Genomic DNA, 57,671 nt, shown 5'->3' with positions numbered 1-57,671 from the left:
CCTTAGCAGCAGGACGTCATCGCATGGACCCCTTTGGGGTGATAGTGCTCGCATCGGTCACTGCTGTAGGTGGTGGCAGTATCCGTGATGCGCTGATTGGTGCCACACCCGTGTTTTGGATACGCGACCCGAACTACATCATAGTCATACTCGCCACTGTCCTAGCTTGTTTGCTGTTAGTACGCCGACCACGCAAGATGCCGGAGTATACGCTCCCCGTAGCTGATGCCTTAGGTTTAGCCCTGTTCACTGTGATTGGTGCAGAAAAAGCCCTCAATATGGGGCTAAGTGGCATGATTGCCGTCGTGATGGGCTTGATCACGGGCGTAGGAGGAGGCATTATTCGAGACTTACTGTGCCGACAAATCCCTATGGTGTTGCGCACTGAAATCTATGCCACGGCCTCAATTATCGGCGGTATTGGTTATACCGTAAGCTTAGCCTTGGGTATGGGCGAAAAAACGGCACTGGTTTTAGCCATGACCAGTGCATTAATGATCCGCCTATGCGCCATCAAATGGCATTTGTCGTTACCCGCCTTTGATCTCAAAACCAAGAGGGAATAGTTTGCGAATATTGTGTCTTTTAGTCTGCCTTATGTTTATTCCGGCGCTGTTTCCTGTGTCTGTACATGCAAACTCAGGGGAAATGCCTGCGGAACAACAGTTAGCCATCAAATATATGAACGCGCTCACTGAACACGACTATAAAACACTCGGCAAATTCTATAACCGCGATAGTATTTTCTTCGATAAAACTGCCAATCGTAAATACACGGGTGGTCGTTTTATTATCGACTTTTTCGAGCGCGCCCATGAGGGAGTGCTCGAATATGATTTTAATATCGAGCATATGTATAACGCGGGCTCATTAGTGGTGATGATTGGTAACTATCACTTTAAGGGGCCTGGGGAGCAATTTGGTAAGCCCGGCAAAATCATTGATGTCGCTATCCCTGGCGTGACTAGCCTTAAACTTGATATGCGCAACCATAGAGTCGCAGAGCATGTGGATCTGATTGACTATCAGACCATGTCAGACCAATTAGCGATGCAATAATCACAAAATTTCGCTTTGATTGAAACTTGAGCCCTAAAAATGAGTCGAAATCTACAATGAGTCATGCGACCGAACCATGGCGCTGAATGCCTAATTCGTTCGTTTAGTTTCAATGAGGTTTGTATGAAGTTTTTTGGACTGATTGCCCTGCTCGCCCTAAATGCTTTGATACTTGTGCCCAACGCACAGGCGCAGCAGCCGATTATTGTTTCCTATGCGGTGCAACCTGTAAGCCATTTCAATCAACAACTGCGTATTGCCCAAGCACAACATCAAGCTTGGAGTGAAGATCCCCAAAGCATAAGTAACCAATACGCGGGGCAAAAGTTCACCCTAGTTCGGACCCAGCCGACAAAGTATGGAATATTGACCTATCAAGTGAGTGAAATATCTAAACAACATCCACAAATGCTGTTGATTTTATCACTCAAAAAAGATGCCCAACGCTGGCAGGTCGATTCAGCTCAACTAGCTTGGAAGTGTCGTGATGGCCAGCATTTTGGCACCGACAGATGTAATATTGGTGAACATGAGGCCAGTACGGCACCTTAAGCCTGCATCTCACATGTAGCCAGCACCAGATAAAATGCAGATATAAAAAGAGCGCCCTTAGGCGCTCTTTTTACTGCTTGGTAAGTACTTATTAACCGTTTAAGCACTCACTGGCTGTAGTCACATGGTGACATCCGATTCAGCTTAAACCAGAGTCACTTTCGCGAACTTACGCTTACCGACTTGGAATACGGCAACCGTGCCAGCGCTTAAGGTCATACGGCTATCGTCAACCTTCTCACCATCCATCTTCACCGCGCCTTGCTTGATCATACGCATCGCATCGGAAGTCGAACCGACTAAGTCGGCATCTTTAAGTAAGTTAGCAATCGCTAAGCCTTCACCCGCCGCTAGTTCAACCTCTGGGATATCATCAGGGATAGCACCCTTTTGGAAACGGTCGATAAAGGCTTGATGGGCACTTTCAGCGGCGGCTTCGTCGTGGAAGCGCGCAATGATTTCCTTCGCGAGTGCAATCTTGGTATCACGAGGGTTAGCACCGTTGGCGATATCTTGTTTGAACTGTTCAATCTCGGCCAAAGGACGGAATGACAGCAACTCAAAGTAGCGCCACATTAATTCGTCAGAAATCGACATGATCTTGCCGAACATTTCATTGGCGGGCTCACTCACACCAATGTAGTTGTGCGCCGATTTAGACATTTTCTTCACACCATCTAAACCTTCAAGCAGTGGCATCATAATCACAGCTTGTGGTTTTTGGCCTTCGGCTTTCTGTAACTCACGACCCATTAATAGGTTGAACTTCTGGTCAGTCCCCCCTAATTCAACGTCGGCCTTGAGAGCTACAGAGTCATATCCTTGCAGTAGCGGATACATAAATTCGTGGATAGCGATTGATTGACCCGATGCATAACGCTTCTTAAAGTCATCACGTTCCATCATACGAGCAACAGTTTGCTGCGAGGCTAAACGAATCATCCCAGCCGCACCTAATAGCTCTAACCAGCTCGAGTTGAACTCGATACGCGTTTTTGCAGGATCAAGGATTTTATAGACCTGCTCTTTATAGGTCTCGGCATTGGCTAACACTTGCTCACGGGTAAGCGGTGGACGGGTACTATTTTTACCACTTGGATCACCCACCATACCGGTAAAGTCACCAATTAAGAAAATGACCTCATGACCTAACTCTTGGAATAATCTTAACTTATTTAAAATTACTGTGTGTCCAAGATGGATATCCGGTGCGGTAGGATCTGCGCCTAACTTGATACGAAGTGGACGTCCTTCTTTGAGTTTTTCCAGCAGATCCGATTCGAGTAGGATCTCGTCGGTACCACGTCTAATTTCTGCTAATACTTGGTCTAAATCAGCCATCTCGGCGGGGACTCCTAAGGCCATAGTCATAAAATGAGGAGACTTATGTTACTTGTTAGCCACCACAATTGAAAGTGTGTACACTAACGGGATTATTCAAGCCTTAGGTTATCGGTATCGGCGTCAATGGGAAAGGTTATAACGTTATTTAAATTGTTGCCTAAAAAGCATCAAATTCTCCTCAGCATTCTTTCTGTTATCACAATGATAACCTTGCTCTTTCCATCTGAAGAAGCCCAAGCTTCAAGACAAACTCAAGGTATTGCAGATCATCAAGTCAACACCCGTTACGATGTGCCCTTAGCCTTTCGCTCACCAGAGCGTCCAGAAGGCATTGAAGGACAAACACAGGATGAGGCAAATCAAGCCACAGCCTTGTCTTCAGTAGACGCGTTAGCTGCGGGTAATCATTCAGCCCCCGAAACCCTAGAGAGCGCCCACCATAGGGATGTTGAGCATTTTAATGTTAAGAATGGCGATACCTTAGCCGCAGTATTTGAGCGTGCGGGACTCACCAGCAAAGATGTATATGAAATCACTAAGTTACCGCTCGCCAAGCAGAATCTATTAAAGATCATTCCTGGCGAAGAAATTGTGATCTCTAAGGACGTCAATGGTGATTTAACCGAAGTCCGCTACCGTGTCGATGCGGTCTCGACCTTAGTCATCACTAAGGATCAGGAAAAGTATTCCGAGAAAATCTCCGAAAAGGACATTGAAATCCGCACCCAATTCACCAGTGCGAAAATCAAGAGTAACTTCTGGAATGCCGCTGTGGATGCGGGTTTAAACGCGAACCAAATTATGCAGCTCTCGACCGTGTTTGGCTGGGATATCGACTTTGCCTTGGATTTACGTGAGGGCGACAGCTTCGCGATTATCTATGAGCAGGAATATGCCGAAGGCGAGTATTTACGTAATGGCAATATCCTCGCCGCCGAGTTTATCAACCAGGATGAACGCTACACCGCGGTTCGTTATACCGACGGCAACTACTACTCCGAAAACGGCACTAGCATGCGCAAGGCCTTCCTGCGCTCACCGGTCGACTTTAAATATGTCAGCTCTAACTTCAACCCCAAACGTCTACACCCTGTGACGGGGCAAGTTAAGGCTCACCGCGGCGTTGACTATGTTGCCGCCATTGGCACCCCCATTAAGGCGGCGGGTAATGGCCGAGTTATCGAATCCGGCTACAATCAATTTAATGGTAACTATGTGTTCATTAAGCACAACGATACCTACACGACTAAGTATTTGCATTTGACCAAACGCAACGTCAGTAAAGGGGCCAGCGTTAAGCAGGGGCAAATTATCGGCACCTTAGGTAAGACAGGACGCGTCACTGGCGCTCACCTACACTATGAATTTATCGTTAATGGCGTACACCGTAATCCAAGAACGGTTGATTTACCTAAGGCCGAATCGATTGCCCGTAAAGAAAAGCCACAATTCGATGCGCTCAGCAAACAGTTGATGGCCAGCATTTCACAGAACAAGCAAACCCAATTGGCGATGCAATAACGACGGACGGATCCCCTCACATGAACAAGGCTTATTATATTGGACTGATGTCTGGCACCAGCATGGACGGCGTCGATGCGGTGTTAGTCGACTTTGCGGGCGAGCAGCCACAGCTGATTGCAACGCATACCGAGGCGATCCCCAGCCATTTGCTTAAGGGATTGCAACGCTTGTGCCTGCCCGGCAATGATGAAATCAACCGCCTTGGCCGTCTCGATCGTAGTGTCGGTAAATTATTTGCTCTTGCAGTCAACAACTTGCTCGCCAAAGCCCAGATAGCCAAAGAAGAGATCATTGCCATTGGTAGCCATGGCCAGACCGTGCGCCACATGCCAAACCTTGAGGTGGGTTTTACCCTGCAAATTGGCGACCCCAATACCATAGCAACTGAAACAGGCATCGATGTGATTGCCGATTTTCGTCGTAAAGACATTGCCTTAGGTGGCCAAGGCGCGCCGCTAGTGCCCGCCTTCCACCAGCAAACCTTTGCCCAAGTGGGTAAAAAGCGCGTGATCCTCAATATCGGCGGCATTGCCAATATCACCTATCTGACTGGGAATCGTGAAGAGGTCTTAGGATTCGATACTGGGCCTGGCAATACGCTGATTGATGCTTGGATCCAGCAAGTGAAAAATGAGCCCTATGACAAAGGCGGTGAATGGGCCGCTTCGGGCAAAACCGATCAACAGCTATTGGCGCAATTGCTGTCACACCCCTATTTTTCCCTCGCCTATCCCAAGAGCACGGGGCGCGAGTTATTTAATCAGGCTTGGTTAGAACAACAATTATCTCCATTTAATCAATTAGATGAAGAAGACACCCAATCAACGTTACTCGATTTAACCTGCCACAGCATCGCCCGCGACATTCTTGGACTCGCCCAAGCTGGGGAATTATTTGTCTGCGGTGGCGGCGCCTTTAATACCGAGTTGATGCAGCGTTTAGCGGCGCTACTACCGGATTATCACATCGATACCACCTCAGCACTCGGGGTCGACCCTAAATGGGCTGAAGGCATTGCCTTTGCATGGCTCGCTATGCGCCATCATTTAGGTTTGCCCGCCAATCTGCCCGCGGTGACAGGCGCCTCCCGCGAAGCCGTTTTGGGTGGACGTTTTAGCGCTAAGTAACATTAATGGACACAAATGCTCTCGAGTATTTGTGTCCTGATGATTATCTTCTATCGACTAAATCACTTTTAATAAAGCCAATTCAAAAACACTGCCAACAACCAATATCCCCTCACATTAAAGTTATCTTTGTCTTTGATATTAATCTAAATACTTAAAACCCATCTATGCTTGATCACAGCTGTGTCATACAAACTTGCTAAAGTGGTTGTTAACTAAGCCGTAAACATGCAAAGCCAGGTTGTGATGATCTACAGAGATCCGAACAATCTGCAGACATAACACTTCAATTAAGGGAATGGTTATTTATCTAGCTACACTTAACCAGCAAGATAAACAATGGTTTATGCAATGGCGTCAAAAAGCCATACCGACATAAATCGACTGAATAGGAAATCAATCAATGAATATGTCACAAAAAATGGCGGCAGAATTTTTGGGTACACTCTGGCTGGTACTTGGTGGCTGTGGCAGCGCAGTACTGGCAGCAGCTTTTCCTGAGGTGGGGATAGGCTTACTCGGAGTGTCACTCGCCTTTGGCTTAACCGTTCTCACTATGGCCTTCGCGATTGGTCATATCTCAGGTTGCCACCTCAACCCGGCGGTATCATTTGGACTCTGGGCTGGCGGACGTTTTCCAGCATCGGAACTGTTGCCTTATATCATTGCCCAAGTAGCGGGCGGTATTGTCGGTGCAGGCGTATTGTATTTAATCGCCTCAGGGCAAGAAGGTTTTAGTCTCGCGGCAGGTTTTGCTTCTAATGGCTTTGGTGAACATTCTCCAGGCGGCTATAGCATGATGTCGGTAATGATCAGCGAAATTGTAATGACCTTATTTTTTCTACTCGTCATTTTAGGCTCAACCGATGAACGAGCGCCTAAAGGCTTTGCCCCGATCGCTATTGGTTTATGCTTAACCCTAATCCACCTCATCAGTATTCCTGTATCTAACACCTCAGTAAATCCTGCCCGCAGCACAGGCCCAGCGCTATTTGTTGGTGATTGGGCCGTATCACAATTATGGCTATTTTGGGCAGCTCCGATCATTGGTGCCATTTTAGCGGGCGTTATCTACCGTTATTTCAACGCTGCCAAGTAATCCCTCTATGCCAACAGCGCTTTGGCTGCGCTGTTGTGCTTTTTCAAACTCCGCTCTAATGTTACCATCTTGGCAACTGGTGAGTTTTGCTGTGCCCACGTTTTTACTTTTGTGGCACGACAGGCTTCGCCCTATTCACGCATAAGAGATATTTTCATGAGCAAGACTGTTAAAACCTTTGCAGAAGCCGCTGGCATGACTCCAGAAGCGCGTTACGACTACCTTGTTGAACAAATCAAGCAACATAAAGTGTTATGGACGCTTCAAGATCAAGATGGTTGCGTAATGCTAACCACTGAAGATGAAGACTGTATCCCAATGTGGCCAACCGAAGAAGCGGCTGAGTCTTGGGCAGTCGATGATTGGAGCGACTGCCAAACCTTAGCGATTCCCTATGATGAATGGCATGAACGATGGGTACCCGGCATGGAAGATGACGATCTGTTCGTTGCCGTATTCCCTGTACAGGACGACTTAGGTGTGGTGATCCCACCCTATGAATTAGATCAACGTTTAGTCACTAAACAAAGCCACTAATCCACAAGGGCAAACCACAATGTCGCTGAGCGAGCAAGAATCCTCTTTGGCAACGCAGGCTACGCCACCCTTGGCAAAAGCTCGTTTACCTAAACGCTTAATTGCTTTGCTGCTACTTTACGTCGCAGCATCGGTAAGCGGTTTAATCGCCAAACAAGGGGTACTTTTCTGCCTGTTAACCCTATTGATGGTGCTCGGGATTATAGGTCGCCAAAAGGCTGGGCTAATTATGCTAAGAGGTTATACCTTAGTGCAGTTAGCATTAGTGAGTATGCTACCAGTACTGTTATACGATCCTGACAACCTCGTCGCAGGACCAACCACAGTGCACCTTGGCCAGTGGCAGGGAAAACTACCTGACTATGTGATTTTTACTGTGTTGATTGTCTTATCTTTATTGCAGGTTTGGATCGCATTCGATAAGGACGTTAAAGCTTGGTTTAAGCCCAAGTTAAACCTCAATATTATGAACTAACGGCCTATACCAACGCAGCTCAATAGATCATTACCAATAAAAAAGCCGTCTTCTCGACGGCTTTTTTATTTTCTATATCAACTAACTACATTTGTAACACAAACTTATACAGAGAAACTTGCACCACAGCCACAGGTGGTTGTGGCATTAGGGTTCTTCACAAAGAAACGCGAACCTTCGAGACCTGAAGTGTAATCCACTTCACCGCCAACGAGGTATTGTAAGCTCATGGGATCGACGACCAATTGGACGCCTTGTTTCTCAACAGTGAAGTCGCCTTCATTGACCTTTTCATCAAAGGTAAAGCCGTACTGAAATCCAGAACAACCACCGCCAGTAACATACACGCGTAGCTTAAGTGCAGGATTTTGCTCTTCTTCCAACAAGCCTTTTACCTTAGCGGCTGCCGCATCGGTAAATTTAATTGGCATTGTTGCGTCAGCTTGATCAGTCATTACTACCTCTTACATCAGTTTTCTGGGGCAAATTATCCGTTACCTGACTATTTTGTTCAAGTATTACCCGCGGTTCTTTTTCACCCTGTAATAATTCAGGGACACTATAGACATGTTCTGTCTGCGAATTTTTAGTCCAGCGGCTCGAAGGCACCACCACTTTCACTTTGACTTGCACCACATTAAAGCCAGCTGGCACAGTAACTTTGGTATCTATGACCTGAAAATAGCGAAAATCAAATTCAAGCTTAGAACCCGTGAGTTTGTTCACACTTAACTCAACAGATTTACCATCTTGCACACCAATAAGCGTGATTTCGGTGCGGCCTTGAATCGCCTGCTTACGTTTTTGCAGCTGAGTCAAAATCAGTTTGAAATTATATTCATCAACCAAGGCCCCAGGCGTCATTTCTAGGCCATGGATAGCCACACCTTCAGCGTTGTCATCTGGTGACATAATGCTGCGATAAAAGGCTAATTCGTGCTCTAGCTCTTTTTGTTTTTTCATCTGCTGTGCAAACATATCTTGCATTTGCGCATTGGCTTCGCGTTCGACAGATAGCTCTAAATTGCGGGTAGCGAGTTCCTGGGTTTGCAACTCAAGTTCAGCGGTAACACGTTGTAATTTACCCCCACCAATGTGCTTCACGACAGTTTCATCACTGTTTAATACAATAAAGCTCACCCAAGCGCCCAATAAAAATGCTACAAAAACTAATAACAATAAATACTTGGTCGATGGACGATACTTTAAATCCATGACTTGCAGCCGGTCTAGCCAACGATGATAATTTGGCATTAGGTAACAGCCCCTTATATAAAATACAATCAACTCAAGAACGAGTTCGATACAATACAACTCAGGCCAATGCAGTGCAATTAACGATAAATAAAGCCGCGATTCAAGACGCTATCAGCACAGCTAAAAAGTACTTAACTAACGAGCTACGTGATCATTTATCTCAAGCCAAGATCAGTGCGCAGCTGTGCTTACTGACCTTGTTATTCGCCATCTTCGCCTCCTGCGTGATCCTGTTGTTTCGACTCTTGCTCCAGTGGGCAAACCATTACACCCAAATCGAGACGCAGGATTTTACGGGTAACATCACCGACTGGCGAGCATTGTTGCCACTTTTTGGCGCCTTGTTGATCTGGATTGTCGCCAAACTCGGCTCCAAACGTTACAAGCGCATGGGGATTGCCTATGTATTACATAGGGTTAAATTGCACTATGGCAAAATCCCGCTGCAATCTGCCGCAGGGCAATTTTTTCAGGCCTTGTTTGCCTTAGGGACTAATTTTTCGGTGGGCCGTGAAGGCCCCGCCATTCACCTTGGCGCCGTAAGTGCCAGTGTTTTAGCCGAAAAATTTAATCTTCCCGATAATAGTGTGCGGATTATGTGCGCCAGCGGCATTGCAGCTGGGATTGCCGCCACCTTTAACGCCCCACTAGCGGCAGTGATTTTTGTACTCGAAGTGATCGTGCGCGAGTACAAAGTGCATTACTTCTTCCCGATTATGCTATCCGCCATTTGCGGCGCGGTTTCCAGCCAGCTGGTGTTTGGCAATGTGCATGAGTTTGACCGCATTCAGGTGATCCATATTCCATTGGATCACTATCCGATTTTAGCCCTTGGCGGTATTGCACTAGGCTGCGCCGCCGCCTTCTTCAATTACACGCTCCTTAAAGTCACTGCCACGGGGCAAAACTGGCCACTGATTTATCGGCTCTTGCTGGCGGGCGGTATCACCACCCTGATTGGCTTAATCTTGCCGCAGGCGCTGGGCACTGGAAATTTAGCGATCAGTGAAGCCATTAGCGAGCATCCCAGTTTATTGCTGTTAATCGCCCTGCTTGCAGCCAAAATTATCGCCACCATAGCGGCGATAGGGCTTGGGATCCCGGGCGGATTGATTGGCCCACTTTACGGCATCGGAGCCTTGATCGGTGCCATCTTAGCCTTAGTCAGTGCGATGTTATTCCCTTCGATTGCGCCTTACGTTGGCCTCTATACAGTGATAGGCATGACTGCCATGATGGGCGTTTGCCTAAGTGCGCCGCTCGCTGCATTAGTCGCGCTGCTCGAAATGACCAACGATGCCAGTATTATTCTGCCCGCGATGTTTGTCACAGCTCCCGCATTTTTGATTGCCTATCAAGGTTTTAAAACTAACTCTATCTTCTTCAAGCAGTTAGAAATTATGGGCTTAGGCTATAAAGTGGCCCCCGTGAATCTGGCGCTACAGAAAAAAGGCGTACGCGCCCTGATGGATAAGCGCTTCGTTATCGTTAACAACAACGATGAGCTACTGCTCGAGGTGTTAAAACGCGCCGAAGGTCGCCCTGTGTTAGTACGTAATGCCGATGGGGTAATAGAAATGCTCAGCCTTGAGATGCAATCCTTTGATGACAACATCACCCTCTCACGCCATCCCATGCAGGGACTAAGTGATACCAAAACCTTAGATGAGGTCTATTCAATGCTGTCACCCAAGCGCAGCGGTGAAGTCTTTATCTATCAAGACACACCAGATAACGTGGTAGGGGTGATTAGTTGGTCGAACCTACAGCAAGAAATTCGCTCAGGCCAAGTCTAAGCCAAGTCACAGACTAAACAGTCAACCAAGAGTGGATTGGATTCACAAAATCCTGTTGTTTCACGGTAAAAATACACTACAGAGGCAAGGGTGCTATTTCGCTGCCTTGGTGCATCTGTTACAATCGCGCCTCAGCCACCCTACATAACATTAGGGCTACGAGCGCAATATCTGCACTTGAACGCCCCCTAGCAATTGGAAAACAGGCTGATGAACCAGTTCGAAGGATCCCACATCCTCTCCGTAAACCAGTTAGATCTTGATTCAATCCAAACTATTTTTAATGTCGCCCACCGCATGATGCCCTATGCTCTTCGTGAGAAGCGCACAAAAGTGCTCGAAGGCGCCATTTTAGGTAACCTGTTTTTCGAGCCAAGTACCCGTACCCGCGTCAGTTTTGGCTGTGCCTTTAACTTACTCGGCGGCCATGTGCGTGAAACCACTGGTATGGCCTCTTCGTCCTTATCTAAGGGTGAATCCCTGTACGATACCGCCCGCGTACTCTCAACCTATTCCGATGTGATTGCGATGCGCCACCCTGACTCATACTCTGTCAAAGAGTTTGCCGAAGGCAGCCGCGTCCCCGTAATCAATGGCGGTGATGGTTCGAACGAGCACCCAACCCAAGCCTTGCTCGATTTGTTTACCATTCAAAAGGAGTTAGGTCATGCTGGCCGCGGTATCGATGGCATGCATATCGCTATGGTCGGTGATTTAAAGTTTGGCCGCACCGTGCATTCATTGTCGCGCTTGCTGTGCATGTATAAGAACATCAGCTTCACACTGATTTCACCAGCTGAATTAGCTATGCCTGATTATGTGATCTCAGACATTGAAAATGCTGGCCATAGCATCAAAATAACAGACCAGCTTGAAGGCCACTTAGATAAAGCAGATATTCTTTATCTGACCCGCATTCAAGAAGAGCGCTTCCCATCTCAGGAAGAAGCAAACAAATACCGCGGTAAATTCCGTTTGAATCGCAGTATTTACACCCAACATTGCAAATCTAACACTGTGATCATGCACCCGCTGCCACGGGATTCGCGTGCGCAAGCTAATGAGTTAGATAATGATTTAAACAGCCATCCTAATCTCGCTATCTTCAGACAGGCGGACAATGGACTGTTAATTCGTATGGCACTGTTTGCATTGACACTCGGGGTTGACTCACAACTCGAAAAATATGAGTGTCCCGTTAATTGGTATTCACGTAAAGCCGATCGCTAATCGGCTACATACTTTAAGGACTTAACATGACCCGTTCCGAAGCGCTATTTGAACAGGCTAAAAAAACCATCCCCGGCGGTGTTAACTCTCCGGTTCGTGCATTTAACGGTGTAGGTGGCTCACCCCTGTTTATTGAAAAAGCTGATGGCGCTTATATTTACGATGCCGATGGTAAAGCTTATATCGACTATGTCGGCTCTTGGGGCCCGATGATCCTCGGCCACAACCATCCGAAGATCCGTGAAGCCGTATTGGCTGCGGTACATAATGGTCTGTCTTTTGGCGCGCCGACCGAACTTGAAGTACAAATGGCTGAGAAAGTGATCGCCATGGTGCCTTCTATCGAGCAAGTCCGTATGGTGAGCTCAGGTACTGAAGCAACCATGAGTGCCATTCGCTTAGCGCGCGGTTTTACTAATCGTGACAAGATCTTAAAATTTGAAGGTTGCTACCATGGTCACGCTGACTGTCTATTAGTTAAAGCAGGTTCCGGTGCATTAACCTTAGGCCAACCCAGCTCTCCTGGTATTCCTGAAGATTTCGCAAAGCACACCTTAACTGCTGTGTATAACGATCTGGATTCTGTTCATTCGCTGTTCGAGCAATATCCAACTGAGATTTCTTGCATCATTATCGAACCCGTTGCTGGCAACATGAACTGCATTCCACCTATCCCAGGCTTCCTCGAAGGTCTGCGTAGCCTGTGTGATGAGTTTGGTGCGCTGCTGATTATCGACGAAGTGATGACAGGTTTCCGAGTATCAAGAAGTGGCGCTCAAGGTCACTATGGCGTTACACCAGACTTAACCACACTCGGTAAAGTCATCGGTGGCGGTATGCCTGTAGGTGCATTTGGTGGTCGTAAAGATGTGATGCAGTTTATCGCACCAACTGGCCCTGTATACCAAGCAGGCACGCTTTCAGGTAACCCTATTGCGATGTCAGCGGGTCTAGCACAAATGGAAGCGCTGTGTGAAGAAGGTCTGTACGAAGCGCTGAGCGCTAAAACCAAGCGCATCGCCGAAGGCTTTAAAGCGGCGGCTGATAAGCACGGCATCCCAATGGCGATCAACTATGTTGGCGGTATGTTCGGCTTCTTCTTTACTGAGCAAGAGCAGATCACTCGCTTCGACCAAGTGACTAAGTGCAATATTGAGCACTTCCGCACTTTCTACCATGGCATGTTAGATGAAGGCGTTTACTTAGCACCGAGTGCTTATGAAGCTGGCTTCCTGTCGATGGCCCATGGCGAAGAAGAATTGCGCCTCACGCTTGAAGCGGCTGCTCGCGTATTAGCTCGCATGAAAGCGGCAATGTAAGCGAGCGCTTAAAATATCAAGGGACGCATTAGCGTCCCTTTTTCTTACTTAGCTTTTGAAAGTAATATTGTGCAAATCTTAGCCCAATCAATAGCTATCGGACTTTTTTGAACCTAAGGCCGACTTAAAGATAATCGCTGCGACTAAGGCTTGTAGAGTTAACGTGAGGTGATCAATCACTAAGCTAGGATTGTGGAATATACCCAAAGCAAGTAATTGTTTACCACTGTAGATCAGCCAAACCAAAGAGCCTAAGAGTAAGAGACTCCGGAGTACAAAGTTCATTTTGCATCATCCTCAAAATACAACATCCAGTGTCCTAACGATAAAAGAGGCACAAGATACCGCTCACTTTCTGTTCGGTCAATATTTCGACGTGGCCATATCTGTGACTCACTCAGCACATTCCGTACAATTGTCGGTAATAAACTCAAATCCAGCATCTAATTTGAACCATTGAATTTTCAATCAGAATTTTCTCTCTAAAGAAAAATTAATTGCAGGATCGATAAAATAACGGCTTAGACTTTAATCGTAGATCTTACTTTACACTCAATAATCAACCTGAAATAAACAACATAAAAAACCAATAACAAACTACAAGACAGTATTTAAAACCAAAAACACACCCAAACAACTGAGATGCACATCACAAAGCAACACAAAACTGAGTTACAGCTAACAGTTGCGTTATTCGCGCCATTATGTTCTGATCCGCACGCGTTAACACGGTAAACTTAATTAAGCCTTGATAATGCCACTCAATAGCTCGCCTTTGGCCTGCCACGACATTAAAACAGCAGTTGGAATTGCAGTTATGCTATATACCTTTCTGATCATACTGGCACTGCTTGCATTGCTCAGTATTATTTTTGAAGAAGTAACCCACCTTAATAAAGCAAAAACCACCTTATTCTTTGGCTGTATTTCATGGGTAGCACTATTCATGGCTGCTGGAGATCCTAGCCATGAGAAGTTAGTTGCTCATCAACTCAATGAAAACTTGCTTGAAATTGCCACCTTGTGGCTATTTTTAATGTCGACAATGACCTTTGTGGCCTATCTTAACGCCAAAGGTATGATTCAAATCATGGTGCAGAAGCTCTTTCCACAAAAGGTTTCTGTTCGGTTATTGATGATACAAGTCGCATTATTCTCGCTAATTCTGTCCGCCTTTTGTGATAACGTTACCGCTACATTGGTTTCTTTGGGCTTATTAACCACCTTCAAACTCGATAAACAGATGCGTCGCAGAATGGCGGTGTTGATTATTTTCGCAGTGAACTCAGGTGGTGTAGCATTGATCACTGGTGACGTCACCACGCTGATGATCTTCCTCGCGGGTCACGTGCATATCTCCGAACTGTTAATGCTGTTCATCCCATCAGCCGTGAGTGTCGTTTTACTGGCAACGCTCTTTTCGCTAAAAGCTGAAGGTATAGTCTCAACAACCCCAATTAAACATAGTTATCAAACGGTTGATCTACTGATTGCCCTCGTGTTCTTCTGCACGATTTTAATGACCATGTTACTCAACATTTTGTTTGGCATCCCTCCAGTACTGACCTTCTTAACCGGTCTGTCCATCATGTTCCTGATTGGTCATACAACGCGCAGCGATAAAGAAGAAATCAAGATCCTTGAATATATCCGCCAAGTTGAATATGACACTTTGTTATTCTTCTTAGGGATTTTATTGCTAGTTGGCATGCTTAAAGAAATCGGCACCTTAGATATGCTGACCGAGGCCTATGCCCTATTTAATCCAAATATCTCAAACTTTGTCACAGGCATGGGTTCAGCTCTTATCGATAACGTGCCACTCACTGCTGCCCTATTAAAAGCAGAACCTGTACTCAACACTCCAGAATGGTTAGGCTTAACCTACAGTGTGGGCGTAGGTGGTTCATTGTTAGTGATTGGTTCGGCTGCGGGTATCGTCGCCATGAGCAAAGTAAAAGAGCTCACTTTTGTAAGCTACTTGAAATATGTACCTGCACTATTCCTATGCTACTGTGTTGGCTATGGCTTAACTTTATTCCTCGCATATAACTTCTTTGCTTAATTTAAAACGATAAACAAAAGGCGCCTACGGGCGCCTTTTGTCTTAAGAGAATGCCTTACATCGCCGGAACCCTAAACTGTGTTCCTTGAATGTCTAAAACGACATCCCGCGGACGAATGGCAATGATCTTCAACTTACCACCAATCATATCGCCTTCCTGTAACTCTGCACCGTCAACGTTTAACCAACGCTGACTCGCATCCGTCGAATAAACATGGGCAACAATATTAAATTCCGGTACTTGTAGTTGTAATCCCGCTGGTAGTTGCCCGTATTTAGGAATATCGCCATTTTCCGTTTTAGGGATAGGATCAAGCTTAGGCTCTGTCACAGGTGTTTTAGCCGCTTTGACATATTCCACCTCTTTCAGTGCATCTTGGAAGGTCGCGACCAATTCATCATCTTGACGACTCTGTGCCGTATCCAAGCCAACATCCGTCGCCGCAGCATTAACTTGTTGACGCAGCGCCTCAAGTGTTGCTAACCCTTGACGATTAGCATTCGCCCCCAACATTATTGGTTCAGGATCGGCAAACTCTTGCGCCAGCTCCCCATTTTCGGCAGATGATGGCTGGGCGCGAGTTGTTTCATCTAAGGCCGCTGACGTCGCAAGATAGTCATCATAACTAGGATCAGCATTTGAGGAGGTATTTGTAGCGACAACCTGTGACGAATCTACGCTCGGATAAGCTTGGGCGCTTAAAGGCACATCATTTAATACCTGCTCCCTGGGCAAAGCGACTTTCCCAGCTAATCGAAATCCTGCGGCGTTTCCCTGAGTAACAGTATCTTCCTGTCTGGCAACCGTAGTGGCTGCACTTACTGGGTCATTTAAGGATGCGGTCCGGTTAGCCTGACTCGTTGAGACAGAGCTATCAGAACCTGTATTTGAAGCATGCTGAGTTATCACTGTGCCCGTTTGAAGATCACTTCTACTATCATCATTAGCCTTCAAGGGCATCATTGAATTGACCTGTTGCCAATGCGCAACGCCCCATGCCACACCGATACCAAGAGTAATCGCAACGGCAAGCAGCGACAATTTTGCAGCAGGGAAAGAAGCCTTGCGTGGCGCAGGATAACTTGCCCTCGGCGTTAGTACCGCATCGGGTAAAGGTGAAGCTTGCTGTTGTTTATTACGGGTTACCGCGTCGAGTAAAATGGACATTAACTCTGGGCTCCATTATCGGTTAGGCGCGGCCCTTGATCACTTAAGTACAAATTCAGTCTCACTAACGTTTGATTGCCTGCAATACCGTCAGCCTTCAATCCATGTTGGCTTTGAAAGGCTTTAAGATCATTCTCCAACTTAAGATCAAATTGGCTGACTCGGCGTGAAGGTCGTTTAGCCACATGGGCAAGCGCATTCTCCAGCCACTGTAATTGCCCAGGGCTCGATTTTTGGCTAATTTCCAGCATAGGTAAATTGGGGGCCTGCCAGAGAATTTCAAAGGTGCCGCTAAAGTGTTGATTGAACCAAGCTCTATCAACCCAAAGCTGCTGCTCGCCCAATTGCATCAATAGCTGATCACCATCAACTGCAATGACTGCACCATAAAAATCTTGTTGATTATCATCCACTAAATATACAACAGCAGGATAATTTAGCCGCGTAATCGACATCCAATTTCCCTGCTGTTGATAACATGACAGCCCCTGCTCCCGTGCTGACTGACAGGCAGTGAGGCCTTTAAATGGGACTTTACCCCACACATTAAAAAGACCTGCAAAGGCGGTATCAATACTTCGACTTTGTTTGATAGCCTCCTGTAATACCCGCAGACTTGGGTCAGCCGCCACAACAGTATTTTGCACTTGAGTGAGTGCTGGTACAGTATTATTTACTGGCGTTTGGCTTTGCTGAACAGAATTGTCAGCTACAACTGTTTGTTTGGCGTGGGTCACAGGCTCGGTCGTCACATTGGCAACCGCGAGTTTATCCGTAAACAACCAATAGGATACTCCAAAAGCTAATACCAATGCGGCGGCGATAGCACTTGGCCACAGATACTTATGCTGCTGCGGTTCATCCTCCCCTAATACTTCAGCAGCCGCTTGTCTCACCATATGGTGATCAATGGGCACCTTAGATTGAGCATACCCAGCCATAAGGGCTCGCTCGCACAATAAGTTGATGAGACGAGGAATACCACCACTGTATTTATGCAGTACCTTAATGGCTTTTCGCGTAAATAAAGGTTCAAAACGACCAGCAACCTGCAAACGATGCAATACGTAAAGGGCAATTTCATCTTCATTTAACGGCAATAAATGATAACGAGCAGTGATCCGCTGGGCTAATTGCCGTAGTTCTTGTCGTTTGAGTAGCAGTTGCAGTTCAGGTTGGCCAATCAAAATAACTTGCAGCAGTTTTTTCGTATCGGTCTCAAGGTTAGTCAACAACCTTAATTGCTCTAACACTTCAGCGCGTAAATGCTGTGCCTCATCGATAATTAGAACGGTATTACGACCCTTCTCATGATTGGCGAGTAAAAAACGGCTCAGATGGTCAGTCAGTTGCTTGAGCGTTGGATTTTCACCATAACTAATCTTCAACTCATCACACAGAGTGGCGAGTAACTCCAACTCAGTCAGCGAAGGATTTAAAATAAATGCTGTATCAGTATTGTCAGGTAATTGTCCTAGTAAACAACGAGATACTGTTGTCTTCCCTGTGCCGACCTCTCCCGTTAGTAACACAAAGCCACCCGTCTCACCCAACCCATAGGTTAAATGGGCTAAGGCTTCTCTGTGTCTGTCACTCAAGAATAAATAATGTGGATTGGGTGCAATCGAAAAAGGGTTATCACTGAGTCCATAAAAGGCCTTGTACATACCACCAATCATCCTAAGCTAAAAATAACGCCCCACGTTAAAACGTCCAAAGGATATTGTCAAAGCATCAGCAACATGGATGTGACATTCTAATAAATATCTACACCCTAGTTCGCCTTGCAATGGCATCATCATGATAAGCTATGCCTATGGCACACTCGCTAAAATAATCCTGTGAAAATTTACTTAGTTGGCGGCGCTGTACGAGACAGCCTGCTAAACCTTCCAATAAAAGATAAAGATTATATGGTTGTCGGCGCTACTCCTGAGCAAATGCAGCAATTGGGCTATCGCCAAGTAGGTAAAGACTTCCCGGTCTTTTTACACCCTAAAACCCAGCAAGAATATGCGTTAGCGCGTACGGAGCGTAAAGTGGGTTTGGGTTATGGTGGTTTTAGCTGTTATGCCAGTCCCGATGTTACCCTAGAGCAAGATTTGCTAAGACGCGACCTCACCATTAACGCGATTGCCCAAGATGAAGAAGGCAATTTGTATGATCCCTATAATGGTGTGGCGGACATACAGGCACGGCAGCTGCGGCATGTGTCAACAGCCTTTGCAGAAGATCCTTTAAGGGTATTACGAGTGGCACGCTTTGCCGCACGTTTTCATAGTTTAGGTTTCAAGATTGCTACAGAAACCATGTCCTTGATGCAGCATATGAGCCAAACCGAGGAGTTAACGGCGCTTACGCCTGAGCGCGTTTGGCAAGAAGTCGATAAAAGTCTCGGCGGCCCCAATCCAGAGATTTTTTTCCAAGTGCTGCGTCAATGCGGTGCATTGAAAATCCTATTCCCCGAAATTGATGCACTTTTTGGTATCCCACAACCGGAAAAGTGGCACCCTGAGATAGATACAGGTCTGCACACTCTGATGGTGTTAACACAGGCAACATTACTGACTCAAGACAAAGCGGTACGCTTTGCAGCTTTAGTGCACGATCTGGGTAAGGCATTAAGCCCCAAAGAACACTGGCCTAAACACCATGGCCATGGACAAAAAGGATTACCCGTCATTAAAAAACTGTGTGAACGGTTACGAGTCCCTAACGAGTATCGCGACCTCGCTCTATTGGTTAGTGATCTGCACCAAAACGTACACCAAGCATTTGAATTAAGAGCCGAGACAATTGTTAAAGTCTTCGATAAAGCCGATTTTTGGCGTAAACCAGAACGACTAAATCAACTCCTATTGGCTTGTATCGCCGATATGCGAGGACGCACAGGCTTCGAGCATCAAGCCTACCCGCAAAGTGACTACCTTAATGCGTGTTTTTTAGCCGCTAATAATGTGGATATAAAAGCCATCATCGCAGCAGGATTTCAGGGAGGACAGATAAAACAAGCGCTCAATTTGAGGCGGATTGATAACGTCGAGCAAGTGAAACTCAACTGGCCACACCAACAAGCCAAACTGATGCCATAAAATTGTAATTTTTTTGTAAACACATAAACACTTTCTAGTAAATGGGACACCATTTTTCGATGAGAAATGACGATATAACCGGGAAAAAACGCTTTTAAAAAAAAATTTATATGTCTATAGTGGTTAAACGCATTAATATTCGTAGCAAATTAAAATAGCTATGTCATAATTAGGCAGTTTCGATTACCAAGTGACGAAACATTCAAATCCAACCTATTTTAAGGGATTTTTTACAATGAACAAAAAAGTACTGATGATTGCTGGTTTAGCAATGACTGCCCTACTAGGTGGTTGTGCAAACACTACTGCTCTGGAAGAAAGCGTTGCAACTCTGGGCAACAAAGTTGATCAATTGTCAGCTGATGTTGGCTCTCTGAAATCAGAGCAAAGCAAACTGTCTGCAGACGTTAAAGATGCTAAAGCAGCAGCTATGGACGCACAAGCAGAAGCTAAACGCGCTAACGACCGTCTAGACAACGTTGCTTCTCGTTACAAGAAGTAATGATAGGTAATTAACCTGTAATTCATCAGGTTAAGATCAAAGGCTTGAGAGAGATGAAAGCGAATAGCACATCGATCCAAGCCTTTTTTTATGGTTGATTGTTAGCTTTCACAAGCTAATTCCGCAATAAGCCAAGTTGTGTTACTCAGCCGAAATTTAGCTAATGCTTATTAGCTTCACAAACCAAACTCTCAGCTTGACATCAAGATAAACTCTTATCGAAAGAAAACGACTTTCCAGTATTAATCATTCTTAAACTGGTATATCCATCGTAAAATCGATTTTTCACTTTTCATAATCCTCTCCCCTGTTCTCACTAAAAACATTATTTTTATTAAATCTCTTAACGGGTATTTTAATGAAAGTACAACAGCGCAAACTCAAGCAATTTGCGAGACAAAAGCAGTTAAGAGGTTATATCTGTAATGAACGACGGCTGAATAAATAAAAACTTCAAGGCATGCAGTCCTAGATTAACATGAAAGCAACATAAAAGCTCGATTATTATCATGCACTTGCATTATTCACTCTACAGAAGCATCAAGTAATAGAATACCTAAGCTTATGAATAGGTTAAAAAACATCCAATACGATTATTTATTTTAGCGAGTTAAGATCTGATTAAAGACTTTTGCGCTAAGACTAAAATAAAGTCAATTTCTAGATTATTGAATACTTGAGTCCGAATAAGGTGTTTGACTTTATCCGATGCACGCCACGCATAAGGTGTCATATCAAGCAATACCAAAACTTGTTCACCTGTTATCGATAAACTAAATTGCACTCGCTGCTGCTCTTTTACGATTAACCCAGTAGGTAAATTTATTTGGACTGATTTTTCAATGAGTTCTGGATAAATGAGCGTCTTGAGTTGCCATAAATGCCGAGCACCTGGGATCACCTGCAACATAAGCCCTTGCTCTTTAAGCACGCGGACGCATTCTTTTCCCTTCAACGGCTTATCGACAACAGTAATAAAATCGAAGCAATTATCTGCAAAGGGTAACGCTTTGGATGTACTGAGATAGAGCGATGCTGGCGTTTGCGCTTTAGCTGCAGCAAAAATAGTATTTTCTGCATCCGAAACGCCACTGTAGTGGACGTTCATCCCATTTGTCAGCCTTGACAGCAACGAAGATAACGCACGTAAATAAAAGCCCTCAGCACACTCGTAGTCCAACAAACAATCATCAGCCTGTAAATGCGCAGCAATCATCTCACCCATTTTGTCGATTAAAGGCGTAAAAATCCCCGACTCGAGTAAGAAACGTTTAGCTCTGACCTGTTGACGACTATCCCCCGTCGGCTTTTGACGAGCAGGCTTGGTGAACACCCAATATCCAGCTTCATTCTTATCAAAGTGGTGCTTATTGGCACAATAAAAACCTTGGGACGCCTGATGTTGCATCAGTGGCAAACTACATGTAGGACATTGATATTGAAGGCTCATAAACAACTCCAAATACGAAAATTCATGCCTAAAAACACAAAAATCGGGTACTTGACCCGATTTTTTGGCAAAAGAGCGAGTGCATTATAAGAAGATAAATCCACACAACACAGCACCAAGGGCAAGACGATAAATAACGAAAGGCGTCATACCCATGCGGCTAATGATTTTCAAGAAATAATGTATACACAGATAAGCCGCAGCGAAAGAAATCACAGTGCCTAGTGTAAGCGCTTGATAGTCAATGGGAAGCGGGCTTTCAGCCAAATCTTTACCCACTAAAATAGCCGCGCCTAAGCTGACAGGTACAGACATCAAGAACGAGAAACGCGCAGCAGCATCGCGGCTAAGACCTAACATCAGCGCGGCGGTCATCGTCGCACCTGAGCGAGATGTCCCCGGGATTAACGCCAGCGCCTGAGCAAAACCAATTAATAATGCCTTGCGCCACCCCGTTTGATAAACCGTCAAATCACGGCGTGACATCTTATCCGCCCACCAAAGCAGCAAACCAAAGACCACTGTTGTCACAGCAATAACGCCGGCATTGCGTAAATGGGTTTCGATAAAGTCTTTGGCCATAAAACCAAAAAATACCGCAGGTAAAGTAGCAAGAATAATCCACCATGCCAGTTTGCTATCGTCAGAATGCTGACCTTTAACCATGCTGGCAATCCACGCCTTAAACATAGCCCAAAGTTCATGCCTAAAATAAATCACTACGGCAAACAATGAACCTGTATTCACGGCAACATCGAAGGATAACCCTTGATCTTCCCAGCCTAAAAGCTGTGCAGGTAGGATAAGGTGCGCCGAACTTGAAATGGGGAGGAACTCTGTTAATCCTTGAATTAACGCTAAAATAATTACCTGAAATGTATCCATGACAATCCTATCAATCAATTAAAAAGTCAGTCCAAAAGGCCATTCAAAGGCCACCGGCCAAAGCTTTTGTGACGTTTTATCATATTCATCCCACATTGCGGCATAGGTTTTTAGCTGCAATGGGTGAATCAAATTGGGGGCGATTTCCGCTAAAGGCCAAAGCACAAAAGCATTACTGACAATTTCGGCGCGGGGCAGTACCACTGGGGTCTGACAAGCGACATCATCGTAAAGCAATAGGTCAATATCTAAGGTTCTTGGACTAAACTTTTTGGCCCCCACCAACCGGCCGTGATTTTGCTCGATTTGCTTAAACTGCGCAACTACCTCAGCAATATTCAGACTCGTTTGTGCACAGACCACCATGTTTAAAAAGTTGGTACCATTAAATCCAACCGCTTCACTCTCGTACATTGAGGAGAGTTGCAGCGGGCCAAAGTATTCCCGTAAGGACAGCAAGCCCGCCTTAAGGTAGCGAGTGGGTTCTATATTACTACCTAAACTAATGTATATACGTGCCATACGAATGTCCGAACCGTCCAAACCGAAAACCCGAATCTAAAGATTCAATTAACGTGAGCGCTCAATCTCAACCCCAACAGAAGCGGCTGAAGGGACAGCACCTGGCTTCATCACCACCACTTTTACCCAACTCACCTTAAACTCGGTCAGCAAACACTGGGCAACCCGCTCGGCAACCGTCTCAATCAACTCAATGGGCTTTTCGGTAATGAGCTGAGTCAGGCGATTCGATACCGTCTCATAGCAGAGCGCGTATTGATAATCGTCTGTTATCGCTGCGGCCTTATTATCCCAAGCTATATCCAGATCTAAAAACAAGCTTTGGTGAATTTTCTTTTCCCATTCATAGACGCCAATCACAGTATCAATACGTAATTGTCGAATAAGCACTTTATCCATATTAATTCCTACTCACTCATGCCAATGAGGTCTGATAAGCTAAACGCCATAGAGTCTGTATAATCCACCGTTGAATTGAACGACTAATTTACTTTCTACTCGGGCCAATCCGAAGTAGGATAACGCCCAAAAGGATTTGTTCGTTCAGAAACTATCGCAACCTGATAAGTTGCGTAATCGCCATCGCTTATGACTGAATGCTTGCCAAGTGGCCGTTAAATTGTGGCGCGATAATACCTTAAGACGTGTAAGGAAACCAATGTGAGTCAATTAACACTGACACTTTTGATGATTGTGGCCGCCTATTTAGCCGGTTCTGTCTCAAGTGCTGTGCTAGTGTGTAGGATAAGAGGCCTTCCCGACCCAAGAACGCAGGGATCGGGCAACCCCGGAGCAACCAATGTGCTGCGCATTGGCGGCGCAAGTTCGGCTGCCATGGTGTTATTTTTCGACATGCTGAAGGGTGCTCTACCAACGTATCTTGCCTATTTAATGGGAATTGACGCCATTTCCCTCGGCCTTATCGCCATCGCCGCCTGTCTTGGCCATATCTATCCGATCTTTTTTGGTTTTAAGGGTGGCAAAGGTGTTGCAACAGCGTTTGGAGCCATGGCACCAATTGGTGATGACTTGGCCATTTGTTTGATGGCATCTTGGGTCGTCTTAGTCTTGATTAGCCGCTACTCTTCCCTTGCTGCCATTATTACCGCATTGCTTGCACCACTTTATACTTGGTGGCTTGACGATAGGTTTACCATTCCAGTTGCGATGCTCTCGACCTTGATAATCATTCGCCATAAAGAGAATATTCAGCGACTTCTCAAAGGGGAAGAATCTAAGGTATCACGTAAAAAGCGTCCTCCTCCGCCCTAAGCCATTTGAGCATTATCATACATAAATAAAAACAGTGCTTAATGCACTGTTTTTATTTAGATTAACTCGCAGAATATCAAGTAACAGGCGGCAAGGTATCGAGCGGCCATCGCGGTTGACCTTTTACTGCTAAGTCTTCCTGCTGCCCAGCCTTCAAACGCTGTAATCCAGCAAAGGCAATCATGGCGCCATTATCAGTACAAAATTCACCACGAGGATAATAAACGCGACCACCAATAGAGGTCATCATCTCAGCCAAGGTTTCGCGTAAGCGGGTGTTGGCACTCACGCCACCGGCAATCACTAAACCGTTATAACCGGTCTGTTTTAAGGCGCGGCGACATTTAATCGCTAAGGTATCTACAACCGCTTCTTCAAAAGCTCGGGCGATGTTGGCGCGGGTTTGCTCATCATCAGGTTCAGCGGCAATGGTATTGGCGGTAAAGGTTTTAAGGCCAGAGAAACTAAAATCAAGCCCAGGTCTATCTGTCATTGGACGCGGGAATTGATAACCAGCAGGCTCGCCTTTGGCGGCAAGTTTGGCAAGCCGTGGCCCCCCAGGATAATCCAGCCCCATTAACTTGGCCGTTTTATCGAAGGCTTCACCGGCGGCGTCATCCACCGACTCTCCTAAGACTTGATAAAGGCCGATACCATCAACCTTCACTAACATAGAGTGGCCGCCAGACACCAACAGTGCAACAAAAGGAAACTCCGGAGCATCTTCCTCAAGCATAGGTGCCAGCAAATGCCCTTCCATATGATGTACACCGATTGCTGGTTTGTTCCACGCAAAGGCAAGTGAGCGACCAACACAGGCGCCCACTAATAAAGCCCCAATTAATCCAGGGCCTTTGGTATAAGCGATACCGTCGATGTCGGCAATGTCGGTATTGGCGTTTTTCAACGCTTGGCGGATAAGCGGGACAATTTTGCGCACATGGTCGCGGGAGGCCAGTTCAGGCACCACGCCACCATAATCCGCATGCAACTTAACCTGACTATATAACGCATGGGAAAGTAAACCCAGCTTATCGTCATAAACGGCAATACCTGTCTCGTCACAGGATGTCTCAATACCTAGAACCCGCATGGTGCCTCAAATCAAAACGTTTAAAGGGCGCTAATTCTACCTGCATGATGACAATTACTCCAGCCGACAATCACGTTATTCAGCCCCCCAAACCAAGCTGAAATGATTAGGGCTTTACAAGCCTAGTGGTCTCGGTATAAAATTCCGCACCATTTTAAATACACTTGGTTCAAGTCATTGAACCAGACAACCTACACCTAAGGGGTGATGGCGTATGCCAATTATTAAAGTACGTGAAAACGAACCATTCGACGTAGCTCTGCGTCGTTTCAAGCGCTCTTGTGAAAAAGCTGGTATTTTAGCCGACGTGCGTGCTCGTGAATTCTACGAGAAGCCAACTACTGCTCGTAAGCGCGCAAAAGCAGCTGCAGTTAAACGTTTAGCTAAAAAGCTTTCTCGCGAAAACGCACGTCGCGTACGTTTATACTAATCTCTTATGAGCCTAATTGATCAGCTAAAAGACCACATGAAGCAGGCCATGATCGCCAAAGAGAAGGCGAGATTGAGCACTATTCGTATGGCACTTGCAGCCATCAAACAGATTGAAGTGGATACCCGCGAAACTCTGAATGATGAGCAGGTTATAGCTGTCTTAACCAAAATGGTGAAACAACGTCGCGATTCGATTGCTCAATATGAAGCAGCGGGTCGTAGCGAGTTGGCCGCAGCAGAAGCAGAAGAGATTCAAGTTATTGAAGCTTTCCTGCCCACTCCCCTCTCTGAGGCGGAAATTGCCGCGTTCATCGATGCTGCTATTGCTGAAATAGGCGCATCCTCCATGGCGGATATGGGCAAAGTAATGGGAGCATTAAAACCTAAAGTTCAAGGACGTGCAGACATGGGCGCTATCGGCGCTATGATCCGTGCAAAATTGCAATAATTAGCGTTTCAATGTATGAACAAGCCGTGCCTATGCGCGGCTTGTTTGTTTAAATTCGCGCAAGGCGAGATTTTAAGCACTCAATGGCAATACCTCGTGATTTTATCAATGAGCTAATCGCTCGCACCGACATCGTCGAACTTATCGACCGCAAGGTGCCCTTGAAAAAGGCGGGTAAAAACTACTCGGCCTGTTGTCCTTTTCATAGTGAAAAATCACCTTCGTTTACCGTTAGCCGCGATAAACAGTTTTATCATTGCTTTGGCTGCGGAGCCCACGGCAACGCCATCGATTTTGTGATGGAGTACGACAGACTCGATTTTATCGATGCTATTGAAGATCTTGCCGGACAACTGGGCTTAGAAGTCCCAAGGGAACAAGGCACGGGTAAACGCCAAGACGATGGCCTAAGCCGTGATCTCTACCAATTAATGGAAGAAGCCAGTCGCTTTTTTCAAACCCAGTTAAGACAACACCAAGACAAACAAAAAGTCATCGACTACCTCGCCTATCGCGGATTATCCGATGATATTGTTGAGCATTTTGGTATTGGTTTTGCACCAGACGGTTGGGATGGCTTATTAAGCCGCTACCGACATAGTCAAGATGCACAGGATAAACTCCTGACCGCTGGCATGCTGATCAGCAATGACAGCGGTAAAAGATACGATAGATTCCGTGACCGCCTGATGTTTCCCATTCGCGACCGCCGTGGTCGTGTGATTGGATTTGGTGGCAGAGTATTGGGAGATGGCACACCCAAGTACTTGAATTCGCCAGAAACGCCCATATTTCATAAGGGCAATGAGCTCTATGGCCTATACGAGCTAAAGCAACGTCATCGTGATCCAGACAAAGTACTGATTGTCGAAGGCTATATGGACGTCGTTGCCCTAGCCCAATATGGTGTCGATTATGCGGTTGCATCGCTTGGCACCTCGACGACAGCTGAACAATTTCAATTGTTGCTGCGTAGTGCTAAAGAAGTCATTTGCTGCTACGACGGCGATAGAGCCGGTAATGAGGCCGCCTGGCGCGCCTTAGAAACTGCCTTGCCCCTGTTAAAACCCGGGGATAAAGTACGTTTTATGTTTTTATCGCAATCTGAAGATCCAGATTCAATGGTTCGCAAGATTGGTAAAGACGCATTCGAGCAACTGATGGACAGTGCTATCAGCCTGCCCGAATTTTTGTTTGATACATTAACGACGAAATACGGTACCGATAAAGGTAATTTAGCCAAACAAGCCTTTGGCCTAATTGAAAAAATTCAAGACACTGTGCTGCAAAACCTCCTACTTGAGAGCTTAGCTCACAAGTTAGGTATGAACAGCTCAGACGATATGAAGAAAAAACTGGGTTTTAGTGTCAAACAAACTAAGCCCACAGCATCAACGGGACTCAAAGGACGCGGTACACCATTGCGACTTGCCATCGCCTTGTTAGTACAGCATCCCGAGCTGGGACTGGGGTTATCTCCGCAACCAGCATTAAACCATCTGCAAATGCCAGGCATCGACTTGCTGCCATTGCTGTTGGCGTTAACTCGAGAGCATAAGTTAAACAGCGCACAACTACTTGAGCAATTCAGAGACAGCCCCCACAGCGGGACGCTGCATAAATTAGCCCAATGGGACCATCAAGTGGCGGAAGAAAACTTACTCGAAAAGTTTAAACAGACCCTGGTTTGGTTGAACAATCAATATATTGAACAACGATATCAGGAATTGAGTCTAAAACAGACCCATACTAAGGAAGAAAAGATCCAGCTGCAGAAGCTGATCTCAGTCATGAAAGGACTAAACTGAGGCAAAAATGTCCTCATTCAGTATCCCAGTGACTAGCACAGGTAAGTGCACATGGCTATAATTGACGATTTGCGCGGCACTTAGCACGAGCTAACTGTCCGTCGTTGTAACAGTTTCCCAACTTGGATGATATCTATGGATCATACTCCGCAGTCGCAACTCAAGCTGTTGCTTGCCAAAGGTAAAGAGCAAGGTTACTTAACCTATGCAGAAGTGAACGATCACTTACCTGCAGACATGGTCGATTCTGACCAGATCGAAGATATTATCCAGATGATAAATGACATGGGTATTCGGGTATTCGAAGAGGCTCCCGATGCCGATGACATGATGATGTCGGAAGACAACACAGACGAAGATGCAGCAGAAGAAGCAGCCGCCGCCCTTGCCACGGTAGAAAGTGAGCTTGGCCGCACCACGGATCCTGTGCGTATGTACATGCGCGAAATGGGTACTGTTGAACTGCTGACCCGTGAAGGCGAAATCGTTATCGCTAAACGCATCGAAGAAGGCATTAACACAGTTCAAAGCTCAGTAGCCGAATACCCACAAGCGATCGCCATGATCCTTGAGCAATACGACCAGTATGAAGCCGATGAACTGCGCCTGTCTGATATTATCTCTGGATTTGTTAACCCTGACGAAGAAGACTTAGGCCCAACCGCTACTCACATCGGTTCTGAATTATCAGAAGAAGATCTTGAAGATGAAGATGATGAGGAAGACGAGGAAGACGAAGACGGTGATGCCGACGGCGATGATGATGGTAATAAAGGTCCCGATCCTGAAGAGGCTCGTGAACGCTTTAGCCAGTTAAGAACCGCCTACGAAAACGCGCTCAAAATCATCGAAGCCAAAGGCCGTGAACATCCAGAATCGATCAAAGCACTGTTTGAGATCGGTGAGATTTTTAAAGAGTTCCGCCTAGTACCTAAGCAATTTGACCGCTTAGTGAAAAGTATGCGTTCGATGATGGACCGTGTTCGCGTGCAAGAGCGTCTCCTGATGAAGCTTTGCGTCGAACAAGCCAAAATGCCAAAGAAAAACTTTGTTAAGTTCTTCACTGGTAACGAAACCAATCTCGATTGGTTTAATGCAGAAAAAACCTCAAACAAACCTTATGCCGAAGGCTTAAGAATGGTTGAGGATGACGTGCAGCGCTGCCGTAGCAAACTGGCCGCCATCGAAGAAGAAACAGGCTTAGTTATTGCCGCGATTAAAGATATTAACCGCCGCATGTCAATCGGTGAGGCTAAAGCTCGCCGTGCGAAGAAAGAAATGGTTGAGGCAAACTTACGTCTAGTAATTTCTATCGCTAAGAAATACACCAACCGCGGTCTGCAATTCTTGGACTTAATCCAAGAAGGTAACATCGGTCTGATGAAGGCTGTTGATAAATTTGAATATCGCCGTGGTTACAAATTCTCGACCTATGCGACTTGGTGGATCCGTCAGGCAATCACCCGCTCAATCGCGGACCAAGCCCGTACGATCCGTATTCCAGTACACATGATCGAAACCATCAACAAGCTGAACCGTATCTCTCGCCAAATGCTACAGGAAATGGGCCGCGAACCCTCACCTGAAGAATTGGCAGAGCGAATGATGATGCCGGAAGACAAAATCCGTAAGGTACTGAAAATCGCTAAAGAACCGATCTCCATGGAAACCCCAATCGGTGACGATGAAGATTCGCATTTAGGCGATTTTATCGAGGATACCACCCTCGAATTACCTCTGGACAGCGCCACCAGCGAAAGTTTGAAGAGCGCTACCCATGAGGTATTAGCAGGTCTAACAGCCCGTGAAGCCAAAGTACTGCGCATGCGTTTTGGTATCGACATGAACACCGACCACACGCTAGAAGAAGTGGGCAAACAATTTGACGTAACCCGTGAACGTATCCGTCAAATTGAAGCAAAAGCGCTGCGTAAACTGCGTCACCCTTCACGCTCAGAAATCTTAAAGTCCTTCTTAGACGAATAGATAGACGAATAGATAAGTGTCAAATATTAAGCCTAAGCCCCGCACTGCGGGGCTTTTTTTCGCCATCATTCAGTTAACGAGTAACAAACCAGCACAATATACAGCTCAACCCCCTTTCAAAATCAGAGAGTTAAATTACCTTGCACCATGAATCGCACGGCAAAAAACCTTTGCAGAAACAACTGTTGATTAACAGATAACCAATTGAATCAATTCGGTGAATTTCATCGAAAAACACGGGTGACAAGCGCAAACAAGCTTAGTATACTGCCACTCGCTTTAGGTGATGACGATTGCCTTTAGTAGGCCCCTTAGCTCAGTTGGTTAGAGCACACGACTCATAATCGTTAGGTCCACGGTTCAAGTCCGTGAGGGGCCACCACAAAATTCAACAAAAAAGCCCATTTAATAATGGGCTTTTTTGTTTCTGCAATCTGTCGACACTCACTCATACCAACGCGACTCATTCCCGATAACTAACTCAAACGCGATTTCGATTTCCCCTTTAGGTAATGGCCCAATTAAAGCAAAAACAAAGGCGCTAACTGATAACCACGTTAGCGCCTTGATAAGGTTAGAAAACCTGTCAGACCTTAAATAGCAGGAGGCTGACCATCTGGTTAGGTTTTTAACTTACCTAATTGCTGATGTTGTTGTTTCACCAGCTCGGCGAGAACGACGCTGCTTTGCTGTGCTTCGCCTGCAAGACGAGCGAGTTCAGAGGCTGAGTCGGATATGCCAGTAATATTTCGATTAACCTCTTCAGTAACGGCACTTTGCTCCTCTGCCGCCGCAGCAATATGGGTCACTTGCGCTGAAATCTCCTCAATCTGGCTAACCATAGAATTAAGGGAGGTAAGTGCTTGCTCCGTTTGCGAAACGGCCATTTGTGCACGCTCAGCACCTTTATCAATAATCCCCGATGCACTAAGAACCTCTTTTTGGAGCGCATCAATCAGCACGCTAATATCATCGGTGGAGCTTTGGGTTTTGGAGGCAAGTGCCCTTACTTCATCGGCCACCACCGCAAAACCCCGTCCTTGCTCACCTGCGCGAGCAGCCTCAATAGCCGCATTTAAGGCGAGTAAGTTTGTTTGCGCGGCAATCGAGCTAATCACTTCGAGGATTCGGCTAATATTAGTGCTACTTTCAGCCACTTTACTGACGGCGACTTTAGCCTGCATAGACTCTTGCGACATAGTAGTCACATAATCCATTGCTTTAGTCAGACTGTCTTCACTGAGACGCACATTGCGTGACATAGCCTCCGTTTCGGCAGCGGTTTGTTCAGAAGCTTTGGCAACCTCAAGGGCTGTAGCACTCATTTCATTAACCGCAGTCACAACACTCTCAATCTCACCATATTGACGATGTACGCTATCGCGGGTTAATTCTGCAATTTTTGCAGAGGATAAACTTTCCTCCTGTGTCCGCCCTGCCAACGCTTTAAGCTCGGAGATTAAATCCTTAAGTTTATTGATAAAGGAATTAAATCCTTTACCCAGAGCGATAAGTTCTGCGTGTGAATCGACTTCAATCGATTGAGTTAAATCGCCATCGGCACTGGCTAAATTTTCAACGCGTCCCTGAATGACTTTGAGCGGTGCAATCACGCTGCGGATCACTATGCTGATGGTAACAACCGCTAAAATGGAAACCGCTAGGCCAACAATCAATAAGATGCTGCCAAGTGATGTTGCCATTTCGTCCATTTTTTCATTTAGTTGAATCGAACTCTTGAGTGCCATTGATTTAGGGACTTGAATCGCAAGTGACCACTCTGCGTTGGCAAGGGGAATATTAATCGGATAGGCAACGATAATTTCATCGTCATTTGCCATGTAACCGCCATTTTTATGCAATCCAACAATTTGTGTTGCCAATTTGGGGTCAATAGACTCGGCTAACGGACGCGCCTTTTTACTGTAGTGGCTTGCGGCAACCACTAAACCACGGGTACTGAGCAAAGTCACTTTAGCTTGGCCGTCATAAAGGCTTTTAGACAGTTTATCAATTAACACTTGGAATACTGGTAGGTTGAGATCCACCCCAACCACACCAATAAATTGTTTATGCTTAAGTACAGGAACCGTTAACGACGTCATTAACGCTGTATTGCCAGGGGTGATTTCGTAGAGATAAGGTTCCATTAAACAAGGCTTTAAGGTCTCCTTTGCACATAAAAACCATTCAGCATCTCGTATACCAAATTCGTTGAGAGTTGTTTTATATTTTTCCGATGAATCATCAACTTGGTTATGTTCAACTGTGCCATCATCATTGCGAGTGTAATACACCTCCAATGCCCCAGATGAAGCAACACTATGGCTGACATTAACATTTAAAAATTCACTGTCGAGTCCATCATACCCATTAGCTTCGAACTGGGCATACATTGACGAGATTTGCGTATTTTTCTTTAACACAGCAGCCACAGCGAGTTCTAAACGATCACGCTTGAGTGGCAATTCTTCTGACGTGCTTTCAAGTATGCCTGAAAAGGAATAAGGGATCCGGTAAGCTTCGTTGATAAAACCTGCGACCATTTCGCCATATTCGCCCGCTCGCGCTTCAAGCTTATCGTGGGTCTCCTTTTGCAATGTTTCTTGAACCTGATAGGAAAGTTCAGCATTTTGATCCGAGAGGGTCCACCATAGACTGATGGAGAGAATAGCCACTATTGAGAGAAATAAGGCGGAAGTGATCCACAACAACTTAGTACTGATGGACAAATGCTTCATCGAGTAAACTCCAAATATAAGGTCAAGAGCCTAATTATTATGATCTAGTTCATTTTTATTTTTGCTGACTAATTTAAAAAATAGCACTCTGCGTCGGGATTACCAGTCTTTAAGATAGTGAATTGTTAACTATAAGTAAAACTTTTCACCGACAGATTTAGGGCCAATTGCGACCTTTATCCCAATAGGTGGCAATTTGATATTTATCCCAAATCGATGAACGCAAATATGACCAAACTCACAAACCACAAAGATTAGCGAGCCACACTTTTTTACAAAAATTAATTCCAGATTAAAAACCCCTATTTCATTTGTAACAAAGTCTATTCTTTGGCGTTGTGGCATTGGTTTGCGCAGGCTATCGCCTTATACTCTTGGCCTTAAACACAAAACAACAATAACGGAAGCAAGCTTTATGACTCTTGGTACCAATCAGGTAAGCAAGACACATTCGTTTATGACTGTGTCACTTATCGAATTATGGGAACGTTTTGGTTATTACGGCATGCAAGCGCTGATCGTGTACTTTATGGTGCAGCGTCTTGGCTTTGATGACTCCCGTGCAAACTTAGTTTGGAGTGCCTGTGCGGCGCTGATTTACGTGTCGCCAGCCATAGGTGGTTGGGTTGGGGATAAAATTCTCGGCACCAAACGCACTATGTTGCTCGGTGCGGGGATTTTATCGGTAGGTTATGCATTGATGACGGTGCCTACCGAAAACACTTGGTTTATGTTCTCCGCTCTTGGGGTGATTGTGGTCGGTAACGGCCTATTTAAACCCAATGCCGGTAACTTAGTCCGTAAGATTTACGAAGGTGATGACTCTAAGATCGACAGCGCCTTTACCATCTACTACATGGCGGTAAACGTAGGTTCGACTTTCTCTATGCTGTTAACGCCTTGGATTAAGGACTATGTTAACGCGCAATATGGTAACGAATTTGGCTGGCATGCCGCTTTTGCCGTGTGCTGTGTGGGCCTAATCGTCGGCTTAGGTAACTATGCCCTGATGTATAAGAGCCTCGCCAACTATGGTTCAGAGCCTGATACTCGCCCCGTCAACAAAAAGAATCTTGCGATCGTATTGATATTAGCGGCACTTTCCGTTGTTGCTTCGGCCATTATTCTTGAATATGAAGATGTTGCCCGAGTATTCGTGTATGCCGCGGGTGTGGCAGTATTAGGGATTTTCTTCCACTTAATTCGTACCAGTGAGCCAAGTGAGCGTGCAGGCCTTATCGCAGCGCTTATCCTCACAGTGCAAACCGTCTTCTTCTTTATCTTCTATCAACAAATGTCGACTTCGCTGGCCCTGTTTGCGCTGCGTAACGTCGATTGGGATTTCCAAGTCTTTGGTACCCATTTATGGACTTGGTCTCCTGCACAGTTCCAAGCACTTAACCCAATCTGGATCATGGTGTTAAGCCCAGTGTTGGCTTGGAGTTATTCATGGGCTGGTCGTAATAATAAAGACTTTTCGATTGCCGCTAAGTTCGCTTTAGGTTTTGCGGTTGTCGCGATTGGCTTCTTTATCTACGGATTTGCAGGACAATTTGCCGTTGAGGGTAAAACCTCTTCTTGGGTAATGATCTGGGGTTATGCCTCTTACTCACTCGGCGAACTGCTGGTGAGTGGTCTTGGTTTAGCCATGATCGCCCGCTACGTACCGGCTCGCATGGGCGGCTTTATGATGGGCGCGTATTTCGTGGCATCGGGTATTTCCCAGTACTTGGGCGGCGTTGTGGCAAACTTTGCCAGCGTGCCACAGGACTTAGTCGATCCACTGCAAACTCTGCCCGTCTATACCAATCTATTCAATAAATTAGGTATTGCAGCCGTGGTTTGTACTTTTATCGCCTTAGCCGTATTACCACTGATGCGCCGTTTGACCGAAAGTCATCACGCCCATAACAGTATTGAAGATAACGCGGCGGCCTCACTACGTGATGTGAAAGCCGAGCAATAATCCTTCATTCACATAAGTCATATGTGAGCAATAAAAACTGCCGACAAGCCCCGCTTGCGGCAGTTTTTTTATACCTTTAGGTTACTGCTCATCACCAAACAATCTGAACTTTCTGTGCTGATTTTTCATGCATCGGCTTGGGATAAGGCTTTCACCCCTGTTTGCAAAACTAAGATGTTCGGTTCCAATTTTAACTCAGTGTTAAGCTAAAGCCTTGAGCTTGTTTATCGTTGATACGTCACCATATCCTAGGGTAAGACTCCATCAGCACTGACAGAACAATCGCTTTAGCGCCCACCACATTCATCCGTGGGAGACAAATAAAGCCGTTGCTACAGGGCTGACACACGCTAAGAGGCGCTTAATTTATGGCTACATCATCTACTTCAACATCATCTGTCATCCCATCGCAGGCTGTGCCCGCGGCTAAATCTCCCCTGGCGGAGATTCCCTTTTCACTGTTAGAGCTTGCCCCTGTTCGCTATGGCGCCAGTATCGGAGACACGCTACGCGCCAGCCTGCAATACGCTAAGGTGGCCGATGACTTAGGCTTTAATCGTTTCTGGTTTGCCGAGCACCACAATATGCCCGGTATCGCCAGCGCCGCGACATCGGTATTAATTGGCTATATTGCCGAGAATACTAAACGCATTCGCGTCGGCGCGGGTGGGATTATGCTGCCCAACCATGCGCCCCTAGTGGTTGCCGAGCAGTTTGGTACGCTCGAGAGTCTTTATCCTGGCCGTATCGATTTAGGGCTTGGCCGCGCCCCTGGGAGCGATCAAATCACCAGTCGCGCCCTTAACCGCGATATGAGCCGCGCGGAGCAATTTCCCGCCGAGGTGAGCGAGTTACAAACCTTACTCGGCGACTACAATGGCCATCATCCCGTGAGAGCGATTCCCGGCGAAGGCACCCATGTGCCGATATGGCTACTTGGCTCTAGCCTGTTTAGCGCCCAGCTTGCGGCACAGCGCGGCTTACCCTATGTCTTTGCAGGGCATTTTGCACCAAGGTTCCTCTACGATGCGATTGAGATTTACCGCCGCGACTTTAAGCCATCTAAGGTGTCGGATAAGCCCTATGTCATGCTTGGCCTGCCGCTTATCGCCGCCGAGACAGATGCCGAAGCCGAATACTTGAGTACCACCTCCAAGCAACGGGTACTTGCGCTGATCCGTGGTGAGGCGCTTTGGTTAAAGCCCCCCGTGCATAGCATGGATGGCCTATGGAGCGAGCAGGAAAAAACCTATGTCGATAACTTCTTAGGCTTATCCGTCACCGGTGGCCCCACCACAATCAAGCACCGCTTAGAGATGATAGTGAAAGAACTAGGTGTCGATGAGTTTATCTTTACCAACGATTTGTATGATCAGGACAAACGTGAGCGAGCACTGCAAATCCTGATGGAAATTAAAGGAAATTAAGCGTTAAACCACGCCATAAAAAATCCCGCCTAAGCGGGATTTTTTATCTCTGTTAACCTTTTAACACGGCATCGAAGCAGGCCTTAAGAATGCCCAGCCCCGCTCCAAGCTGCTCGTCTGGCACTGTCAATGGCACCAAAATCCGCAGCACGTTTCCGTAGGTGCCGCAGGAGAGGAGAATCAATCCTCGGTTTCTTGCTTCGGCTAAGATTTGAGCACAGTACTGAGGTGCAGGTTTGCCATCTTCCATTAATTCAATGGCGATCATCGCCCCTAGACCACGCACATCGGCAATTTGTGGATGTTCGACTTGCATGGTATTTAACGCCGACTTAATCCGCTCGCCAATCGCATTGGCACGCTCAAGCAGCTTTTCCTCTTCAAACACCTCAAGTACAGCAAGCGCCGCCACACAGGCCAGCGGGTTACCACCGTAGGTGCCGCCAAGGCCACCGGGACCAATAGCATCCATGACTTCAGCTTTACCCGTAATACCTGAGAGTGGGAAACCACCAGCAATGGATTTCGCAAAGGTGGTGATATCGGCGCTCACGCCCATTTGCTCCATCGCGAAGAAGGTCCCCGTGCGACCCGCCCCCGTTTGCACTTCATCGGCGATAAGCATAATGCCTTCGCGGTCACAAAGTGCACGTAAACGTTGCATAAAGGCTGGCGAAGCGGCATAAAACCCGCCTTCGCCCTGCACAGGTTCGAGAATAATTGCGGCAATATCACTTGGCTCCGCATCATTTTTAAAGATGCGTTCGATAGACGCCATCGCATCATCATCGGACACGCCGTGTAGCGCACAGGGAAACTCAGCGCGGAACACATTAGCCGACATTAACCCCATACCTTTACTGTAAGGCGCAACCTTTCCCGTTAACGCCAGTGCCGCCATAGTACGACCATGGTAACCCGAGGTAAAGGCAATCACGCCCGCCCGCTTAGTGTATGCCCGAGCAACTTTAACTGCATTTTCAACCGCTTCTGAGCCGCTGGTAAATAAGGCTGTCTTCTTGGCAAAATCCCCCGGCACTAACTGATTCAGTTTTTCACAGACTTGAATATAGCTTTCATAACCCAGCACCATAAAACAGGTGTGGGAGAAGTCCTCAAGCTGCGCCGCAACAGCCGCCTTAACCTTAGGATGTAAATGCCCAGTGTTGAGCACAGCAATACCACCGGCAAAGTCGATAAACTCTCGACCTTCAACATCCCACACACTCGCGTTTTCAGCGCGGGCAGTAAAAATTGGGTGAATTTGACCCACTCCACCAGCTACAGCGGCTTGGCGACGTGCCATTAATGAATCATTAGTTGTGCTCATTTTGTGTTCCTTACTTGCATTCCCAACTTGCTGAAGTCGCATTGCCTGTCAAGCGTCAGTCACTTAAACAGACATACAGATATATTTGATTTCTAAATATTCTTCGATGCCGTACTTAGAGCCTTCTCGGCCGAGCCCTGAGGATTTCATTCCGCCAAACGGCGCGACTTCGGTGGAGATCAACCCAGTGTTGACGCCTACCATGCCGTATTCCAATGCCTCGGCCACTTTCCACACTAAGGAAATATCACGGCCATAAAAATAAGCCGCTAACCCAAACTCGGTATCATTGGCTTGCTTAATCACATCGTCCACATCGGTAAACTTAAACAGCGGCGCCAGTGGGCCAAAGGTTTCTTCACGGGCCACGCGCATACTGCTATCGACATGCGTCAGTACCGTGGGCTCGAAGAAGTTGCCGCCTAAGCTATGGGGCTTACCGCCCGCGACTACTGTCGCCCCTTTACTGAGCGCATCCTCAAGATGACTCTGGACTTTTTCGACCGCCGCGCGATTGATAAGCGGTCCTGTAGTGACGCCTTCAGTAATCCCCTCACCGACCTTTAATTTACCCACGGCAATGCTGAGCTTGCGAGCAAATTCGTCATACACACCCGCTTGGACATAGATGCGGTTAGCGCAGACACAGGTTTGCCCCGCATTGCGATACTTAGCGATCATGGCGCCTTCAACCGCCGCATCGATATTGGCATCGTCGAATACGATAAATGGCGCATTACCGCCTAATTCTAAAGATAATTTCTTCAGAGTCGGCGCGCATTGCTCCATCAACTTAATACCCACTTGGGTCGAGCCAGTGAAAGACAACTTACGCACAGTTGGGTTGCTACACATCTCATTACCAATGCCGATAGCATCACCGGTGATCACACTGAATACCCCAGCGGGGATCCCGGCGCGCTCGGCAAGCACGGCTAAGGCTAATGCGGTAAAAGGTGTTTGCGGCGCAGGTTTCACCACCATAGTACAACCGGCAGCCAGTGCTGGCGCGGCTTTACGGGTGATCATCGCCGCAGGAAAGTTCCAAGGGGTAATGGCCGCAGTCACGCCCACGGGCTGCTTGATCACCATGATGCGTTTATCGCCCTGATGCCCAGGAATCGTATCGCCATAGACGCGTTTCGCCTCTTCGGCGAACCATTCGATAAAGGAGGCGGCGTAGGTGACTTCACCCTTCGCTTCGGCAAGGGGTTTGCCCTGCTCAGTGGTCATCATTAGCGCTAAGTCATCACTGTTTTCATTGAGTAATTCAAACCAGCGACGCAGCTTGGCACCACGCTCTTTTGCGGTAAGTGCTCGCCATGCAGGCAATGCCGCTTCAGCTGCCGCAATCGCCGCTTGCGTTTCGACTTGCCCCATCACAGGGACACTGGCGATCACCGCGCCCGTCGCCGGATTAGCGATAACGACAGTTTCTTTTGACTGCGCATCGCACCATTGACCATTGATATAACATTGCTGACGCAGCAGACTCGGGTCTTTTAACAACACAGGAAATTCCTCTCGCTGCGAGGTAATGCCTTACCTCGTATAAAAAATTCAAATAAATTAGATACCTAATTTATCTCTTAGACTGTAATACCATGCTCCCAACGCACTAAAAGGCACACGTAAGGCGTGTCCGCCGGGGAAGGGATAATGGGGCAGCGCCGCAAAAGCATCGAAACGCGTGGCTTGACCATTGAGCATTTCGGCAATTAACTTGCCTGCCAAGTGGGTATAAGTAACGCCATGGCCGCTACAACCCTGTGAGTAATAGATATTTTTACCAATACGACCGACCTGTGGTAGACGCGATAAGGTCAATAAAAAGTTACCCGTCCAAGCATAATCAACCTTAACCCCTTTTAACTGTGGGAAGGTTTTGAGCATATTCGGGATAATCAGGGATTCAATATCCGCAGGATCGCGGGCACCATAAACAACCCCACCGCCGTAGATCAGGCGCTTGTCACCAGACAGCCTAAAATAATCAAGCAGATAGTTACAATCTTCGACGCAGTAGTCTTGGGGCAACAGACTTGCAGCCAGCTCTTCATCCAAAGGCTCTGTGGTGATCACTTGGGTACCGCAAGGCATAGACTTGGCTTGTAATTCTGGCATAAGTTTACCGAGGTAAGCGTTACCTGCCACCACCACAAACTTGGCTTTTACACTACCCTTAGCGGTGTGTACGACAGGACTATCGCCTTCATCGACCCGCAGCACCGCTGAGTCTTCAAAAATCTTGCCGCCAAGGGATTCTACTGCACGGGCTTCACCCAAGGCTAAATTCAGCGGGTGAATATGGCCGCCGCTCTTGTCCAACATACCGCCGACATAGCGCTCAGTATTTACCACAGTTCGAATGCCGTTTGCATCGAGCATCTCAAGCTTGCCAACATGACCATGGCTTTCCCATAACTGCTTTTGATGGCGTAAATGGCCCATTTGCTTTTCGTTCATTGCCGCGAATACACCGCCATCTTTGAGATCGCAGTCAATGTTGTACTTAGCGATACGTTCACGGATGATGCGTCCGCCCTCGAAGGCCATTTGACCAAAGAGCTTGGCTTGTTCTTTGCCAACGGTTTTTTCAATGGTATCAATGTCACGGCTATAGCTGTTGACGATTTGTCCACCATTACGCCCCGAGGCTCCCCAACCAATTCGCGCCGCTTCGAGCACCACCACACTAAAACCCGATTCGAGTAAATGCAGTGCGGCAGACAGGCCTGTATACCCCGCACCAATCACACAAACATCGGCTTCAATCGATTCCTGTAAACGCGCGCGCTCAACCTTATCGTTGGCCGATGCCGCATAATATGATTCAGTGTGAGGTATGGCTGACATGATGTTCCCTTGATTTTTATGTTCATTATTTTAAACAACTATCACATCCTACACCTTCAAATCGGGAAACACTAGCCATAAAAGCACAATAATTTACACAATGTTTGATATTTCAAACAAAGTATCCTTCATGCCTTAAACGGATTTGAAAATTGAGTGTAGAGGTACAGATAAGAAGACTTGGCGGGAGAGAGAAGGATGGCCTTTGGTATCAAGGCCATCCTTTTTCACGCGAGATTTCGACTCAGTGCTTGCTCACTCTGCTCTTGAATCTCAGCACTGGAATCCCCGCTTATTTGTGCATGTTAGTACACGTTAGTTAAGCGGCATCCGTTCACGTTTTTCGGCGCGTCTTGCCATATACCACGACAGGAAAGCGATTAACGACACGCACAGAATGATAAGTGTTGCCAATGCGTTGATCTTAGGCGATACCCCCAAGCGCACCGAGGAGAACACCACCATAGGTAAGGTCGTCGCACCGGGGCCTGAGGCAAAGCTTGCAATCACTAAGTCATCGAGTGACAGACTAAAGGATAACAACCACCCCGCCACTAATGCCGGCGAAATCATAGGCACAGTGATCAGGAAGAAGGTCTTAAGCGGTGTTGCACCAAGATCCATTGCCGCCTCTTCGATTGACATGTCTAACTCACGCAATCTTGAAGACACCACCACAGCCACATAGGCCGCACAGAAGGTCGAATGGGCAATCCATACTGTCACCATGCCGCGCTCTTTCGGCCAACCTAAAAGATCTGCCAAATGCACAAATAGCAGCAGTAATGACAAACCCGTGATGACCTCGGGCATAACCAAGGGCGCTGTGATCATATTTGACAAGGTGAGCTTGGCCCATGAACGCTTAAACCGCGTCATCACAAAGGCAGCCATAGTGCCGATAATCACCGCCATAGTGGAGCTGTAAAACGCAATTCTTAGGCTGGTCCATACGGCATCGAGGATCTGCTGATCGGCAAATAGCTCGCCGTACCACTTAGGTGAAAAACCGCCCCACACTGTCACAAGCTTGGATTCGTTAAAAGAATAGATCACTAGAATCAGCATAGGCGCGTATAAAAAGAACAACCCAAACCACAGCATTACAGAAGAAAAACTCAGCTTTTTCATAGGTCTTTCTCCAAACTACGTGCTTGATAGCGATGGAATAAGGTAATAGGAATAATCAGTAGTGCCAGCATCACAATCGCCAGTGATGAGGCCATAGGCCAATCACGGTTATTGAAGAACTCCTGCCACAACACTTTACCTATCATTAACGAATCTGGACCGCCGAGCAGTTCAGGGATCACAAACTCGCCGACTGCCGGAATAAATACCAACATCGATCCAGCAATCACCCCACTTTTGGATAAAGGAAAAGTGATTTTCCAGAAAGTGTTAATCCGACTTGATCCTAAATCTGAAGCAGCCTCAATTAAACTCATATCTAACTTCACTAAGGTCGCATACAGCGGCAAGATCATAAAAGGCAAATAGGCATAGATAATCCCGATATAGACGGCGATATTGGTGTTCAAGATTTGCAATGGCTCAGAAATGACACCTAACCACATCAATGTGTTATTGATAATCCCCGTGTTACTTAAGATCCCCATCCAGGCATAAACGCGGATTAAGAACGAGGTCCAAGAAGGTAGCATCACCAATAACAACAGCACGGTTTGCAACCTTGCTGGCGCACGGGCAATGGCATAGGCCATAGGATAACCAATGATCAAACAGCCAATGGTTGAAATGAGCGCCATTTTTAATGAGCTGAGATACGCGGTGTAATACAGCGAATCATCTAGCAACATCAAATAGTTACCCAAATGCAGGAAGATATTTAGTACATCATCTGCATATTGAAAAGTCGCCTCATAGGGCGGAATTGAAATCGCCGCCGTAGAGAAACTAATTTTAAGGACAATGGCAAAGGGCAAGGCGAAGAACAGCAATAGCCAAGTATAAGGTAGACTTATCGTCCAGAAGCGTCCTTTAAGCCATTTAAGTTTGGACTTTATCTTCATGATCTTAACACCACGCCACTGGTGTCCTCCCAACTGATAAACACTTCATCATCCCAGGTTGCATGGTCGGCGCGGCGTTCACGGTTTGTCATACTGCATTGCACAATCTGGCCATTTTCAAGGCGAATGTAGTACACCGAGATCCCACCTAAATAGGCTATATCATGCACTATGCCCTTAGCCCAGTTATATTCACCTTCAGGTTGTTCACGGCTGATAATGGTTTTCTCTGGGCGGACAGCGAGCCATACGTGCTTTTCTTCAACACTGGTGGTTACCCCGTAACCCACATAGAAAGGCTGTACTAAATCATTGGGTTTAATGATGAGGTGGTCGACTTCGTCCACTTCAATCTCACCGCCAAAGAGGTTCACTGAACCGATAAATTCGGCAATCATGCGACTATTTGGACTCTCGTAGATATCCATAGGAGAGCCGGTTTGAGCTATCCAACCATCACTCATAATCGAGATCCGGCCCGCCATGGTCATGGCTTCTTCCTGATCATGGGTCACCATCACACAGGTCACACCAACACGTTCGAGGATTTCAACCACTTCTAACTGCATCTGAGTACGTAGTTTTTTATCTAGTGCACCCATTGGCTCGTCAAGCAATAATAATTTCGGACGTTTTGCCAAAGATCGAGCAAGGGCGACCCGTTGGCGCTGACCACCAGAAAGCTGATGCGGTTTACGTTTCCCGTATTGCTCCATATGTACCAACTTGAGCATTTCCTGTACGCGTTGCTCAATTTCAGCTTTCGGTAATTTGTCTTGCTTTAAACCAAAGGCGATATTTTGTGCCACTGTCATATGGGGAAATAGCGCATAGGATTGGAACATCATATTGATCGGACGTTCATAAGGCGGTAGATCGGTAATATCTTCACCATCGAGAAAAATCCGCCCAGAAGTCGGTCTTTCGAACCCCGCGAGCATACGCAACAAGGTAGACTTACCCGAGCCTGAGCCTCCAAGTAAGGCAAAAATTTCGCCTTTATTGATCGTCAATGATACGTCGTCAACTGCACGCACATCATCAAACAGCTTACTGACCCGCTCAATCTTAAGCAGGACTTTTTCTTGCGTCTTTGTAGTGGGTTTATTGGTGACGCCCGAGGTGCTTGCCATAGTACTTCTCCACCCGAGTATTGATGTGATAACACATTCAACACTTGAGATTTACACAATGAATTAATGAATAGAGATTTAATCTTGCAGACTTAATGTCCAAAGGAGCAGCCATTGTCTTGTTATCAAAAGGGGCAAGCTGTGCTTGCCCCATGTCGATTATTGGCCAGATTTCACTTTGGTCCAGACGCGAGTTAATACACGTTGGATTTTCAATGGACGAATTTCGCCAATATACAATTTATCTAATACTTCTTTTGGTGGATAAATCGCTGGGTCATTGCGAATCGCTTCATCGACTAAGGGCTGTGCAGGATCGTTAGGATTTGCATAAGCCACATAGTTAGAGATAGGTGCAATCACCTCAGGGCGAAGTAAGTAGTTGATAAGCTTGTGAGCATTTTCCACGTTAGTGGCGTCTGCTGGGATGGCTAACATATCAAACCACAGGTTGGCGCCTTCTTTAGGAATAGAGTAACCAATCTTATTGCCATTACCCGCTTCATCGGCGCGGGCAGCAGCTTGGAACACATCACCAGAGAAACCATAAGCCACGCAAATATCACCATTGGCGAGATCAGAGATATAACGTGATGAATGGAAATACGTCACATAGGGACGAATCTTTTCGAGTAACTCACCAGCTTTTTCGTAATCTTCGGCCTTAGTACTGTTAGGATCGAGCCCAAGATAAATCATTGCCTGTGGCACCATATCATCGGCCGAATCTAACATGGCAAAGCCACATTTAGAGATTTTTTCAGCATATTTTGGGTTAAAGATCAGCTCCATAGAATTTAATGGTGCATCTTCACCCACAGCCGCTTTCACTTTATTGATGTTGTAACCAATACCATTCGTTCCCCACAGATAAGGGACTGCATATTGATTACCTGGATCGGCCTTCTCTAACAGCTTCATCAGGTCAGCATTGAGGTTTTTAAAATTGGTGAGTTTAGAGCGGTCTAGTGGCTTGAATGCACCGGCCTTAATCTGTTTAGCGAGGAAATGGTTGGATGGGACAACGATGTCATAGCCGCTGCGACCAGATAATAACTTAGCTTCGACGACTTCATTGCTATCAAACACATCGTAAATCACCCGAATCCCAGTTTCCTTTTTGAAGTTTTCTAAGGTGTCTTCTGCAATATAATCAGACCAATTATATACACGCACAACTTCTTCAGCTTGAGCAGCTACGCTGGCAAGTGATCCTGCGGTTACTAGCGCCAAAGTCGTCATCTTATTAAATAGCTTCATGCTTTCTCCTTTCTCGGGTAGCAGAATTGCCTTTAACAATTCTGAAATTGTGTCACCGACCATCTGCTCGGTTATTGTTGTTATTCTCGACCAATGCTACACCTTAAAAACCGCATCGGCAGTCTCTACAGCACCATAATGCCTTCATCTCTAGGTCGCTGCAATGAATGGGATTATCAGATTTCATGCCAAATTTATCTATATCTATATTTGCATTAACAAGCATAAAAATAGACTAGTTATCGTAACACCATACATCTTGCAATATTAAGGCAAATGCCTCAAGCCCCTAGGGAAACCGCTGCAACCATCTTACAAAGTTATTAACTAACAGCCAGTTAAAACCAAACTTACAGGTTCAACTTTATGTATTTACTCTTAGGACCAAGCACCGCACACAGAGACACTAAATGAATGAGCACTCAAAAGAGCAGATAAATCTTCCCTTTATCCAAAGTAAGCACTTAAGGTTAAAAGCACTCTGCACCAAAGTTAAGCAAGCAACCCAAAATGGTGCAGAGAATTTTTAATCACTGTTTGAATGTTCTCATTGTCAGGCGTTAGAATCCGTTAACAACATGACGATATTGAACAAAAACAGTGCAACCTATGTAAAACATTTTATACACTGAGTAATAAAAATTCTCGCTCCCACGAACTCACCACTCTGCGGAAATTTTCAAGCTCGGCCTGTTTGACGGCCACAAAGCCCGTGGTAAAGGACTCACCTAAATATTCCTTACAGGCATCACTTTCTTCCATCGCAGCTAACGCTTCTTCCAAGGTTAATGGTAAGCAGTGTGGGTTATTGCTCCGGCTTTCATTGGATTTACCTTGAACGGGTGTGGAGGGTTTGAGTCCCTCGACCATACCGATATAACCACAGAGTAAACTCGCTGCAATGGCTAAGTAGCAGTTAGCATCCGCACCTGGTATACGGTTTTCAATACGACGATTTTGAGGTGAAGATTCCGGAATACGTAAACCACAGGTCCTATTTTCAACACCCCATTCCAAGTTAACGGGCGCAGAGGTTCCCGGTAAGAATCGACGGAACGAGTTAGCATTTGGGGCCATCAAAGGTAGGAGTTCAGGGATAAATTTCTGTAGCCCTGCGATATAACTCAAAAACAACGCACTTTGCGTACCATCTTCGTTGGTAAATATATTTTTACCCGTTTCTTTGTTAATCACACTTTGATGAATATGCATAGCACTACCCGGCTCATCGGTTACGGGTTTTGCCATAAAGGTAGCGCAAACATTATGCTTTAATGCCGCTTCACGTAGAGTGCGCTTAAACACAAACACCTGATCCGCTAGTGATAATGGGTTGCCGTGACTGAAGTTAATCTCCATCTGTGCAGGGCCATCTTCATGGATAAGCGTATCAATATCTAAACCCTGAATTTCGCACCAGTCATACATATCTTCAAACAGAGGATCGTATTCGTTGGCGGCATCAATTGAAAAAGACTGACGCCCCGCTTCCGGTCTGCCTGAGCGGCCAATAGGCGGCTTGAGGGGTAAATCGTGATCATCGCTACGGCTGGTCAGGTAAAACTCCATCTCAGGTGCAATAACAGGCTCCCAGCCTTTTTCATCATAAAGAGACAGCACTTTTTTCAAGACGTTACGAGGTGATAATTCGATAGGATTGCCCATTCTGTCGTAACAATCGTGGATCACCTGTGCCGTAGCTTCAATCGTCCAAGGCAGCATAAATACTGCATTTTCATCGGGAACGCAGACAAAATCGATATCGGCATCATCGAGCAAACTGTAATAGATATCATCGTCGACAAAGTCACCGGTGACGGTTTGCAGCAACACGCTTTCGGGTAAGCGCATACCTTTTTCATCGAGAAATTTATCTACTGGCGCAATTTTGCCACGGGCGATACCAGTCATATCGCTGATAACACATTCGACTTCTGTGATTTTTCGTTCTTTTAAAAAAGCGATTAGCTTATTCATTTTATTTCACTCGAGTTGTAGCCCTACGACGACACGCATCACCAAAGGCATTGAATATTGAGAGGTAAAATGGGTTTTCACTTACTTTCCATTCAGGATGCCATTGCACACCGAGGGCAAATTCAGTGGCATCTATCACGGAGAAAGCCTCCACAAGACCATCAGGAGCACAAGCTTCTGGCCGCAACCCCATCCCAAGGCGCTCCACGCCTTGAGTATGCACAGAGTTAACCTCTGCAGAGTTACGGCCCCAAGCCTCGTAAATGACCCCCCCAGGCTCCACAGTAATACTGTGGGATGGCCCATATTGCACCTCTAACGAGGCCTCTTTATCTTCTCTATGTTCAATAAAACCGCCCATTTCGTGTAACTTCTGGTGCAGACTGCCACCAAAAGCCACGTTCATTTCCTGAAAACCGCGACAAATCCCAAGCACGGGGACTCCCGCAGCAATGGCAGCTCGAATAAGTGGTAGTGTCGTAGCGTCACGCTTAGGATCGTGGTGAGTACCCGCTTCACTCGGTACCCCCGCATAAAGGTGTGGCTCAACGTTAGAGGGCGAACCCGTAAACAGAATACCGTCAAGTCTTGCCAGAATGGCTTCGATAGGTTGGTCCGCGCCTAAGGATGGGATCACAAGTGGCCACCCCTTAGCACCATTTACCACACCTAATAGGTATTTTTCGCCAACAATATTAAAAGGGTGTGAACCCAATCGTTGGTTACACGCAATAACACCAATAAGGGGTAACAGGGTAGACATAACTCACCTTCCAAGCATTTATTCACGAGTACAATGAACAAGTTAATTTTTAATGTTCATTTTTTCACACAGTACACCGAAATTTAACCTCAGGCAAGAGGTTAAACACTTGTTAATGACAGTTTGATTTAAATGCGTAATTTTTAGTTTTAATACAGAAACTTAAACTAACAATCTTTGTTCTTTGATGATAAAACAACCACCAGCAGTATTGTCAGGATGAAAATTAGCCAAAGATAAAGACTGAAAACCTAAGTTCATTTGAAAAATATTATTTACACTTTGAATGATATATTACAATCCAAAGCCGGACTAATATGGTGAGTAACTGGTGGGTTCTCAAAGAGAACGCTACCCTAGGCAATCTAGGACAGCGTTACGCAATTAGAAATTAGCAGGGGTTGTAGCACTGATCAGCCGACAAGGCTCATCGAAGGGATTGCGAAATCGATGGGGTAGCTCACTATTAAAGTAATAGCTATCACCCGCTTCTAAGATATATACCTCGTCGCCAACGGTAAGCTCGAACTTACCTTCAATCACCATGGCAGCTTCTTCACCTTCGTGTTTCAGCATTTCCTCGCCCGTATCCGAACCCGGTGGATAGGTTTCACTCATCACCGACATGGCACGATTGGGAAAATCACGACCAATCAATTTGAATTCTAATGGCCCAGTACCTATGTTGAGGAGTTCATCGGAGCGATATACCACTTTTTGCTCACACTCAATTGAAGCTTCAATTGAGAAAAAATCGACTAAAGACATAGGGATACCCGACAATACTTTTTTCAAAGAACTGACGGATGGGCTAACACTGTTTTTTTCGATCATTGAAATCGTACTGTTAGTCACACCAGCACGCTTAGCCAACTCGCGTTGGGATAAGCCTTTCATTTTTCGAACAGTTCTGAGACTGGCTCCAATATCCAAATTTCACATCTCCCCAAAGGATCGGTCGCCCCGATAGATGAAGAACGGTTGTTCAGGATAAACACCATCCCAAACACATTTTAGCCCTAAAAGCGTGAGTTTAATCGCTTCCGTTGTATTCTAGCTAAAAAGTGTGTTAAATAAAACGAACACTTTAAAGCAGTATCACAAAAGTGTGATGAGTATACTGAGACAAGCCCAATTTACAATAAAAACAATTTTTTGGAGCCCTAATGGCCACTAAACCTCCAGTGCACAGTGAACAATACCCTCACTCTTATTATCTTGATACTGCTAAAGAAATTTACGCTCACCCTCAACTTGAAGGCAACATAACGGCAGATGTTTGTATTGTGGGCGGCGGTTTTAGCGGCATTAACACAGCGATTGAACTAAGACAGCGAGGCTTAAGTGTGGTGTTGCTTGAGGCCAAACGAATTGGCTGGGGCGCTTCAGGACGCAATGGCGGCGAGCTGATCCGCGGTATTGGCCATGACCCAGCGCAATTTATAAACGAAATTGGACAAGAAGGTGTCAGTGCGATCCAGCAAATGGGCTTTGAAGCCGTGGAGATCGTCAGAAATCGGATACAGACCCATGATATCGATTGTGACTTACAAATGGGCTATTGCGATCTTGCGGTGAAGCCTCGACATATGATTGAGCTTCAAGACGAATTCGACAGTCTTAAAAGCCTAGGATATCAGCATGAAATAAAGCTGCTGACCCAATCCCAACTCAGTGAAGTTATCGGCTCAGAATTTTACCAAGGTGCCCTAGTGGATATGGGAAGTGGCCATTTACATCCACTTAACTTGGCCTTGGGCGAGGCTCGTGTTGCCCGTAAATTAGGTGCGCAATTATTTGAATACAGCGCCGCAGAAAAGATTATTTCAGGCAATAAACCGCGAGTATTAACGGCAAAAGGCGAAGTGACTTGCCAATATCTCGTACTCGCTGGCAACGCCTATATTGGCCATAAATTAAATAGCTACATCGGCGGTAAGGTGCTTCCTGCGGGGAGTTATCTACTTGCAACCGAACCACTGACAGAAGCGCAATGCCAAAGCATTATCCCGCAAAACATGGCATTTGCAGATATGCGAATTGCACTAGATTACTTCCACTTATCAGCGGATAGACGCTTACTGTTTGGTGGACTTTGTACTTATTCAGGCAAAGACCCAAAGGATATAGAGGCAGCGCTTAGGCCCAATCTTGAAAAGGTATTCCCACAATTAAAAGGCGTACGCATCGATTACGAATGGGGCGGCATGATAGGCATTGGCGCCAACCGTATGCCGCAAATTGGTCGCCTACCCGATGCGAGTAATATTTTTTACGCCCAAGCCTATGCAGGTCATGGCGTAAATGCCACCCACATGGCAGCAAAACTCCTAGCCGAAGCCATTTGTCAGCAAGCAGGATATTTTGATGTATTCGCCAAGATTAAGCATATGACCTTCCCTGGCGGCCCCACATTCCGCTCGCCTATGCTGGCTGCGGGTATGCTGTACCACAGGTTTAAGGACTTATTCTAAGGTTTGCCCTGTCGTTGGATAAACGCGCAAGTATCCAACGACCTATAGGGCGCGGGTTAACTTAATCCGCCTACGCCGTCTTGCCCACAGAATAAAAGGCAGTGAACCAAGATAATGCACGATTAACGCCACCAACACGCCAAAACCGATACCACTGGCGGTTAACGGGATGCCAGGCTTAAAGTTAACAATAGTCTGCTCTAAATATTCAAAACGAGCGGGATTGAACATATAGGCGGTTTTCTCGAAGAGATTCCCCTGCTCAAAAGTCTGCATTCCCTGTTGAAGTGTTTGCAGCAGAGCCAACGTCTGGCGCTTTTGCTCGGCATCCGCCCTGACGCTAGGCTCTTCATTTTGCAAATGGCGGGCGATCATGGTTTCAACATCGCTGAAGTGATACGCCTTAGCCGTGGCCTTATAGCCCTCAACTTGCCATTGAGTCGAAGTATAGAGCCCCGCCAAAAATTGCTGATAATGATCGGCTAATTGGGGGAGTTGCAGCGCCATCACTAAGATAAAGCCAAAGATCAATTTATCGAACAATCTGGTTATCATGACAAACTCCTTGATAAGTCAAAGGACATATCACCGTCAATTGATTGCGGCAAGGTTAGCATTCCGAAGGACTGCACTCCACCTAATATCGTTTAACGCTCGATGGGTAAATCGTTGCGACTGCCCCAGTCCGCCCAAGAACCATCGTAAAGTACAGCATCAGTATGCCCCGCAGCGACCGAGGCTAAGATTAAAATACAGGCGGTAATACCCGAGCCACAGCTAAAAATCCTTAACGGTTTATCGCTAACAAGCCCTTGAAACAGCTTAACCAATTCGGCCACATCTTTGATTTTGAAGCCATTGAGCACGTCACCAAAGGGGAGATTGACCGAATGGGGAATATGCCCACTGCGCACTCCAGGTCGCGGCTCACTCACTTGGCCTAAAAAGCGCGCCGATCCCCGTGCATCAATAATCGCACTATCGCTATCATCAAGCTTGGCTAACACAGCCTCAGCATCCATCACCTTTGCAGGCTGATATTCCAGTACAGCAGTCAGTTCCTCACTATCGCTTGCGCCATAATCTATCCCTTCTTCCTGGTAGCGAGATGAGGTGACTCTGTCTTCAGCCATCCATTGAGGTAAGCCACCATCGAGCACATACACACGGTGAAATCCCATTACTTTGAAAATCCACCAAGCGCGCGGAGATGAATAAATACCTTGATTATCATAGATAACAACCACGCTGTTCGGGCTAATACCAAGCTTGGCAATTCCTTCTACAAACTGTTCAAATTTGGGTAAGGCATGGGTTTGAGAAGACGTTTTATCGCAAAAATCCTCTTCCACATCAAAGCGCCTCGAGCGAGGAATACATACAGGCTCTGAATAGACAATCGGCTCTTTGCCCAAAACCACGGCCATACTGGCGTCGAGTAACACTAAATCAGGCGAGGTAAGATGCGCTTCGAGCCATTGAGTACTGACGAGAGGATATTCCATTGGTTGTCCTTATTGTTGTTTTATTGATTCAAATTCAACACCCCATCGCGATTATCTTGCATTAATGGCGTATTGAAGTTTCGGGGTATTTTGACAGCAATTTAACCTGAAAACGCCCCCTAAATACTTTCAAAAGATTTAGGCTTAGTGGTGATTCACCTCCACTAAACCAGCTATTTTCTACAGGTGCAACAAGCATTTTTCGATAACCTTGATACTTAACGGCCTATCATCGCTGAATCAAAACTAAGCCAATACGTTGAATAACAATATAAAAAACACGCTCAACTTTAGTTACTGCAAAGGGTAAACCGAGGTAGCGCCAGATAAACCATCATATCTTTAACCCTAGCTCACCAGCTAGCCATCTTCGCCTTTACTACCTCTAGTCTAATAGGTACCATTTACTCGTTATTAGTAGGTAAAGTGAGGCTCACAATTCTACATGCACAGCTCAAAATAATTGGCCTCATAATAAAGACTTATGCTATAAGTTACCCCATTAGGAATAGGCTAATACGGACATAAAATGCGTGTTTGCGGTGAGGCTAAGGCTAAAATTGAGCAGCGACGTTTTTCGACACTGTTTTTTTTACTGAGTACCTCACTATTATTGTTATTCTTAGTCAGCCATCAAGCTAAAGCTCAAGAAAGTCAAAATGTTATACAAAACTCCTCATCTCAGACTGTTACCTTAGCAGCCGAAGACAGTTGGCCCCCATTTGCAAACCAGTTTGGCCAAGGCATTTCTCATCGACTGATCGAAGCCGCATTTAAACAAGCTCACATTGAGGTCAATAGTCTTGTTGTGCCCTACAGCCGAGCCTTGATGATGGCCGAAAAAGGGGCTGTCGATGGAGTATTTAATGTCACCAGAGAAGCCAGCACAGAGCAACGTTTCGTCTTTGGGGATATGCCATTATTTGTCGCAAAAGCCTCATTCTATCAACGAAAGCAACGTTCTTTACTTGCTGAAAACAAATGGCAAATACCAAAAGGCAGCAATGTTGGAGTAATAAAAAGCTATGAATATGGGGACGAATTTCCTGAATTAGTCAAACAACGTCAATTGAACATCGTCACGGTCGCCACCCAACAGCAACTTATCAATTTGCTGCTGATTGGCCGAATCGATGCGGCTGTTATGTTTGATCTTGTCGCACAAGAAAACCTGCAAAAAATGGGTGTAAGCGATGAAGTCATCGCCGCCTTTGACAACCACAGCAGTCAGATTTATTTAGCGTTCTCGAAGGAAAACCCTAAAGCTGCGTTATTGGCTAAAGCCCTCGATCAAGGCTTATCCATGCTGAAAGAAAATGGCCAATATCAGCAATTGTTGAGTGCTAATTAATTACCTAATCCAGCCTTGAAGTTAGCTCCCCACACTCTGTCCTTGAATGCGGATAATCTCTTGATTGACCCACTGCAATAACTGTTTAATGGCTTTAGATAAAATCTGATTTTGGCGCACAATATAGCCTAGGCTTGTACTTGGAAAATCCGGCAGTGGTGTCACCTTACTCTTTAAGTTTGTCTTAGTGTAAATGGAAAACTCAGGCACAATAGCCACCCCAAAGCCAGCCTCAGCCCAATCGATTTGGGCATCAACACTGCCGACTTCCATAATCCGATAGCGAGGCAAATTTAAGCTAGGTAAGGCGGGATCGAGCAGCTCGCGAGTACGGGTATCGTGCCCAAGTAAAATCAAGGTAGGTTGCTCCGCTAATGGCATATCATCACGCCCTTGACTCTGCTGCCATAGCGCTAAATTATTCCCAAGTGCGCACCATTTGATTTGCTGCAACTCAGTAAAATGTAGCGGCTGACTTTCTTTCTGGGCGATGACAAAACCTAAATCCGCCTCGGCATTGGTGACAAGTTCCGAGGCTTGAAACGAAGTCGTATTAAGCAGGGAAAAATCAATCCCGGGGAATTCCGCTTTAAACAATTGAAAAGGCTGAATTAACAACAAGCGAGAAATGATGTCGCTAGCCGCTATGGTTAAGGTACCTTGGCTAAGATCGTTGATGGCATTGAGATCCGCCTGACACACTTGCAACTCCATCAAGGTCTTCTGACTGCTCTCGAGCAAACGGAACCCCGCCTGAGTTAACCTAAACGGATTACGTTCAATCAACTTCACCCGAGTGTTTTGCTCAAGTTGTTTGATATGCAGGCTGACATTGGGCTGTGTCATATGCAGCGCCGCAGCTGCCTTACCAAAGTGTTTACACTCAGCCAATATCACAAAGGTTTTTAGCCAATGAAGTTCGAGCATTGCTTTTATCTCCATCCATCATTCCCAATGGCGTCATGATATATGACTTTCTTATCGATGCGATAACTATAATTAATTTCTCTTATTCGATAACGGGGTCTAGCATAACCGCTTAATTCCTGTGGAGATGATGTTATGCCGTCTATCGTAGTTGTGGGTGCAAATTGGGGTGATGAAGGCAAAGGCCGCATCGTAGATTATTTAGCCGCGGATGCTGCTGCGAGTGTTCGCTTTCAAGGCGGTAACAACGCAGGCCATACAGTCGTAAACGACTATGGCACCTTTAAATTACACCAATTACCTAGCGGTATTTTCAATCCAAACTGCGTTGCAGTACTTGGCCCAGGCATGGTGATCAGCCCTGAAAAACTCAGTGTTGAGATCGCCGAAGTCGAAGCGGCTGGCATTGAAGTTAAGTTATGCATTTCTGACCGCGCAACCCTGTGCTTACCGATCCACGCACTGGAAGATACCTTAGAAGAACAACGTCTAGGCGATCTGGCCTACGGTTCAACCCGTCAAGGTATCGCTCCCGCCTATGGCGATCGCGTGATGAAAAAAGGCATTCTGGTTGGTTGGTTAAAGCAACCAGAAGTGCTGCAAGAGCGCATTCAATTTATGCTTGATTGGAAGCTACCACAGTTAAAGGCGCTCTATCCAAGCTGTGACTTCTCCCAAACTGCCGCCGAAATGACTCAGTGGTTATTAGATGTCACCGCGCCATGGCGTCCCTTTATCTGTAACGTGACAGAGCCATTAAAAGCGCTGCAAAAACAAGATGCTAACTTACTGTTTGAAGCGCAATTAGGCGCAGGTCGTGACTTAATTTACGGTGAATATCCGTACACAACCTCTTCTAACGTAACAGCGGCTTTCGCAGGTTTAGGCAGTGGCTTACCCGCACTGCGCCCAGAGCGTATCATTGCCGTAGCCAAAGCCTTTAGCTCATCTGTCGGTACGGGTACTTTAGTTACCGCGATGGAAGAGCAGGATGACTTCCGTAAAAACGCCAACGAGTTTGGTGCGACTACGGGTCGTCCACGTGATATGGGTTACTTCGATGCCGTTGCGACTCGTAATGGTGTTGAGCTGCAAGCAGCAACTGAAATCGCCCTGACCAAGATTGACTGCCTGACAGGTATGAAAGATCTCAAGATTTGTGTTGCCTACGACGGTGAGCACACTGAGAACCCAATTTGGCCACAAACAGCAGCATTAAGCCCTGTGTATGAGCAAATGGAAAGCTGGAGTGAAGACATCACCACTTGCCGTACCTTCGAAAGTCTGCCAAAGGCTGCACAACATTATGTTGAACGCATCGAAGCCCTCATGGGCGTGCGCGTCAGCATGGTGTCAGTTGGACCTGAGCGCGATCAAATGATCATTCGCTAACGCATCGATTACCCTACAAAAAAGCCATATTCGTTTCGGCGAATATGGCTTTTTACTTTTGCTTTTTATACTCATCCCCCATTCCAATGGGACTGAGCGACTCTCTTGGGTTTTGTTTCACAAAATAAACCGCTAGACTGCGCTCAAATGAATAATCCTATATCGATGATTTTATGCCGCAATTTAGCCCGACTTATTCTTTTCCTGTGCAAATTTACTACGAAGATACCGACTTTTCTGGTGTGGTGTATCACCCGAACTTTTTGAAATACTTCGAGCGCGCCCGTGAGCATGTGATTGGCGCCGAGCGTTTACGCGAGCTCTGGCAACAGCAACAATTGGGTTTCGCCGTGTATCGCAGTGATATGTTGTGCCACGAAGGCGTGGAATTTGCCGACATCATCGATATCCGCACTAAGTTCTACTTTGAGAGCAAATACCGCACTGTATGGCAGCAGGAAATTTGGCGACCCAACGGCAAAAAACCTGCGGTCACGGCCACCATTGAAATGGTCTGTATGAATCAGACGCGGCAACTCGCGCCGATGCCAGCCGAGTTAATCACTCAATTAAGCTTAGGAATGTGACCCCATATTGACACAAAGCATTTTGGGTGCAGGACGGAGTCGATGCCAGTGCATCTCAAGCTCTACTGCCCGCATTGGCTTGGCGTAGCATATGCCTTGAATCCGATCGACGCCCATCTTGACTAAGAAATTAAGCACCTCTTGGGTTTCGACGCCTTCGACCGTTACCTCATAACCGAGTTTTTTAGCAATATTAATGCTGGCCTCAAGGATATATTCAGAGGGTTCGTTCGGTTTCAGATCCTCAAGAAATGCTTTATCAATCTTCACTTCGTTTGCTGGTAAGTGTTTTAAATAAGCGAGGGAAGAATGACCAGTACCAAAATCATCGATGGCGAGTTTTACCCCAAGGCTGCGGATTTGCGCTAAGGTATCAACGGCTTTATTTAAATCTGCCATCAAAGTACTCTCAGTAATTTCAATCATTAAGCATTCTGGCGGTAACTGGTAATGCTTTAAGCGCGCATCGATTTCATTGGGTAAGGTTTCACTATCGAGATCGCGAGTCGATAAATTCAACGCAACACAAACAGAAATCCCCGCTAATCGCCATTTTACCTGCTGCTGGAGCACTTGTTCTAAGGCCCAATGGCTAACGAGATCGATCATACCCGCGCATTCGGCAAGAGGGATAAATTCCCCTGGAGAAACCAATCCTAGCTCTTCATGTTCCCAGCGGATTAATGCCTCGACCTGAGTGCATCCCCCTGAGGTAACATCCTGCTTAGGTTGGTAAACCATGTATAAATGATTGCGTTGTAAACCATTAGGCAAGCTATCAATAATCTTTAATTCTCGCAGCTGGCGAATATCATCATTCTCACTGTAACAGGCAATTTCGATTCGAGTTGAACGGGCTTTTTTGAGTGCCAAATCGAGTCTTCTGAGCATATTACTCACGTCTGCATGGTGCTGCGCTAATTGCAAACAGCCAATTTGTAGGCGCACACTGACTGGCGTATCCTTAATTTTAAAGGGTACCTGCAAGCGCCCACGTAAATGCAGCAACGACTCCTGCGACAAACTCTGCTCGTAATAGAGAAAAAACTCATCACCATTTAAGCGGGCAATCAGTTTCGGTTTTAGGCTTAAGCCAGTTAACCGCTCGGCAAACTGTTTTAGCAAAATATCGCCAAACACAAACCCAAAAAGATCGTTCACATAGCGAAAACGATAAATATCAATAAGGACTAAAGTACCTTGTGTGATAGGCATTAACGAAGCCAGTGCGCGTTTAAGCCCAACACGATTATTTAACCCTGTCAGCTTATCTTTGCCCATCCCCGCGGGTAACGCGGCTAACATCTCATTTAAGGAATGATACAGGGACGCATACTCTTGCGGCACGTCTGTAATGTTAAGTGGGCTTCGGTCCGTCTTTTGCTTTTCAAGTTGAGGGCATAACTGTGCTAAGAATTGCTGCTGTTGGCGCAATGCTTGGGATCTTGTGCGTAAAAGAAACAGCACGGCGATCAAAACGATAACCAACGCTAAACTGATAAACTCCAGAATAACCATATCTAGGCCTCAATCTTACAGCGTAAGCTAATGACCAATATTTCCTCACCATAGGACAAGATTAATTTCCTTCTAAGCCCTAGGATTACTGGTAACTTTCTTTGATTGAATGGAATTTATCCATAAATTCATCACTTGCTAAGTCATTCGCCGAGACGGGTAATCCACGGCTAACAAACACATCCATCCGCTGCTCAAAATCAGCTCCTGCGCGTAACTCGCCAGTGTAGAATGCCGCGGCACGGATAAAATCTAAGTAGGTAACATGGTCGGGTAAATAGGGCAAATCAGCCCATCGCTCAACTACTTCCATCACCTCAGGGGCAAAATCCCAACTTTTTAACACGGCACGACCTAAAGGGCCTTGCATTTTACGTACTAAAGAACGC

At 46.2% G+C, this 57,671-nt stretch carries 52 protein-coding genes and 1 tRNA gene (2 of these 53 running past the window's edge); 26 read left to right on the top strand and 27 right to left on the bottom strand.

Annotation, left to right across the window (positions count from 1 at the left end; translation table 11 throughout):
* The 3 genes from HG547_RS02720 to HG547_RS02710 form a co-directional block, all read left to right on the top strand.
* Positions 1-566: the 3' portion of a trimeric intracellular cation channel family protein gene (locus HG547_RS02720; RefSeq protein ID WP_169546950.1), read on the top strand. 61 nt of this gene lie to the left of the window's left edge; only the last 566 of its 627 coding nucleotides appear in the window; the start codon falls outside the window, past its left edge; the stop codon is at positions 564-566.
* A gap of 1 nt (position 567) precedes the next feature.
* The gene (locus HG547_RS02715; protein ID WP_037415527.1) at positions 568-1,059 is read left to right on the top strand and encodes a nuclear transport factor 2 family protein; all 492 of its coding nucleotides are present in this window, start codon (positions 568-570) and stop codon (positions 1,057-1,059) included.
* Between the two features lie 123 nt (positions 1,060-1,182).
* On the top strand, positions 1,183-1,611 hold the full coding sequence (locus HG547_RS02710; RefSeq protein WP_169546949.1) for a hypothetical protein: 429 nt from the start codon (positions 1,183-1,185) through the stop codon (positions 1,609-1,611).
* 144 nt (positions 1,612-1,755) lie between these two features.
* On the opposite strand, the gene tyrS is transcribed toward HG547_RS02710, so the two are convergent.
* Positions 1,756-2,952, bottom strand: a complete 1,197-nt coding sequence (gene tyrS, locus HG547_RS02705) for a tyrosine--tRNA ligase (RefSeq protein ID WP_169546948.1) — start codon at positions 2,950-2,952, stop codon at positions 1,756-1,758.
* Between the two features lie 126 nt (positions 2,953-3,078).
* Between tyrS and HG547_RS02700 the strand changes: the two genes are divergently transcribed.
* From HG547_RS02700 to HG547_RS02680, 5 genes are all read left to right on the top strand, one after another.
* Positions 3,079-4,476: a peptidoglycan DD-metalloendopeptidase family protein gene (locus HG547_RS02700; RefSeq protein ID WP_169546947.1), complete on the top strand. Its 1,398-nt coding sequence runs from the start codon at positions 3,079-3,081 to the stop codon at positions 4,474-4,476.
* 20 nt (positions 4,477-4,496) lie between these two features.
* Positions 4,497-5,606 (top strand): anhydro-N-acetylmuramic acid kinase, encoded by a 1,110-nt coding sequence (locus HG547_RS02695; RefSeq protein WP_169546946.1) that lies wholly within the window; start codon positions 4,497-4,499, stop codon positions 5,604-5,606.
* Positions 5,607-6,009: 403 nt separating this feature from the next.
* Positions 6,010-6,705, top strand: coding sequence for an aquaporin Z (gene aqpZ, locus HG547_RS02690; RefSeq protein WP_144375333.1), 696 nt, complete (start codon positions 6,010-6,012; stop codon positions 6,703-6,705).
* A 156-nt stretch (positions 6,706-6,861) separates the two neighbouring features.
* On the top strand, positions 6,862-7,242 hold the full coding sequence (locus tag HG547_RS02685) for a DUF2750 domain-containing protein (RefSeq protein WP_037415505.1): 381 nt from the start codon (positions 6,862-6,864) through the stop codon (positions 7,240-7,242).
* Positions 7,243-7,261: 19 nt separating this feature from the next.
* Entirely contained in the window at positions 7,262-7,717 is a 456-nt protein-coding gene (locus tag HG547_RS02680; RefSeq protein WP_037415501.1) for a hypothetical protein, read from the top strand.
* 104 nt (positions 7,718-7,821) lie between these two features.
* Here HG547_RS02680 and erpA read toward each other — a convergent pair whose 3' ends face one another.
* Together erpA and HG547_RS02670 are read right to left on the bottom strand one after the other, a co-directional pair.
* A complete protein-coding gene (erpA, locus tag HG547_RS02675) occupies positions 7,822-8,172 on the bottom strand; it encodes an iron-sulfur cluster insertion protein ErpA (protein ID WP_011071517.1) in 351 nt (116 codons plus the stop codon).
* The gene (locus HG547_RS02670) at positions 8,165-8,971 is read right to left on the bottom strand and encodes a DUF6776 family protein (protein ID WP_169546944.1); all 807 of its coding nucleotides are present in this window, start codon (positions 8,969-8,971) and stop codon (positions 8,165-8,167) included. Before HG547_RS02670 ends, erpA begins: the two co-directional genes overlap by 8 nt.
* A gap of 74 nt (positions 8,972-9,045) precedes the next feature.
* Between HG547_RS02670 and HG547_RS02665 the strand changes: the two genes are divergently transcribed.
* The 3 genes from HG547_RS02665 (at position 9,046) to hemL (ending at position 13,319) form a co-directional block, all read left to right on the top strand.
* Positions 9,046-10,770, top strand: a complete 1,725-nt coding sequence (locus HG547_RS02665; protein ID WP_169546941.1) for a chloride channel protein — start codon at positions 9,046-9,048, stop codon at positions 10,768-10,770.
* A 210-nt stretch (positions 10,771-10,980) separates the two neighbouring features.
* On the top strand, positions 10,981-12,000 hold the full coding sequence (locus HG547_RS02660; RefSeq protein WP_037427609.1) for an aspartate carbamoyltransferase: 1,020 nt from the start codon (positions 10,981-10,983) through the stop codon (positions 11,998-12,000).
* 26 nt (positions 12,001-12,026) lie between these two features.
* Positions 12,027-13,319, top strand: coding sequence for a glutamate-1-semialdehyde 2,1-aminomutase (gene hemL / locus HG547_RS02655; protein ID WP_169546939.1), 1,293 nt, complete (start codon positions 12,027-12,029; stop codon positions 13,317-13,319).
* Between the two features lie 87 nt (positions 13,320-13,406).
* On the opposite strand, the gene HG547_RS02650 is transcribed toward hemL, so the two are convergent.
* Complete coding sequence (locus tag HG547_RS02650) at positions 13,407-13,604, bottom strand: hypothetical protein (RefSeq protein ID WP_037427612.1); 198 nt, start codon at positions 13,602-13,604, stop codon at positions 13,407-13,409.
* 532 nt (positions 13,605-14,136) lie between these two features.
* On the opposite strand from HG547_RS02650, the gene nhaD reads away from it, so the two are divergent.
* On the top strand, positions 14,137-15,384 hold the full coding sequence (gene nhaD, locus HG547_RS02645; RefSeq protein ID WP_037427613.1) for a sodium:proton antiporter NhaD: 1,248 nt from the start codon (positions 14,137-14,139) through the stop codon (positions 15,382-15,384).
* 55 nt (positions 15,385-15,439) lie between these two features.
* Here the strand turns inward: nhaD and HG547_RS02640 are convergent, their stop codons facing one another.
* Together HG547_RS02640 and HG547_RS02635 are read right to left on the bottom strand one after the other, a co-directional pair.
* A complete protein-coding gene (locus HG547_RS02640) occupies positions 15,440-16,552 on the bottom strand; it encodes a general secretion pathway protein GspB (RefSeq protein WP_169546937.1) in 1,113 nt (370 codons plus the stop codon).
* Positions 16,552-18,219: an AAA family ATPase gene (locus HG547_RS02635; protein WP_169546935.1), complete on the bottom strand. Its 1,668-nt coding sequence runs from the start codon at positions 18,217-18,219 to the stop codon at positions 16,552-16,554. Before HG547_RS02635 ends, HG547_RS02640 begins: the two co-directional genes overlap by 1 nt.
* Positions 18,220-18,393: 174 nt before the next feature.
* On the opposite strand from HG547_RS02635, the gene HG547_RS02630 reads away from it, so the two are divergent.
* Positions 18,394-19,644, top strand: a complete 1,251-nt coding sequence (locus HG547_RS02630) for a multifunctional CCA addition/repair protein (RefSeq protein WP_169546933.1) — start codon at positions 18,394-18,396, stop codon at positions 19,642-19,644.
* Between the two features lie 235 nt (positions 19,645-19,879).
* Positions 19,880-20,146 (top strand): Lpp/OprI family alanine-zipper lipoprotein, encoded by a 267-nt coding sequence (locus tag HG547_RS02625; protein ID WP_007650000.1) that lies wholly within the window; start codon positions 19,880-19,882, stop codon positions 20,144-20,146.
* A 610-nt stretch (positions 20,147-20,756) separates the two neighbouring features.
* Here the strand turns inward: HG547_RS02625 and HG547_RS02620 are convergent.
* From HG547_RS02620 to folB, 4 genes are all read right to left on the bottom strand, one after another.
* Positions 20,757-21,596, bottom strand: coding sequence for a putative RNA methyltransferase (locus HG547_RS02620; RefSeq protein ID WP_037415466.1), 840 nt, complete (start codon positions 21,594-21,596; stop codon positions 20,757-20,759).
* 84 nt (positions 21,597-21,680) lie between these two features.
* A complete protein-coding gene (locus HG547_RS02615; protein WP_037415463.1) occupies positions 21,681-22,481 on the bottom strand; it encodes an undecaprenyl-diphosphate phosphatase in 801 nt (266 codons plus the stop codon).
* 18 nt (positions 22,482-22,499) lie between these two features.
* Complete coding sequence (gene folK / locus HG547_RS02610; RefSeq protein WP_088585915.1) at positions 22,500-23,003, bottom strand: 2-amino-4-hydroxy-6-hydroxymethyldihydropteridine diphosphokinase; 504 nt, start codon at positions 23,001-23,003, stop codon at positions 22,500-22,502.
* Between the two features lie 48 nt (positions 23,004-23,051).
* Positions 23,052-23,402, bottom strand: coding sequence for a dihydroneopterin aldolase (gene folB / locus HG547_RS02605; protein ID WP_088585916.1), 351 nt, complete (start codon positions 23,400-23,402; stop codon positions 23,052-23,054).
* Positions 23,403-23,663: 261 nt separating this feature from the next.
* Between folB and plsY the strand changes: the two genes are divergently transcribed.
* Positions 23,664-24,275 carry a glycerol-3-phosphate 1-O-acyltransferase PlsY gene (plsY, locus tag HG547_RS02600; protein WP_037415454.1) on the top strand — a complete coding sequence of 204 codons (612 nt, stop codon included), beginning with the start codon at positions 23,664-23,666 and terminating at the stop codon, positions 24,273-24,275.
* A 76-nt stretch (positions 24,276-24,351) separates the two neighbouring features.
* Here the strand turns inward: plsY and tsaD are convergent, their stop codons facing one another.
* Positions 24,352-25,368, bottom strand: a complete 1,017-nt coding sequence (tsaD, locus tag HG547_RS02595; RefSeq protein WP_088585917.1) for a tRNA (adenosine(37)-N6)-threonylcarbamoyltransferase complex transferase subunit TsaD — start codon at positions 25,366-25,368, stop codon at positions 24,352-24,354.
* Positions 25,369-25,582: 214 nt separating this feature from the next.
* Here tsaD and rpsU point away from each other — a divergent pair, with 214 nt between their 5' ends.
* From rpsU to HG547_RS02570, 5 genes are all read left to right on the top strand, one after another.
* Positions 25,583-25,798 carry a 30S ribosomal protein S21 gene (gene rpsU, locus HG547_RS02590; RefSeq protein WP_006080725.1) on the top strand — a complete coding sequence of 72 codons (216 nt, stop codon included), beginning with the start codon at positions 25,583-25,585 and terminating at the stop codon, positions 25,796-25,798.
* Positions 25,799-25,804: 6 nt separating this feature from the next.
* Complete coding sequence (locus HG547_RS02585; protein WP_037415447.1) at positions 25,805-26,248, top strand: GatB/YqeY domain-containing protein; 444 nt, start codon at positions 25,805-25,807, stop codon at positions 26,246-26,248.
* Positions 26,249-26,331: 83 nt separating this feature from the next.
* The gene (gene dnaG / locus HG547_RS02580; RefSeq protein WP_069454470.1) at positions 26,332-28,056 is read left to right on the top strand and encodes a DNA primase; all 1,725 of its coding nucleotides are present in this window, start codon (positions 26,332-26,334) and stop codon (positions 28,054-28,056) included.
* A 135-nt stretch (positions 28,057-28,191) separates the two neighbouring features.
* Complete coding sequence (gene rpoD / locus HG547_RS02575; protein ID WP_086024099.1) at positions 28,192-30,042, top strand: RNA polymerase sigma factor RpoD; 1,851 nt, start codon at positions 28,192-28,194, stop codon at positions 30,040-30,042.
* Positions 30,043-30,347: 305 nt separating this feature from the next.
* Positions 30,348-30,424, top strand: a tRNA-Ile gene (locus tag HG547_RS02570).
* Between the two features lie 238 nt (positions 30,425-30,662).
* Here HG547_RS02570 and HG547_RS02565 read toward each other — a convergent pair.
* A complete protein-coding gene (locus HG547_RS02565; protein ID WP_169546932.1) occupies positions 30,663-32,783 on the bottom strand; it encodes a methyl-accepting chemotaxis protein in 2,121 nt (706 codons plus the stop codon).
* 415 nt (positions 32,784-33,198) lie between these two features.
* Between HG547_RS02565 and HG547_RS02560 the strand changes: the two genes are divergently transcribed.
* Together HG547_RS02560 and HG547_RS02555 are read left to right on the top strand one after the other, a co-directional pair.
* Positions 33,199-34,749 (top strand): peptide MFS transporter, encoded by a 1,551-nt coding sequence (locus HG547_RS02560; RefSeq protein ID WP_037415432.1) that lies wholly within the window; start codon positions 33,199-33,201, stop codon positions 34,747-34,749.
* 368 nt (positions 34,750-35,117) lie between these two features.
* On the top strand, positions 35,118-36,176 hold the full coding sequence (locus tag HG547_RS02555) for an LLM class flavin-dependent oxidoreductase (RefSeq protein ID WP_248278678.1): 1,059 nt from the start codon (positions 35,118-35,120) through the stop codon (positions 36,174-36,176).
* A 52-nt stretch (positions 36,177-36,228) separates the two neighbouring features.
* Here HG547_RS02555 and gabT read toward each other — a convergent pair whose 3' ends face one another.
* The 10 genes from gabT to HG547_RS02505 form a co-directional block, all read right to left on the bottom strand.
* The gene (gene gabT, locus HG547_RS02550) at positions 36,229-37,506 is read right to left on the bottom strand and encodes a 4-aminobutyrate--2-oxoglutarate transaminase (protein WP_169546930.1); all 1,278 of its coding nucleotides are present in this window, start codon (positions 37,504-37,506) and stop codon (positions 36,229-36,231) included.
* Positions 37,507-37,569: 63 nt separating this feature from the next.
* The gene (gabD, locus tag HG547_RS02545) at positions 37,570-39,018 is read right to left on the bottom strand and encodes an NADP-dependent succinate-semialdehyde dehydrogenase (protein ID WP_169546927.1); all 1,449 of its coding nucleotides are present in this window, start codon (positions 39,016-39,018) and stop codon (positions 37,570-37,572) included.
* A 57-nt stretch (positions 39,019-39,075) separates the two neighbouring features.
* Complete coding sequence (locus HG547_RS02540) at positions 39,076-40,362, bottom strand: FAD-binding oxidoreductase (RefSeq protein WP_169546925.1); 1,287 nt, start codon at positions 40,360-40,362, stop codon at positions 39,076-39,078.
* Between the two features lie 315 nt (positions 40,363-40,677).
* On the bottom strand, positions 40,678-41,493 hold the full coding sequence (locus HG547_RS02535; protein ID WP_037415420.1) for an ABC transporter permease subunit: 816 nt from the start codon (positions 41,491-41,493) through the stop codon (positions 40,678-40,680).
* Positions 41,490-42,395, bottom strand: a complete 906-nt coding sequence (locus tag HG547_RS02530) for an ABC transporter permease subunit (RefSeq protein ID WP_037415417.1) — start codon at positions 42,393-42,395, stop codon at positions 41,490-41,492. The genes HG547_RS02535 and HG547_RS02530 overlap by 4 nt, the downstream gene beginning before the upstream one ends.
* A complete protein-coding gene (gene potA, locus HG547_RS02525; RefSeq protein ID WP_037428537.1) occupies positions 42,392-43,528 on the bottom strand; it encodes a polyamine ABC transporter ATP-binding protein in 1,137 nt (378 codons plus the stop codon). Before potA ends, HG547_RS02530 begins: the two co-directional genes overlap by 4 nt.
* Positions 43,529-43,687: 159 nt before the next feature.
* Entirely contained in the window at positions 43,688-44,788 is a 1,101-nt protein-coding gene (locus tag HG547_RS02520; RefSeq protein WP_037415411.1) for a polyamine ABC transporter substrate-binding protein, read from the bottom strand.
* Positions 44,789-45,409: 621 nt separating this feature from the next.
* Positions 45,410-46,765, bottom strand: a complete 1,356-nt coding sequence (locus HG547_RS02515; protein ID WP_037415407.1) for a glutamine synthetase family protein — start codon at positions 46,763-46,765, stop codon at positions 45,410-45,412.
* 1 nt (position 46,766) lies between these two features.
* Positions 46,767-47,528: a gamma-glutamyl-gamma-aminobutyrate hydrolase family protein gene (locus HG547_RS02510; protein WP_169546923.1), complete on the bottom strand. Its 762-nt coding sequence runs from the start codon at positions 47,526-47,528 to the stop codon at positions 46,767-46,769.
* A 384-nt stretch (positions 47,529-47,912) separates the two neighbouring features.
* Positions 47,913-48,461, bottom strand: a complete 549-nt coding sequence (locus HG547_RS02505; protein ID WP_037415400.1) for a cupin domain-containing protein — start codon at positions 48,459-48,461, stop codon at positions 47,913-47,915.
* Positions 48,462-48,694: 233 nt separating this feature from the next.
* Between HG547_RS02505 and HG547_RS02500 the strand changes: the two genes are divergently transcribed.
* Entirely contained in the window at positions 48,695-50,002 is a 1,308-nt protein-coding gene (locus HG547_RS02500; RefSeq protein WP_169546921.1) for an FAD-binding oxidoreductase, read from the top strand.
* A gap of 42 nt (positions 50,003-50,044) precedes the next feature.
* On the opposite strand, the gene HG547_RS02495 is transcribed toward HG547_RS02500, so the two are convergent.
* Positions 50,045-50,557, bottom strand: a complete 513-nt coding sequence (locus HG547_RS02495) for a DUF2937 family protein (RefSeq protein ID WP_069454462.1) — start codon at positions 50,555-50,557, stop codon at positions 50,045-50,047.
* 92 nt (positions 50,558-50,649) lie between these two features.
* Positions 50,650-51,507 (bottom strand): sulfurtransferase, encoded by an 858-nt coding sequence (locus tag HG547_RS02490; RefSeq protein WP_169546919.1) that lies wholly within the window; start codon positions 51,505-51,507, stop codon positions 50,650-50,652.
* Positions 51,508-52,036: 529 nt separating this feature from the next.
* Here HG547_RS02490 and HG547_RS02485 point away from each other — a divergent pair.
* Entirely contained in the window at positions 52,037-52,858 is an 822-nt protein-coding gene (locus tag HG547_RS02485; RefSeq protein ID WP_169546917.1) for a transporter substrate-binding domain-containing protein, read from the top strand.
* A gap of 21 nt (positions 52,859-52,879) precedes the next feature.
* Here the strand turns inward: HG547_RS02485 and HG547_RS02480 are convergent, their stop codons facing one another.
* Positions 52,880-53,785, bottom strand: coding sequence for a LysR family transcriptional regulator (locus HG547_RS02480; RefSeq protein WP_169547037.1), 906 nt, complete (start codon positions 53,783-53,785; stop codon positions 52,880-52,882).
* A 135-nt stretch (positions 53,786-53,920) separates the two neighbouring features.
* Here HG547_RS02480 and HG547_RS02475 point away from each other — a divergent pair, with 135 nt between their 5' ends.
* Together HG547_RS02475 and HG547_RS02470 are read left to right on the top strand one after the other, a co-directional pair.
* Entirely contained in the window at positions 53,921-55,177 is a 1,257-nt protein-coding gene (locus HG547_RS02475; protein ID WP_037415384.1) for an adenylosuccinate synthase, read from the top strand.
* A 173-nt stretch (positions 55,178-55,350) separates the two neighbouring features.
* A complete protein-coding gene (locus tag HG547_RS02470; protein WP_169546914.1) occupies positions 55,351-55,764 on the top strand; it encodes a thioesterase family protein in 414 nt (137 codons plus the stop codon).
* On the opposite strand, the gene HG547_RS02465 is transcribed toward HG547_RS02470, so the two are convergent.
* Entirely contained in the window at positions 55,753-57,282 is a 1,530-nt protein-coding gene (locus HG547_RS02465; protein WP_169546912.1) for a bifunctional diguanylate cyclase/phosphodiesterase, read from the bottom strand. The two genes, HG547_RS02470 and HG547_RS02465, sit on opposite strands and share 12 nt — an antisense overlap.
* 85 nt (positions 57,283-57,367) lie before the next feature.
* Positions 57,368-57,671, bottom strand: the 3' end of a protein-coding gene (locus tag HG547_RS02460) for an HDOD domain-containing protein (protein WP_169546910.1). Its footprint extends 536 nt past the window's final position; 304 of the gene's 840 nt are visible here — the last part of the coding sequence; its start codon lies beyond the right edge, outside the window — the gene reads right to left on this strand; the stop codon is at positions 57,368-57,370.

Origin of the sequence: Shewanella sp. DNRA4 (assembly GCF_012843185.1) — a bacterium.
Lineage (GTDB): Bacteria > Pseudomonadota > Gammaproteobacteria > Enterobacterales > Shewanellaceae > Shewanella > Shewanella xiamenensis.
The sequence above is the reverse complement of the archived record's forward strand: the minus strand, read 5'-3'. Positions and strand labels throughout refer to the sequence as shown.

What these genes read in the sequence shown, in the direction of transcription:
- HG547_RS02710 (WP_169546949.1), top strand. Translation starts at nt 1,183, where the DNA reads ATGAAGTTTTTTGGACTGATTGCCCTGCTCGCCCTAAATGCTTTGATA.
- tyrS (WP_169546948.1), bottom strand. Translation starts at nt 2,952, where the DNA reads ATGGCTGATTTAGACCAAGTATTAGCAGAAATTAGACGTGGTACCGAC.
- HG547_RS02700 (WP_169546947.1), top strand. Translation starts at nt 3,079, where the DNA reads ATGGGAAAGGTTATAACGTTATTTAAATTGTTGCCTAAAAAGCATCAA.
- HG547_RS02695 (WP_169546946.1), top strand. Translation starts at nt 4,497, where the DNA reads ATGAACAAGGCTTATTATATTGGACTGATGTCTGGCACCAGCATGGAC.
- aqpZ (WP_144375333.1), top strand. Translation starts at nt 6,010, where the DNA reads ATGAATATGTCACAAAAAATGGCGGCAGAATTTTTGGGTACACTCTGG.
- HG547_RS02685 (WP_037415505.1), top strand. Translation starts at nt 6,862, where the DNA reads ATGAGCAAGACTGTTAAAACCTTTGCAGAAGCCGCTGGCATGACTCCA.
- HG547_RS02680 (WP_037415501.1), top strand. Translation starts at nt 7,262, where the DNA reads ATGTCGCTGAGCGAGCAAGAATCCTCTTTGGCAACGCAGGCTACGCCA.
- erpA (WP_011071517.1), bottom strand. Translation starts at nt 8,172, where the DNA reads ATGACTGATCAAGCTGACGCAACAATGCCAATTAAATTTACCGATGCG.
- HG547_RS02670 (WP_169546944.1), bottom strand. Translation starts at nt 8,971, where the DNA reads ATGCCAAATTATCATCGTTGGCTAGACCGGCTGCAAGTCATGGATTTA.
- HG547_RS02660 (WP_037427609.1), top strand. Translation starts at nt 10,981, where the DNA reads ATGAACCAGTTCGAAGGATCCCACATCCTCTCCGTAAACCAGTTAGAT.
- hemL (WP_169546939.1), top strand. Translation starts at nt 12,027, where the DNA reads ATGACCCGTTCCGAAGCGCTATTTGAACAGGCTAAAAAAACCATCCCC.
- HG547_RS02650 (WP_037427612.1), bottom strand. Translation starts at nt 13,604, where the DNA reads ATGAACTTTGTACTCCGGAGTCTCTTACTCTTAGGCTCTTTGGTTTGG.
- nhaD (WP_037427613.1), top strand. Translation starts at nt 14,137, where the DNA reads ATGCTATATACCTTTCTGATCATACTGGCACTGCTTGCATTGCTCAGT.
- HG547_RS02640 (WP_169546937.1), bottom strand. Translation starts at nt 16,552, where the DNA reads ATGTCCATTTTACTCGACGCGGTAACCCGTAATAAACAACAGCAAGCT.
- HG547_RS02635 (WP_169546935.1), bottom strand. Translation starts at nt 18,219, where the DNA reads ATGTACAAGGCCTTTTATGGACTCAGTGATAACCCTTTTTCGATTGCA.
- HG547_RS02625 (WP_007650000.1), top strand. Translation starts at nt 19,880, where the DNA reads ATGAACAAAAAAGTACTGATGATTGCTGGTTTAGCAATGACTGCCCTA.
- HG547_RS02620 (WP_037415466.1), bottom strand. Translation starts at nt 21,596, where the DNA reads ATGAGCCTTCAATATCAATGTCCTACATGTAGTTTGCCACTGATGCAA.
- HG547_RS02615 (WP_037415463.1), bottom strand. Translation starts at nt 22,481, where the DNA reads ATGGATACATTTCAGGTAATTATTTTAGCGTTAATTCAAGGATTAACA.
- folK (WP_088585915.1), bottom strand. Translation starts at nt 23,003, where the DNA reads ATGGCACGTATATACATTAGTTTAGGTAGTAATATAGAACCCACTCGC.
- folB (WP_088585916.1), bottom strand. Translation starts at nt 23,402, where the DNA reads ATGGATAAAGTGCTTATTCGACAATTACGTATTGATACTGTGATTGGC.
- tsaD (WP_088585917.1), bottom strand. Translation starts at nt 25,368, where the DNA reads ATGCGGGTTCTAGGTATTGAGACATCCTGTGACGAGACAGGTATTGCC.
- rpsU (WP_006080725.1), top strand. Translation starts at nt 25,583, where the DNA reads ATGCCAATTATTAAAGTACGTGAAAACGAACCATTCGACGTAGCTCTG.
- HG547_RS02585 (WP_037415447.1), top strand. Translation starts at nt 25,805, where the DNA reads ATGAGCCTAATTGATCAGCTAAAAGACCACATGAAGCAGGCCATGATC.
- dnaG (WP_069454470.1), top strand. Translation starts at nt 26,332, where the DNA reads ATGGCAATACCTCGTGATTTTATCAATGAGCTAATCGCTCGCACCGAC.
- rpoD (WP_086024099.1), top strand. Translation starts at nt 28,192, where the DNA reads ATGGATCATACTCCGCAGTCGCAACTCAAGCTGTTGCTTGCCAAAGGT.
- HG547_RS02565 (WP_169546932.1), bottom strand. Translation starts at nt 32,783, where the DNA reads ATGAAGCATTTGTCCATCAGTACTAAGTTGTTGTGGATCACTTCCGCC.
- HG547_RS02560 (WP_037415432.1), top strand. Translation starts at nt 33,199, where the DNA reads ATGACTCTTGGTACCAATCAGGTAAGCAAGACACATTCGTTTATGACT.
- HG547_RS02555 (WP_248278678.1), top strand. Translation starts at nt 35,118, where the DNA reads ATGGCTACATCATCTACTTCAACATCATCTGTCATCCCATCGCAGGCT.
- gabT (WP_169546930.1), bottom strand. Translation starts at nt 37,506, where the DNA reads ATGAGCACAACTAATGATTCATTAATGGCACGTCGCCAAGCCGCTGTA.
- HG547_RS02540 (WP_169546925.1), bottom strand. Translation starts at nt 40,362, where the DNA reads ATGTCAGCCATACCTCACACTGAATCATATTATGCGGCATCGGCCAAC.
- HG547_RS02535 (WP_037415420.1), bottom strand. Translation starts at nt 41,493, where the DNA reads ATGAAAAAGCTGAGTTTTTCTTCTGTAATGCTGTGGTTTGGGTTGTTC.
- HG547_RS02530 (WP_037415417.1), bottom strand. Translation starts at nt 42,395, where the DNA reads ATGAAGATAAAGTCCAAACTTAAATGGCTTAAAGGACGCTTCTGGACG.
- potA (WP_037428537.1), bottom strand. Translation starts at nt 43,528, where the DNA reads ATGGCAAGCACCTCGGGCGTCACCAATAAACCCACTACAAAGACGCAA.
- HG547_RS02520 (WP_037415411.1), bottom strand. Translation starts at nt 44,788, where the DNA reads ATGAAGCTATTTAATAAGATGACGACTTTGGCGCTAGTAACCGCAGGA.
- HG547_RS02515 (WP_037415407.1), bottom strand. Translation starts at nt 46,765, where the DNA reads ATGAATAAGCTAATCGCTTTTTTAAAAGAACGAAAAATCACAGAAGTC.
- HG547_RS02510 (WP_169546923.1), bottom strand. Translation starts at nt 47,528, where the DNA reads ATGTCTACCCTGTTACCCCTTATTGGTGTTATTGCGTGTAACCAACGA.
- HG547_RS02500 (WP_169546921.1), top strand. Translation starts at nt 48,695, where the DNA reads ATGGCCACTAAACCTCCAGTGCACAGTGAACAATACCCTCACTCTTAT.
- HG547_RS02495 (WP_069454462.1), bottom strand. Translation starts at nt 50,557, where the DNA reads ATGATAACCAGATTGTTCGATAAATTGATCTTTGGCTTTATCTTAGTG.
- HG547_RS02490 (WP_169546919.1), bottom strand. Translation starts at nt 51,507, where the DNA reads ATGGAATATCCTCTCGTCAGTACTCAATGGCTCGAAGCGCATCTTACC.
- HG547_RS02485 (WP_169546917.1), top strand. Translation starts at nt 52,037, where the DNA reads ATGCGTGTTTGCGGTGAGGCTAAGGCTAAAATTGAGCAGCGACGTTTT.
- HG547_RS02480 (WP_169547037.1), bottom strand. Translation starts at nt 53,785, where the DNA reads ATGCTCGAACTTCATTGGCTAAAAACCTTTGTGATATTGGCTGAGTGT.
- HG547_RS02475 (WP_037415384.1), top strand. Translation starts at nt 53,921, where the DNA reads ATGCCGTCTATCGTAGTTGTGGGTGCAAATTGGGGTGATGAAGGCAAA.
- HG547_RS02470 (WP_169546914.1), top strand. Translation starts at nt 55,351, where the DNA reads ATGCCGCAATTTAGCCCGACTTATTCTTTTCCTGTGCAAATTTACTAC.
- HG547_RS02465 (WP_169546912.1), bottom strand. Translation starts at nt 57,282, where the DNA reads ATGGTTATTCTGGAGTTTATCAGTTTAGCGTTGGTTATCGTTTTGATC.